Origin of the sequence: Streptomyces sp. NPDC050161 (assembly GCF_044460025.1) — a bacterium.
In the GTDB taxonomy this organism is placed as follows: domain Bacteria; phylum Actinomycetota; class Actinomycetes; order Streptomycetales; family Streptomycetaceae; genus Streptomyces.
On the sequence record NZ_JBITJM010000016.1, the window covers coordinates 1 to 57,671 of the forward strand.

Consider the following 57,671-nt stretch of genomic DNA (forward strand, 5'->3'; position numbering starts at 1 on the left):
TCTCTGGCCTGGGGGAGGTAGTCGACGAGTGGGGCGAGCGGGGAGTTGCGGCCGTTGCCGACCAGGTCGTAGTCGTCGACCACGACGTACAGTTCCGGTCCCTCCCACCAGCTGCGGTCGCGCAGTTGGGCGGCGGTCACGTTGGGCGGGGGCAGCCGTTCGGCGAGCTTCTGGGCGACCTGTTCGGCGTAGGCGGTGGCGGCGTTGCTGTCGCCCGCGTACGCGCCCAGGTGCTCGTCGGGGACCGCGCCGAGCAGGGCCCGCCGGTAGTCCACGACGATGAAGCGGGCCTCCCACGCCGAGTACCGCGCGGCCATCCCGGACAGCCAGGTGCGCAGGAACACCGACTTGCCGGAACCGGAGTCGCCGTACACCAGGAAGTGCGGCTCCGCGTCGCCCAGTTCGAGGTGGACGGGGCGCAGGTCGTGCTCCGCGATGCCGATCGGCACGCCCGGGAGGGCGGTCTGCTCCGCCGGGTCGGTGCCGGGCGGCGCGGGGAGCGCCGCCATCTCGGCGAGGGTGAGGTGCTCGGGGAGCATCCGGATCGGCGGGGCCACCACGGAAGGCCAGGAATCGGTGATCTTCACCAGCGCGTCCTCCTGGGCCTCGCCCAGGCCCTCCAGCGTGTCCATGCCGTCCAGCCGCGGCAGCGCCACCTGGAACTGAATGCCGCCCGGCGCCAGGCCGCGGCCCGGCGCGGTGGCGGACGCGAAGCGGCGCGCCGCGCGGCGGTCGACCTCGGACTCGGCCGGGTCGTTCAGCCGCAGCTCAAGGCGTGCCGCGATGCTGTCCCGCAGCGCCATCCGCAGATCGGCCCAGCGGTTGGCGGTCAGCACCAGATGGACACCCACGCCCAGACCACGCGCCGCGACGTCCAGCACCACGGCGTCGATGTCCACCTGGTTCTGCAACTCGCCCCGCAGACCCGCCCAGTTGTCCAGGACCAGGAAGACGTCCGCGGTGCGCACACCGGCCGGCAGGTCGCCCGCCGTGCGGCGGCGCCTGAACTCCTCCGCCGAGTCGATCCCCAGGTCACGGAAGAGCTTCTCGCGCTCCGATACCAGCTGGGACACCTCGGCCAGCGCCCGCCGTGCCCGGTCCGTGTCGTGCCGTCCGACGACACCGCTGACGTGCGGTGCCCGCTCGTACGGCAGCAGCGAGCCGCCGCCGAAGTCGAGGCAGAGGAACTGCACTTCATCCGGCGAGTGCGTGATCATCGCGGACAGCATCAGCGAGCGCAGGAACATGCTCTTGCCCGACTGCGGCGCGCCGACCAGGGCCAGATGCCCGTACTCGTGCGCGAAGTCCGGCACCACCGGGTGCTGTTGCTGCATCACCGGGACGTCCGCCACACCGATCGGGAACCGCAGCTCGCCGTGGTGCGGCCACCACTGCGCGCGCAGCCCCTCGCCCGGGTTGCCTGCCAGCGGTCCCGTGAGGGCGTCCAGCGGCAGCGCCCTGGGCAGCGGCGGCAGCCACACCTGGTGCACGGCCTGCCCGGCCCGCAGCAGCCGCTCCACCAGGACCTGCATCTCGGTCGGCCCGGTGAGCAGCGGCCGGGGCCGCGTCTCGGGCGCCGGCTCGGGCGCCGCGTCCGGGTCGGGCGCGCGCCGCAGCCCGAACGGAACCGGGCTGGTGGGCACCGGACCCTCGACGGCGAGCCGTTCCTCCGCGGTCTGGTGCGGGCCCGACACATGCGCCACCCGGAACCGCTCGTAGACCGAGTCGGCGACCTTGAGGTAGGCCGAGCCGGGAATGGGCGGCAGCTGGTAGGCGTCCGGCGTGCCGATGACCGAACGGGACTCGGCGGCCGAGAAGGTCCGCAGGCAGATCCGGTAGGAGAGGTTGGACTCCAGGCCCCGCAGCTTGCCTTCCTCCAGGCGCTGGGTGGCCAGCAGCAGATGGATGCCGAGGGAGCGGCCGACCCGGCCGATCTGGACGAACAGGTCGATGAAGTCCGGTCGGCTGGAGAGCAGTTCGCCGAACTCGTCGACGATGACCAGGAGGTAGGGCAGCGGCTCCAGGGGCTTGCCGTCGGGCCCGGTCTGGCCCGCGGCGCGGCGCAGCTGGTACTCGCGTACGTTGTCGAGGTTGCCGGCGTCGCGCAGCAGCTTCTGCCGCCGCTGCTGCTCACCCTGGAGCGCGTCACGCACCCGGTCGACCAGCGCCAGATCGTCGACCAGGTTGGTGATCAGGCCCGCCACGTGCGGCAGTTCGGTGACACCGGCGAAGGTGGCGCCGCCCTTGAAGTCCACCAGGACGAAGCTGAGCAGGTCGGGGGAGTGGATCGCGGTCAGGCCGCCGACCAGGGTGCGCAGCAGCTCACTCTTGCCGGAGCCGGTGGCGCCGACCACCAGACCGTGCGGGCCCATGCCGCCCTGCGCCGCCTCCTTGAGGTCGAGGGGCAGCGGATGGCCCTCCGCGTCGAAGCCGACGGGGAAGCGCAGCACGTCTTCGGAGTCCGGCTCGATCCACAGGTCTTCCGGCTCGAAGGAGTCGAGGTCGGGGACGCCCAGCAGGTTCGGCAGCGACATGGTCTGGGCGAGGATCTCCTCGCCCTCGGCGGACAGCCGCAGCGGCGCCAGGGCGCGGGCGGTGGCCGCGCACAGCGCGGGGCTCGGCTCGTCGGCGATCGCGCCCTCCACGGGGGAGGCGACGGTGCGGTTGTCGGAGCGGCGGCTCTCGACGGTCAGGTCGCCGCCGTCGGTCACCCGGACCCGGACGTCGGCACGGTTCGGCTCGTCCGCCTCACGGTTCACCACGCAGATCACCGTGACACCGGTGCCGGTACCGGCCTCCGCCAGCAGCTGCGTGGCGACCGCCGAGCGGGCCCAGGCGCTGCGCGGGTCGTAGCCGTCGAGCAGGACGATCAGCCGGCGTCGGCTGTCGCCGTTGTCCCGGGGGGTGGCGAAGGTGCGCCGGGCGGCGGCGGCCTGTTCCTTGGCGGCGGTCAGCCAGGCGTCGAGGCGGTCGGCGACACCGTCGAAGTCCTCGGCGACCAGCGGCACCACACCCGCCTCACCGGACGCGTCGTTCTCGTGGGTGTGCGGCAGCCACTTGGCCCACTCCCAGTCGGCGTCCTCCGCGCCGCCGGTGACCACCGTGAGGCAGACATCGTCCGGCGCGTGCAACACGGCGACCTGGGTGAGCAGCGCGCGGGCCACCCCACGGGCACGGTCGGCCGGGCCCAGCACGCTGACCACACCCGACCTGTCGAGGTCCACGGTGGCCGGCTGGTGGCCGACGGTCGCGGTGCCCTCGATCAGCCGGTCGGCGGCGGAGCGGGCTCGCGCGTCGTACTCGACCGTCGGGTCGTTACGGGCGGCCAGCCGGATCGGCGTGGACAGCGGCGCGCGGCCGGTGCCGAGCCGTACCCGCAGGAAGTCGAGGTCGGCGGGGCGGCGCTCCCACACCCGGCGGCGCCGGCGGGCGATGGCCCACAGGCGGTGCGGGGAAGGGTGCTGCCAGGCCGCGACGGTGCGCTGGTCGGACGCGACCTGACGGGCCGTCCGCCGTACCTCGACGAGGTGCTCCAGATACCGGTCGCGGGCGCTCAGCTTCTGCTTGCGCTGGTTGCCGCGCATCTGCATGCGCACACCGAAGGTGAGACCGATGGAGAGCAGGACGAAGGAGATGCCGAGCAGGATCAGCATCTTCTTGCCGGCGACGATCATGTAGGCGGCCATGCTGATGCTGGAAAGCAACGGCATCAGCAGCATCAGCCAGTTGGCGCTGGAGTCCTTGCCGACCGGCTGTGGCGGCGCGGCCACCACCACCGGATCGGTCGGCAACTGCGGCGGGGTGACCCGGGCTGGGCGGTGGAAGACGATCCGCGACATCAGGGCTCTCTGTGCAGGGAGGTGGGGCGGCAGAAGACGGTGCGGGGGTGCCCGCTGACCGGCCGGTCAGCGCGGCGCTGAGCCGTCCTGGGACGGGGCCGAGGCGTCCGGGGCGGCCGTGGACGGTGCCGGGCTGCCGGGAGCCGGGCCCGCGGGCCGGTTCCGGCGGCTCTGCTCGGTGTGCTCGCGCAGCCCCACCGCCAGGTTCGTCAGCCCCTCCGTGAACTGGCCGACCCGCTCGGAGTGCCGCTCCTGAATGGACAGTTGCGCGGCATCGACGGCCTGGATGACCAGACCGGCCAGGGTCTCCGGATCGTCCGGGTCGATCACCGAAGGGTCGATCCGCAGCGAGGTCAGCCGGCCTTCACCGGTCACCGTCGCGGTGACCAGACCACCGCCGCCGTGGCCGGTCGCCTGATCCGCGCTCAGGCTCTCGCCCAGGCCGGAGAGATGGCCTTGGATGTGACGCATCCGGTCGGTGAGGGCCGCGAGGTCGATCGGGTCAGGCATGGGTGGTGCTCCTCGTGCGGGGCGGGGGACGACGCGGACGTACCGGCACACGACGGGCGCGGGCGGCCACGCGGGCACGCCTGCCTTCGAGCGCGCCGGCACCACAGGGGTGGCCGAACGCAGGGGGAACGGCATCGGTCCACGCCCATCCTCCCGCCCGGCCGCGGACCTGCCCAGATCCCTGTTCGGGGACCTCCGAGCCGGGACCTGCACACAACCGTCCGGCGACGTGGGGGTGTCCGGCCGGTGAACCCGCCGGACACCCCCACCACGACCCGCTATCCGGGCAGCCGGCCCGACTCGCAGTTGTCCACCACCAGATCCTCCGCCTCGGGCCTGGCACGCAGCACCGTGACGAGTTCCGTGGTGCCGCTGTGCCACAGCTGCCCGTCGCCCAGCCGCTCGAAGCCGAGCACGCCGAGCAACTCGGGGGTCACCACGGCCCCGTTGGTCTCCACGATCACCTGGCCGGCGTCGTCGCCCGCGGCCAGCCGGGCGGCCCGCCGCAGCAACGCCTCGACGATCCGCGCCACCTGCTCGGGCGGCTCGTCCCCTGACATCGCCCCGCTCAGGTGCAGGACACGCGGCGGCAGCCCACCGTTCGCGCCACCGATGGCCAGCTCCGTGACCGGGTTCTCCACCGTGACGCTCCCGGTGTCGAGCCCACCCATCCGGTACCGGAACTGCCCGACCGCCGCGCCGTCCCGGTAGCCCTCAGCGGACGTGCCCGACGTACCGGTGGGCACCCAGACGATCGCCTGGAGACGGCCCTGGACCAGGCTCCGGTCGGAAACCAGCGGGACCTGGGGGGCGGGGGTGGACGCGGGGGCGGCGGTCTCCTTGGCGGGAGTGGCGGTTGCCTCCGTCGCCACCGTTTCCGTAGCCGCGGTCTCCGTCGCCGCCTTGGCCGTCACGGGCTTCGGCGCGGCGTCCAGGTTGGCGAGCGGGAACTGCGGCTGCTTGGGCGGCTCCGGCTGCCGGACCGGGGCCGTGTCCTGGACGCGTGCCCGGGGCTTGCCCTGGGCCTTGGCCGTCCGCGACGGGCCCGCGGCGTACGGGTCGTGGACCTGGACATCCTTGACCTGCTCGTCCCGGAAGGTCAGGGTGGCGCCACCACCGCGCACCCCGGCCGTCTCGGGCAACAGCCCGTACCGGTCGAGCAGTTGGTCGGCCAGGTCGCGCGCCTGCTGCTCGTCGCCGCCGAACTCGGTGCGACGCGCGGCCACGCGCCGTATCACCTCGTTCACCAGCCGCTGACGCGGCGGGTCGGCGATGAGCATGGGGCCGCGCACCAGACCTGCCGCCCATTCCCGGTCCGCTTCGGACGGGCCCGAAATGCCGGACGCGGTGTCCGCGTCGGACTGCGGCGTGTCGAGCACCAGGCTGTCGCTCTCGGCGGTCAGCCACATGACGTCCTGCCACTGCGCCAGCTGTGCGGGGTCGGCCTGCACCCGGCGGGAGCGGAACAGGGCGTACAAGGTGGTGCTCTTGTGCCCGGGGAGCGTTCCGTTGTCCTTGAGGTGCTTGCCGATCTGCTCCTTCACGAACCACGGGCCGGTCAGGTATCCGGCGTTCTCGTTGAGGTGACCGATGTAGTTGTCCAGTTTCTCCTTCGAACGGAGCTCGGCCAGCAGCCGCTTCATGAAGGCGGTCCCGGCGGGGGTCACGATGAACTGGTTGCCGAGCGTGCCAGCGGAGTACTTGAACCCCGCGGCCCGCACGAGCGGGGGCTGCGTGCGGTCGCTCTGCGCCTCGTCGGCCTCCCGCCGTGTCTCGGCGAAGCTGTCCCAGTCCTGCAGCTCGGGCCCGAGGAACGGCACCCCGTCCGATGACATCTCCAGGCCGTCGGCGGGCAGGACGATGGCACCGGGGGCGACGTCGACGTCCGTGTGCACGCCGCCTTCCCGCAGCAGGATCACGTACCGCGCGGCGTCCGCGGCCATCGGGAACGCCTTCTGCCCGAGCGCGAACTCGTACAGCTCACCGGCCTTGACCAGCGCCTCGTCGTCGGCGGTGCCCTGCGGGGTGAAGACGTCCTTCATCGGCTCGACGCGGGCCGCACCGGCGGCCGTCAGCTGCCCGAAGAAGTCGGCGTTGGTCTGCCGGGCGTCGTCGTCGGCCCGGAAGACCAGCTCCCACCCGGCCTCCTTCGCCTTCGCCCGCCACGCCTCGATGTTCTCCTTCGCGGAGTCACTCAGCGGCTTGCTGCCGAGCCACTGCATGTGGATCTTGCGGGCCACCGGCACGACGTCACCACGGGTGTCGCCGATGTACGCGGAGTGGGGCGTGCGCTGGACCGAGACGTCGGCACGGCGCTGCTCTTCCGCCGAGCCGTGACCGGAGTTGGACTCCTTGGCCGAGCGCTCGACGATCAGGAAGTGGTCGGCCGTCAGGCGCAGCCCGGACTCCTGCGGCTCCGCCTTGAGCTTCGCCGCGATGCTCTTCTTGAGCGCGGTGGCGGTGGCAGCGGCCCGCTTGTCTCCGGTGACCGCGGCGCGCTCGGCGGCGGAGGGGGCGAACGACAGCTTCGAACCGTTGCCCCGGCCGGTGATGTCCACCTCCGGAAGGGCGTTACCGGCACGCCAGTTGGCAAGTCCCAGGCCCACCAGCCTCTGGGCCAGCCGGTCGATCTCGTCCTCCTGCTGAGGGGTGGAGATCTCCTTCGAGCCCTGCGTGAAGGACACGCTGTGCGTTTCCCACCCGCTGCCGGAACCGCCGGCCGCGAAGGGGTCTTCCTGGGTGGTGGACTTCGGGGTGCCGAGTTTCTGGCCGCTGCCGCGCAGTCCCTGCGAGATGGGGATGTTGCGCTGTTCCAGCAGTTCGACGGCGTACGCGCTTGCGGCTCGGGTATCGCTGCCGAAGCGGGCGCGCTGCCGTGCGACGTCTTCGATCGCCTCGTGTATCGCCGCCTTCATCACCGGGTCGTCGATGACGACCTTGGCCGGCACGAGCGGGGCGGCCCAGAGCATGTCCTCATCGGTCACGGGCGTGCGGTCGATGTCCATCGCGGGACCGAAGTCCAGCTGCCCGTCGTACTCCCACTGCGCGTTCGGCTCGTCCTCGGCGGCCTGCTCGAAGCTGAAGTCCATCAGTGCGGACAGATCGGTGCCCGGAAGTTCGGACGACGCCGGTTCGGTGCTGGTCTGCGCGGCGGTGTTCGCGTCATCGGACGCCGCCTGAGGCGGTGTGGTGTGGGAAGTGGTCGGCTGCGTAGGCAGTGTGGTGAGGAAGGTGGCGAAGGGCTGGGCGACCTTCTGCATGTAGCCCGTCCACCTCTGCGGACCCTCGCCGACCGGCGCGTGGCCGCCGCTCTCCCGGGTGGTGGGGAGCGTAATGGTGCGCCTCAAGTGCCCGACGAACCGCGCCATTTCCTCGTTGGGGTTGCCCTCCAAGGGCCCGATCTCGGACAGGGCCTTGTCCCACCAGGCCCACAGGCCCTTGGCATACTGCTCACGGCCGTTCACGGTGAACTTCCGGCCGGTGCCGGCGATCCGGTCCTTGTGCAGGAAGGCGCTCACCGCCATGACCAGCGGGTGCTCCGCACCGTGAACCTCTGCCATCTTCGCCGTCAGTTCGTGGACCGTGGCGGCCCTGTCGACGGCGGGCCTGATGGGCGCCTGATGGATGGGCACGTACTGGCTGAGGTCCGGGCCCGCGGGCAACGTCGGGTGCACGACGGGTGCTTCTTCGGCGTCCGGCGCGGGGGCCGTGGCCGGGGCGAGGGCGGTCGCCCGCTCGGCGTCCTCCAGCCCCTCCAAGACGGTCAGCAGCTGGGTCCGGACTTCCGGCCGGGCGGCGCCGGCCGGTGTGGCCTCGTCGAGGTCGGCCAGGTATCCCCGGCCCTCCTCGACCTGCGCGGCCGACGGCGGCATCGTGGCGTTCCCGATCCGCTCCAGGTACTCGTCGACCACCCCAGCGGTCTGAACGGTCGCCCACAGCGCGTCGAAATCCTCCGACGACATGGGCGCCGCCGTCTCCGACTCCAGGGCGGCTCCCGAAGGGCTCTGGCTCCTGGAACGGGAAACGAGCCGGCCCCACCAGGTGTCGGATGCCCCGCTGTGCAGCTCCTGCTCCACCGGGGTGTTCCGCTGCTCCGGCAGCGCGAACGGTTCGGTGTCCGGGAGTTCGGACGATGCCGGTTCGGTGGTGGTCTGCGGGGCGGCGGCCATGGTGCTCAGCGCCTGCCTCCACGGGGTGAGCGCCGCGTCCAATGCGCGCGCCAGCTCTTCCCTCTCCGGCAGGAAGTTGGCGGCCTGCTGCCGCCTCAGTCCGGCCAGCAGGGCGATGCCCTCATCGACGGAGCCGTGCCAGCCGGCCAGGTCCTCCGTGGTGAGCATGTCGGGCGGCATCGTCGTCAGGAGCATCAGCATGGCCTCCGCCTGCGCGGTGGTGTACGCGTCATCGGACTCCGCCCGGGGCGCGTCCATGTCCACGTCCACGTCCGCAGCCACCGGTGACGCCGGGACGTTCACCTGCTCGCTGCCCGTTCGCCGCAGCTCGGGGTGGTGCTGAAGGTGCCACACGAAGGAGTTGGCCTTGTAGGACACCTCGAGAAGGGTGCGGTGACGCACCGGCCGGTTGGCGGCCGACTGGGCCGCCTGCAGAGCGCGGAGGAAATCCCCGTTCGCCGAGGGGAATTCCGTCTCGTCCAGCGGGTGCCGCCCCTGCGGTCGCAGGTATGCCTCCCACCGGAGGAAGGCCCGTGCGTGATACGTCTCCTGCTTGCTGCCCTCGGGGAACTGGCGGAGCCAGTCCTGCACGACATCGACGAGGGGGTCGTCGTTGGCGTACTCCTCCCGCAGCGTCTGCATGAGGAGGTCGACTGTCGGACGGGAGCGGGGGGCCTGCGCAGGAGGGGAGAGGAAGAGGGCGAGGGCAACAGTGGCCGGCGGCGTCGCGTCGTCCCACCTCTGCGAAGCCTGGTCGGACGAGCCGGGGATGTTGCTGCCCCGGATGTCTTCGCGTGCCGCACGCGTCAAGTGCGCGACGAACCGCGCCATCTCCTCGTCGGGGGTGCCCACCAGGTGCCCGGCCTCGGCCAGCGTGTTCTCCCACCAGGACCACAGGTCCTTGGCGTACCTCTCACGGGTTGCCTCGGCCAATGGCCGACCGGTCTCTGAGCTGACCCGGTCCTCGTCGAGGAAGTTGCTCACGGCGCTGACCAGCGGGTGCTCGGCGCCGTGGAAGGCGGACATCCTCTGTATCAGGGAACGGCCCGTGCCTGCCTGGGCCGCAGTGGTCTGTCCCTCTGCGGTTTGGCTGTTCGTTGCCCGGTCGGCCGCCGTCCGTGACGGTCCTGCGGCGTACGGGTCGTCCTCCTGGGTGGCGAAGGTGGTGGTCCTGGTGCCGGCCCGCAGGCCGGTGGTCGCGGGCAACAGGCCGTAGCGGTCCAGCAGTTGGTCGCCGAGATCGCGCGCTCGTTGCTCGTCGCTGCCCAGCTCGGTGCGCTGGGCAGCGACCCGCTGCACCACGTCACGTACCAGCCGCTGTCGCGGCGGGTCGGCGATGAGCATCGGGCCGTTCACCAGACCTGCCGCCCAGGCGAGGTCTTCTTCGGACAGGTTCTCCGGGGTGGCGTGCGTCGCGGACTGTGGGGTGTCGGTCACCAGGCTGTCGCTCTCGGCGGTCAGCCACATGACGTGCTGCCACTGCGTGAGCTGTGCGGGGTCGGCCTGCACCCTGCGGGAGGAGAACAGGCCGGCCTTGGAGACGTCCTCTTCCTGCGTGAGCCGGCCGTTGTCCCGGAGGTGCAGGGTGATCTGCTTCTTCAGATACCAGGGGCCGGTCAGCGCCCCGGCGTCGTGCTTGAGGTTTACGGCCTGGTTGGCCAGGTCCTTCGGCGAGGTGAGGTTGTCCAGGACCCGCTCCAGGAACGCCGACCCGGCGGGCGCGACGATGAACTGGTTACCCAGGTTGCCCAGGGCGTACTGGAACTGTGCACCCCGCCGCAGGGGTTGCTGCGAACGGTCGTGCGCGGCATGCGCGTCGGCCTTGGCCCGGATGTCGGCGAAGTGGTCCCAGTCCTGGAGTTCGGGCCCGAGGAACGGCACTGCGTCCTGGGACATGCGCAGGCCGTCGGGAGGCAGGACGGTGTCCCCGGGTGCCACGTCGACGTCCGTGTGGACTCCGCCCTCCTGCACCAGGATCGCGTACCGGGCGGCGTCCGCAGCCATCGGGAACGCCGCGTGCCCGAGCGCGAACTTGTACAGCTCATCGGCCTTGGCCAGCCTCTTGTGCAGCGGATCCGCGGACGCCGGGTCCTGGAGGGCGAAGACGTCCTCCATCGGTTCGACGCGGGCCGCACCGGCGGCCGTCAGCTGTCCGAAGAAGTCGGCGTTGGTCTGCCGGGCGTCGTCGTCGGCCCGGAAGACCAGCTCCCACCCGGCCTCCTTGGCCTTCGCCCGCCACGCCTCGATGTTCTCCTTGGCGGAGTCACTCAGCGGCTTGGTGCCGAGCCACTGCATGTGGATCTTGCGTGTCACCGGCACGTCGGCATCGCGGGTGTCGCCGATGTGCACGGAGTGCGGTGTGCGCTGTACCGACACGATGGCACGGCGCTGCTCCTGAGCCGAGCCGCGGCGGGCGCCGGGCTCGGACGACAACTCCTGCACGAGCGGGAAGAGGTCGGCCGTCAGGCGCGGCCCGTCGCCCTGCGGTTCCGCCTTGAGCTTCGCCGCGATGCTCTTCTTCAGCTCGTCGATGGTGGCACGGGCCCGCTTGTTCCCGGTGGCCACCGCCTGGTCGGTGCCGCTGAGCGGCATCTTGGAGCCGTTGCCCAGACCGGTGACCTCCGTCGCCGGAAGCGCCCCGCCCGCCCGCCAGTTGCGCAGGCCCTGCGTCACCAGCAGATCGGCGATGCGGTCGATCTCGTCCTGCTGCTGCGGGGTGGAGATCTCCTGCGAGCCCTGCGGGAAGGACACGCTGTGCGTTTCCCGGCCGCTGCCGGAGCCACTGGCTGTGGAGGGGCCGGCCTGGGTGGTGGTCGTGGGGGTGCCGAGCTTCTGGCCGCCGCCGGGCAGTCCCTGCGACAGGGGGATGTCGCGCTGTTCCAGCAGCTCTACGGCGTACTGGGTCGCGGCCCGGGTGTCGTCGCCGAAGTGGGCTCGCCGCCGGGCGACGTCCTCGATCACCTTGTGTATCGCGGCCTGCAGCACCGGGTTGCCGATGACGGCCTTGGCCGGCACGAGTGGGGCGGCCCAGAGCATGTCCTCATCGGTCACGGGCGTGAGGTCGACGTCCATCGCGGGGCCGAAGTCCCACTCCCACAGCGCGTTCAGCTCTTCCTCGATGGCCGGCGCGTCGCTGAAGTCCAGCAGTGCGAACGGCTCGGTGCCCAGGAGTTCGGACGATGACGGTCCGGCGGTGGCCTGCGGGGCGGAGTCCGTGGCGCTCAGTGCCTGGATCCACGGGCCGAGTGCCGCTGCCAGACTCTCTGCGAGCGCCTGCCGTTCCTCCTCCTGCGGGAAGCCGGAGGCCGGCGGCTGCGTCAGTTCGGCCAGGAGTGCCACGCCCTGATCGACGGATGCGCGCCAGTGCTCGCGCCCTTCCGGGGAGAGCCTGTCGGGTTCCATCGTCTCCAGGGGCATCAGCGTGGCATACACGTCCGAGAGCCACGCCGCCTGCGCGGCGGTGGGCGCAACACCGGACGCCACCGGGGACGTGTCCATGTCCACGTTCATGTCCGCGTCTGCGGCCGTCGGCAACGCCGGGACGCTGACCTGCTCGCCGCCCGCTCGTCGCAGCGCCGGGTGTACGTCCCTGACATACCACACAAAGGAATTGGCCCTGGAGAGCAGCTTCCGGACGGTAGCGGGCCGCAAGTTCTGGCCGGTGCGATTCGTCAACTCCTCCAGTGCGAGGCGGAAGCCTCCGCCCACGGAGGGAGGCCGCGTCTCGGCCAGCGGGTGCCTGCCCTGTGGCCGCAGATACGCCTCCCACCGGGAGAAGGCCAGCGCCGTGTACCCCTTGCTGTCCCAGCTATACGTGTGGAGCCACTCGTGCACGACGTAGAGCAGGGGGTCGTTGCCGTACTGCGCCCCCAGCCTCTGCAGGAGTTCGATGACCGCCGGATGGGGGCTGCTGTCGTAGATCTCCCAGTTTCTCGGCGCCTGCCGAACGGGGATCCCGCTGATGTCGAGCTCCACGGCGAGGAACGTGGAGAAGGCACGAGTAGCCACGGGCATCCGGCTCGTCCACTTCTGCGGACCCTCGCCGGTCGGCCTGGAGACGGCGTTGTCCTGGGTGACGGGGAGCGCCACGATGTTCGTCAAGTGCGCGACGAACCGCGTCATTTCCTCATCGGGAGTGCCTTCCAGGGGCCCGATCTCGGACAGTGCCCTGTCCCACCAGGCCCACAGCCCCTTGGCGAACCCTTCACGGGTGTGCGGGGTGAGCCGATGGCCGGTCTTGCCGATCCGGTCCTCGTCCAGGAAGGCTCTCACCGCTGTGACCAGCGGATGCTCCGCACCGTGTACCTCCGCCATCTTCGCGGCCAGGTCGGGAACCGGGCGCGCGACCGGCACCGGAACGCGGCGGGGCCGGGACCGGCGGGGGGCGCTCTGCTGCTCGGTGCCCTGACCGGGGGCTGTGGCGCCCAGTGCCTGGGTCCACGGGCCGAGTGCCGCTGCCATTCTCTCTACGAGCGCCTGCCGTTCCTCCTCCAGGAAGCCGACGGCCGGCTGCCGCGTCAGTTCGGCCAGGAACGCCGTCCCCTGATCGACGGATACGCGCCACTCCTCGTGGCTTTCTGCGGGGAGCGCGTCGGGTGCCATCGTCTCCAGGAGCGTCAGCGTGGTCTTCACCTCCGAGAGCCACCGTGTGAGCGCGGTGCGCCGCACGAAGCCATCGACATTTCCCCGCATGTTTTGGAGGGTGCGGGCACTCCGCTCCCGGCCGGCGTCCTCCTGAAGAGCGTGGAGGAAACCGTCGTCCTTGGAGGGAAGAGCCGTCTCGTCCAGCGGGTTCCTGTTCTGTGGCCGCAGATACGCCTCCCACCGGGTGAAGGCCCGTGCATGGTCCGCCTGCAGTTGGCTGCCCTCGTCGTACTGACGGAGCCAGTCCTTCACGGCATCGACGAGGGGAGCGTCGCCGTAATTTTCCCGCAGCGTCACTATGAGCTGGGTGACCGATGGACGGGCGGTGGCGAGGAGGCGGGAGAGGGCACGCGTGGCTGCCGGCATCAGAGAGGTCCACCTCTGTGAAGCCGCATCGGACGGGTCGGAGACGCTGCTGACCCGGGTGCCGGCGTGTGCCGTGCTCGTCAAGTGCTCGACGAACCGCGCCATTTCCTCATCAGGGGTGCCCTCCAGGTGCCCGATCTCGTGCCGCGCGTTCTCCCACCAGACCCACAGCCCCTTGGCGTGCGCCTCACGGGTTGCCGGAGCGAACGGCGGTCGGCCGGCTGAGGTGAGCCGGTCCCTGTCCAGGAAGTTGCCGACCGCCCTGACCAGCGGATGCTCCGTGCCGTGGAAGTCGGCCATCTCCTCCAGCAGGGAACGGTCCGTGTCGGCCCGTTCCGCAGTGGTCTGCCTCTGTGCCGCGGTTCGCCTACGCGTTGCCCGGTCGGCTGCCGCCGTGCCGGCCGGCACGGCGGCGCCACGGAGTCGCGCGAGCGCCTGGTCGAGACCACGGCTCGTCTCACTGCGGGTGCCCCGCAGGACGTGCGCGGAGGTCCGGTCCTGCCACAACTCCCGTCGCAACTGCTCGGCCGCCGCGATCCGCCGTTCCCGCGAAGCCCTTCGTACTGAACGCCCCGAGGACGGCAGCGCAGCGTGGAACGGGTCGTTGATGAAGGCGTCCAGGTTCCTGAACCACTGGGCCCACTCCTCCCGTTGGGCCGGGACATCGCTTTCGGTGTCTTCTGCGGGAAGCGTTGACGGTACCCACTGCCCGGAGGCCGTTGCCTGCTCCAGCCGTTCCAGAGCGCTCAACAGCCGTGCCTGCGTGTCCCGCAGACGCTCGCGCAGGCCGGGATCGGTCGACTCGGCATGCACCGCGTCGTCCACGTCGGCGAGCTGACGCCAGCCCTCCGCGCGCTGTTCCGGAGACGCGTCCGTGTGCTCGCCGCCGGCCCACTCCAGATATTCATCGACGGAGTCGGCGAGCTGCGTGACGCTCCTTGCCGTCCCGCTGCCGGCCGCCGTCCGTGACGGTCCTGCGGCGTACGGGGCGTCCTCCTGGGTGGCGGTGGACGGCATGCCGATGTTCCGGCGACTGCCGCCGCGCAGTCCCTGCGACAGGGGGATGTCGCGCTGTTCCAGCAGCTCGACGGCGTACTGGGTCGCGGCCCGGGTGTCGTCGCCGAAGTGGGCTCGCCGCCGTGCGACGTCCTCGATCACCTCGTGTATCGCGGTCTGGAGCGTGGGGTTGCCGATGACGGCCCTGGCGGGCACCAGCGGCGCCGCCCAGAGCATGTCCTCATCGGTCACGGGCGTGGGGTCGACGTCCATGGCGGGACCGAAGTCCAGCAGTGCGTCGAAGTCCCAGTCCCACTGCGCGTTCAGCTCGTCATCGACGGCCTGCTCTTCGCTGAAGTCCATCAGCGCGAACGGCTCGGTGCCCTGGAGTCCGGACGATGCCGGCTCGGTGACGGCCTGCGGGGCGGGGGCCGTGGTGCTCAGCGCCTGTGTCCACGGGGCGAGCGCCGCGTCCAGACGCTGTACCAGCGCCAGCCGTTCCGCTTCCGGCAGGAAGCCGACGGCCTGCGGCTGCGTCAGTTCGGCCAGGAATGCCGCACCCTGGTCGACGGTGGCGCGCCAGTGCGTCAGCTCCTCCGCGGTGAGCGCGTCGGGTGTCATCGTCTCCAGGACCAGCAGTGTGGTTTCCGCCTGCGTGAGCCATTCCGTCTGTGCGGGCGCGTACGCGTGGTCGGACGCCGCCGGGGACATGCCCAGGCCCGTGTCCGTTTCCGCGGCCACGGGTGATGCCGCGACGCTGACCTGCGTACCGGCTGCTCCCCGCAGTTCGGGGTGCGTCTCAAGGAACCGGACGAAGGCATTGATTTCGCTGCGTATGGTGCGGAGAGTGCCGTATTTCAGCTCCCGGCCGGCGGCCGAAGCGGCCTCCTGCAGCGCGTGGCGGAAGCCCTCGTCCTCGGATGCGAGAACTGTCTCGTCCAGCGGGTGCCTGTTCTGCGACCGCAGGTACGCCTCCCACCGGGAGAAGGCCCGTGCACGTTTGCCCTGCCTCGGGTTGCCCTCTTCGTACTCACGCAGCCAGTCCCGCACGGCGTCGATGAGGGGGTCGTCCTCGCCGTACACCGTGTGCAACGTCGCCATGAGCAGAGTGACCGTGGGCCGCTGGCGCGTGCCGGTCGACTCGTCTCCCCTTGCCTGTACAGGGGTTGACTGCTGCTCGGTGCTCTCCGCCGGGGCGAGGAATCGCGAGAAGGTACGGGTGGTGCTCGGCATCCGGCCGGCCCATGCCCCGGGAGCCTCGTTGGCCGAGCCGGGGACGATGCTGACCCGGGTGCCGGCCTGTGCCGTGCTCGTCAAGTGCTCGACGAACCGCGCCATTTCCTCTTCGGGGGTGCCCTCCAGGTGCCCGATCTCGTGCCGCGCGTTCTGCCACCAGGCCCACAGTCCCTTGGCGTGCCCTTCACGGGTTGTCAGGCCGGGCGGTCGGCCCGTAGCGGAGACCCGGTCTCTGTCCAGGAAGGCGCTGACCGCCGTGACCAATGGGTGTTCCGCGCCGTGGAAGGCCGCCATCGCTTCCGTCAGCGAATGGACCGTGGTGGCCCGGTCGACCTGCGGCAGACGGGGCGCCGGGCGGATGGGCAGGTACTGGCTGGGGCCCACCTCCATGGACAGCGTCGGGTGGATGGCAGAGGCGGCCTGCTGCCCGGTGACCGGAGCGGAGGCCGTAGCCGCCGTCCGGACGGGTGCCTGGGGCGGGGCGAGGGCGATCACCCGCGCCCGCACCGTGTTCAGCCGTCGGGTCATCTCCGTCCTGACCTCCGGCGGCAGGTGGCGCCCGGCCTCCTCTTCCCACAGGTCACGCCGCAGGCGGCGCAGGTTCCACGGCAGGCGTCCCTGGGACTGGGCCACGCTGCCGGCGTCGGTTGCCGCTTCCACCTGGGAGACGAAGGTGTTCCACCGCTGGACCCAGCTGTTCCACGCGTCTGTTCCGGCGTCCCGCGACGGGATCGTGGACCGGATGTGTGGCGCCGCGGTGTCGGCGTCCTCCAGCCCCTCCAGGGTGGTCAGCAGCCGGGACAGGAGTTCCGGCCGGGCGGCGCCGACCTGGACGGCCTTGTCAAGGTCGGCCAGGTGCCCCCAGCCCGCTTCGATCTGTGTGTCCGACGGCGAAGTTGCAGCGTTCCCGAACCGCCCCAGATATTCCTCGACCGCGGTGATGGTCTGGTCGGCCGCCAGCAGCGCGTCGAACTCCAAGGCCGACATGGGCTCCGACGTTTCCTGGACGTCTTCCTGGGCGTACTCCTGGATCGCGCTGCTCAACTCCGCATTGCCGACGCCCGTGCGGCGCGGGGCGGACGAGAACGTCTGTGCAGCTGCGGACCGTTGCTGAACAGCGAGCTGTTCTTCCAGGTCAGGGATGCGCTGGTCGATCAGCCCGACCAGGTTGGACAACTCCTCCTTCATGGCCGCCGGGGTCTTGCCCAGGGCCTTGAGGTCCTGGGGCAGCGCGTCGAGCCGCGCGGACAGTGCCACGGTCCGTTCGCGTGCCCATGCCGCCAGGTCCCGGGTGCGCCGCAACTGCACCGGGCCCGGCTTCTGGGAGGCCGCGGTCTCCTCGTCCGTCAGGGCGAAGGCCGGCTCGTCCAGGTCCGGCACCAGATTCCTGTCCAGCGCGTCCCACCGTTGGACGAACTTGTGCCATGCCAGCGAGTTGCGGATCTCTTCGGCCGACCCGGACAGCAGGTCCGACAAGCCCCTGAAGTCGCTCCGATACTTCTGGTACTCCGGGTGTTCGGCCTTCAGGCTCCAGATGTCCTGCTCCGCCGCACCCTGCGGTGCGGTGACCTGCTCCACGGCACCGGTCGGGGGCATGGTCCGCACGGTGACCACGGGCGGAAGCTGCTCCGTGGCTTGTGAACTGCTGCTCTCGGCGACCGGGGTGAACAGCTTCCACTCGCCGGGTTTGCCGGTCTTCGGGTCGATGCGAAGGCCGAAGGCGAAGTTCTGGCCGTGCGCGAGGGGCTGATCGGGCATCCGGACCACCGTGGTGGCTGCCCACACGTCCACGCCGGTCTCGTTCGCGACCTGCTGTGCGACCACCCGGCCGTGGGCGTCCGCGGTACCCGCATCGCACGCGAGCAGGATGATCTGGGCGTGTCCTCCGGCGCTCTCCTTCAGCGCCACGAGGCTCGGACGGCGAGCCAGCGTCTTGCCCAGCACGCTGCCCGTCGCCTTGTGATTGGACTCGGCTCCGTTCTCCCGCAGCCACAGCTCGACGTTGCCGGGCAGCCCGTGTGCCATGGCTACATACGTGGGACGCTCCAGGTCCCAGGGCACCTCCTCCAGCTTCTCGAATCCGGAGCGGTCCCCGGCGACGTAGTGCGCGAAGTACGGCATTTTCAGGCGAAGGCCCGTGTACACGCCCTCCACGGCCTTGGCGTCCTTGCTGCTCAGGAAGGCCCGCCCGACGCGGCGACGTTGGTTGTCGTCGGCGGAGACGAGGGGGAGGTGCGCCAGGTCGCCCAAGCGGGCGGTCCGGGCCTGCTGCCTCTGCGTCGCAAGCGTCGGCAGCGGCAGTTCCTCATCGAAGAAGGGGTCGGCGGAGGTCGGCGCACGGCGGATGGTGATGTCCACCCGACGTCCGTCCTCGGGGGTGCTGGTGCGGCGGTCGGACTGCCGCGACGGTACCTGGGAGATGTCGAAATCCCCGGGCGTCAGACGGGAGACAGGGATTTTTTCCTTGTACTCCTGCGCGTAGTACGCGTCGAGCTTCTGCTCCAACCGCTGCCGCAGCACATGCTGGGCCGAGAAGGCCCGCAGATCGCCGGTCTGCTTCGCTTGCGCCGCGGAGTCTACGAACGGCCGCTTGGATCCGTTGCCGAATCCGGTCAACTCGACCTCGGGGAGCGGCCGGTCGGCACGCCGGTCCTCCAGAGCCCACTCGACGAGCCGCTCGGCCACCTGGTCGATCACGTCCCGCTGTTCGGACGTCTCGATCTCCTTCGCACGCTCGGCGAAGTGCACGACGTGCGTTTCCTCGTGGGCGGACGTATCCGACTCCGGGGACAACTCCCGGGTCGGTGCCGTCTTCGGGCCGAAGGTCGCGGCGGACAGCTCCCAGTGGTCCGTCGTGTCCTTCGCTGATGTCTGGGAGCCCTCGGACGCGGTGTGCGGGTCCGAGGTGAGCTCCGTGGTGGCCGTGAGCGGCTCACCGGAGGCGGACGTCTCCTGCGTACGCTCGCCTTCGACCTCTGTGACGGTCGCCGGGGACGGCGCGGCGACGCTCTCGCTGTTCGGTGTCGCCGGGAACGTGCTTACAGCTGCGGGCTGTTGACGCGTGCCGTGCTGATCCTCCGGTTCGGTGACCTCCTGCTCCGTGGCTGTAGCCGGCGGCAGGGTCTGCACGGTGACCACGGGTGGGAGCGGCTCGGTGGCTTGCGAGCTGCTGCTCTCGGTGGCCGGGGTGAACAGCTTCCACTCACCGGGCTCGCCGGTTTCCGGGTCGTTGGCGAGGGCGAAGGTGTAGCTCGTGTGCTCTTCACGGGCAAGGGGCTGGTACATCGATACGACCGTCGTGGTGGCTGCCCACACGTCCATGCCGGTCTCGTTCGCGACCTCCTGGGCGATTACCCGGCCGTGTTCGTCCGTGGCGCCCGCTTCGCACACGACCAGGATGATCTGGGCGCGCCCCCCGGCGCTCGCCTTCAGGTCCTGGAGGCTCGGACGGTGCGCCAGCGTCTTGCCCAGCGTCTGACCCGTCACGTCGAGTTCGGACTCGACTCCGTTTTCCCGCACCCAAAGCGAGACCACACCGGCCTCTCCGTGCCCCATGGCCACGTAGGTGGGACGCTCCACGTCCCAGGGCACCTCCACCAGATCCTCATCGCGCACCTTGTCGACATCGAAGCCGATCTCGTCGTCGAAGTCGAAGCGCGCGAAGTACGGCTTCTTGAAGTGAATCTCTGTGTAGAGGCCCTCCAAGGCCGTGAAGTCTTCGCTGTCGAAGAAGACCCGCCCGACACGGCGGAGAAGGTTCTCGTCGCCGGAGACGATGGGGAGGTGCTGCACGTCGCCCAGCCGGACGGTCCGGGCCTGCTGCTTCTGCGTCGCGAGCGTCTGCAGTGGCAGGTCCTCGTCGAGGAAGGGGTCGGCGGACGTGGGTGCACGGTGGAGGGTGATCTCCACCCGGCGCCGGTCACCAGCGGTGCCGGTGTGGGTGTCGGCCTGCCGTGACGGCGACTGGTAGATGGTGAAGTCCCCGACCGTCAGCGGATGGGCATGGACCTCGTCGGCGTGCTGCGCGTAATAGTCGTCGAGCTCCTGCTTCAATCGCTGCCGCAGTACATGCTGGGCCGATGCGGCCCGCAGTTCGCCGGTCTGCTCGGCCTGGGCCGTGGCGTCCGTGAGCGGCTGCTCGGAGCCGTTGTCGAAGCCGGTCAACTCGACTTCGGGGAGCGGTCGGTCGGCGCGTCGGTCTTCCAGAGCCCATTCGACGAGTCGCTTGGCCACTTGGTCGATCACGTCCGTCTGTTCGGACGTCTCGACCTCCTTCGCACGCTCGGCGGAGTACACGACGTGCGTTTCCTCGTGGGCGGATGCCTCCTGCGTACGCGCGCCTTCGGCCTCGGCGTTCCGCGTCGGCTGCTCCGTTGCCGCGGCCTTCTGCTGTGCGGCCTCGACGGGCGGCAGGGTCCGCACGGTGACCATGGGCGGGAGCTGCTCGGTGGCTTGCGCGTCAAGGCTCTCGGCGGCCGGGGTGAACAGCTTCCACTCGCCGGGCTTGCCGGTTTCCAGGTCGGGCCGGATAGCGAAGGTGAAATCAAACTGGTCTTCGCGCAAGGGCTTCTGGGGGAGCGCGGCCACCATAGAGGTGGCCGCCCACACGTCCATGCCGGTCTCGTTCGCGACCTGCTGGGCGACGACTCGGCCGTACTGGTCGACGTCGCCCGCCTGGCACACCGGCAGGATGATCTGGGCGCGTTCTCCGGCACGTGCCTTCAGCTCTTGCAAACTCGGGCGCCGGGCCAGCGTCCTGCCCAGCTCCTGGCCCGTCACGATGTGCGACTGGGGCTCGGCGCCGTTATCCCGCACCCACAGCTCGACCTGGCCGGGCATCCCGTGGGTGATAGCCACGTAGGTGGGACGCTCCACGTCCCAAGGCACCTTCTTCAGGTACTCCTTGGGGAGATTCCACAGGTCGAGGTCGGGCAGGTCGTTGAGGCTGGAGAAATCTATGAAGTACGGCTTCTTCAGCTGAAGATCCGTGTACACGTTCTCCCAGCCAAGGATGTCTTCGCCGCCCATGAAGAAGCGCCCGACGCGGTGCCGGCCGTCCTCGTCGACGGAGACGATGGGGAGGTGCTGCACGTCGCCCAGCCGGACGGTCCGGGCCTGCTGCTTCTCCGTCGCCAGTGTCTGCAGCGGCAGGTCCTCGTCGAGGAAGGGGTCCGCGGCCGTCGGCGCACGGTGGAGGGTGATCTCCACCCGACTGCCGTCCTCAAGCGCGCCGGTGCGGGGGCCGGCCTGCCGCGACGGCGACTGGGAGATGACGAAGTCCCGGGGCGTCAGCTCACGGGGACGCGGCAGGTCCTCGTCGTCGTACGTGTAGTAATCGTTGAGTTCCTGCTCCAGCCGCCGCCGCAACATTTCCTGGACCGCGGAAGCCCGCAGTTCGCCGGTCTGCTCGGCCTGGGCCGCGGTGTCCGCGAGCGGCAGCTCGGAGCCGTTGTCGAAGCCGGTCAATTCGACCTTGGGGAGCGGTCGGTCGGCGCGTCGGTCTTCCAGAGCCCACTCGACGAGTCGCTTGGCCACCTGGTCGATCACGTCCGTCTGATCGGGCGTCTCGACCTCCTGCGCACGCTCGGCGAAGTGCACGACGTGCGTTTCCTCGTGGGCGGACGTAGCCGTCTCCGGGGACGTCTCCTGCGTACGCTCGCCTTCGACCTCCGTGACGGTCGTCGGGGACGGCGCGGCGACGTCCTTGCTGTTCGGTGTCGCCGACGAGAACGTCCTTACAGCCGTGGGCTGTTGATGCGCGCCGTGCTGCTCGTTGCCCGCCAGGGACGCCTCGTGCTCGTCCTCGTACTCGTACCCGGAGGAGACGGACTCGTCGGACCCGTGGGTGAAGGAGGACTCCGGGTCGTATCCGCCGCGCAGCCGCAGGACCTCCGGCTGCTTGGGCGGCGTCCACGGGATGGCGACCGTCAGCGGCGTCATGCCCTGGGCCTCGCCGAGCTTCTCCGTGCCGTGCCAGAAGGCGAACGTCACCCGCACCGAGCCGCTGCGGATCTCGTGCGGCTTGGGGATCTTGGCGTTGGCGAAGGCCCGGCCCGCCTCGGACTGGAGGGCGATTTCGCGCCTGCGGATACCGCCGCCCGCGTGCACGCCGCCGCGCAGCCCGGACACGCCGGGCGCGCCGCCCTCGACGCCGATCTGGGCCTGTCCTGTCCACTGCTGGGTGTTCAGCCGCACCTTGCCGAACCGGTGTCCGGCCTCCGAGCCGATCGCCTGCTCGGCCTTCTGGTCCAGCCGTTCCAGGGTCAGTTCGTCCAGCAGCTCGAACGTCGCCGTCACGCGGGTCTGCTTGCCGAACGTGTCCTTGAACAGGTCGACGCCGAGGGTGGAACGCGGGCCGAACGCCGAGGCGTCCGCCTGCGGCGCGGTCACCAGCAGGTGCCGCATCCACGGCTTGAGGATCTGCAGGCCGAAGGCGTTCTGCGCGGTCTCCCCCCAAGTCCTGGCGTTCTTCTGGGGCTTGGCGTCCCACTGCGAGCCGAGGTACTTGCGGCCGTAGACCCGGAGCATCGCGTGCACTCCGCCGATGGAGGGCAGGTCACGGATCACCCAGTCGGTTGCCGGCTCCTGCGGCGTGGCGTGCTGCTTCGGCTGCGACGCGTCGGGGGCCGGTGTCTGCTCCTGCTCCGGTGCCTTCTCCTGTGTCTTCTCCGGCTCCTGCTTCTGCTGCGGAGCGGCCTCCACCAGGACGGAGAAGGCGATCGACACGTCACGGGTGGCCGGCACGTCACGGTTGTCCGGCAGGTCACGGTTGACCGGCACCTCGCCGATGGCGCGGCCCGCCCCGAGCTGGATCAGCTTCGCCTGGCGGGACAGCCGCCGCTGACGGCGCTGCTCCTCCGCCACGAGCTGACGGCGGAGCTCATCCGCCGTCACGAGCTGACCACTGCGCTCGTCCCCCCGCCACTGCCGCAAGACATCGGCGAGCTTCCCGCGGAACGCCCCTGCCGATGTGGCGGTGTGCTGATCCGTGTCCGGGACGGACTGCTGCACCGGCTTCTGCTGCCCGATCTTCTGCTGGAGCCGCCGGGCCTGCTCCCGGTAGATGTACCGCCGTACGCGCCGGTGCAGGCCGTCGTCGGTGGACCGCATGTCGAAGTGGAGCCGGAGCTTGCCGGTGTAGAACGCACCGGGGGCCTTGCTCTTGGTGGTCAGTACGGTCTTGCTCGCCGTGCCGGTGACCGACACCTCGTCGTGTCCTGAGCCACGGCTGCCGCCGAGCCCGCCGATCACGCTGACACCCGGCGCGACCGGGGCCCCGCCGGAGATCTTCAGGGCGTGCGTGGTGGCCGAACCGGAGCCGAGCGCGGACACGCCGTCCGTGCTGCCCTCGCTGAGGCTGTGCTCCGCCCCGACGGTGAACTCGGTGGTTCCGGTGTCCGCGGTGTGGGACAGGTCGTAGACGCTCGCGGTGAGGGCGATGACGCCGCCGCGCACCGGGATGATCCACGGCTCGTCCGCCATCATGCCGCGCAGGTGCTGCCGGATCAGGTCGGACTGCAGCTCCTGCGCCAGATCAGCCTTGGCCTGCCGCCAGCGCTTGGCCGTACCGAAGGCCCGTATGCCGCGGGTGTCGAGAGCGTCGAGCAGTGTGTGCATCTCGGCGGTGGAATCGGACAGCTCCAGGCCCTGTACGAGGTCGGTGTCGCCGATGCGCCGCCCGTCCTCGATGCGCTTCGGCGCCGGGTGCTGCACCGACGGGGCGGGCGCTGCTCCCGTCTTCGGGTCGATGAGGTCACGCTTCGGGAAGGCGAGACGGGTGTCGAGGTCGGCGGTGACCTGTTCGTCCGCCGTGGACATGCCCGGCGTCAGCGTGACGTCGAACGTGAGCCTGACCTGCGCGTCGAACAGGCCGACGGGCTCGACGGTCTTGCCCTTGGCCTGCGAGCCGCCCCCGGTGTCCATGGCGTGTCCGGTGGTGCTGTCGGACAGGGTCGTGCCGGTGTACTGGACGGTGATCGCGTGCGGCGCCTTGGCCGTGATGTCGAGGATGCCCGTGGTGCGGCTGCGCTGGTCCTGAATCCGGCCGGTGGACTCGGACTCCTCCGCTCCGGTCTCGGACTCGAAGGTCTCGACCGTCTTGACGTAGCGCGGATCGTGCACCGTCACCGACGTCAGGGACACCTTGGCGGTCTTCCCGCCGGCCGTCACCTTGATGGTCTCGAACGCGTCCGGGTTCTGGCTGAACTGCGCGAGACGCGGACGCAGGGCGAACGGCTCGGTGTGGGTCTCCAGGGCGGCCTTGGCCTCCGGCCAGTCCGAACCGAAGTACGGCTCCAGCTTCTTCTGGAGCGCGGTGTGCGGCCAGGTGCCGCGGTGCACGCCCACCACGTGGTCGGTCAGCGCGAGGCGCTGCCGCTGCGTCACCCGGAGCGGCGCCCGCAGCTCATCCGGCTTCTCGGTCTCCGTCGGCTTCGCCAACTCCTCCTGGGCAACGGCCGCTTCCTGCTGCGCCGCCTGCTCCTGATCAGCCGCAGCGGCCTGCTGCTCCGTCGCGGACTGCCGCTTGAGCGTGATCAGCTTGCGGAGTCCGGCCTCCCGCGTGTAGACGGCGGGCCCGTCCTGCTCCACGGTGACCTGCTCGCACAGCGCACGGGGGATGGCCACGACGAAGGGCACCGTCGCCACTTCGTGCGCGGGATCGGCCACGATGACGTGCCCGTGCGAGTTGGTGACCTGGAACCGCACCGTGGCCTCGCCGGAGAACACCACCATCGGCTCGGGGTACTTGGCGTTGTTGACGCTCTTGGCCTGCCGGCCTGCGCGGGTGCCGGTGCGGGTACGCGTCGAGTGACCGCCGCCCGCCGTCGGCTGGATGTTGCTCGCCTGCGGCAGGGTGGCTTCGCCGCCGCCGAGCGCCTGCCAGCCGCCTTCCTGCCAGACCAGGGTGCGCTGCGCGCCGCCGGTCGTGGTCTCGCTGAGCACGTTCAGCTCGGACTTGTCGATCGTCCGCAGATACGCCAGCTTCTGCACCTCGGCCTCGGCCGACATCGCCCGGTGGCCGTGGCTGACCGAGCTGCTGAGCTGCTCGCTGGTGAGGCGTCCGCCCCGCGTCATCGCGCCGAGCCAGGACGCGAGACGCTCACCGCGGAAGCTGCTGTGGAAGAGCGGGGCGAGGCTGCGCCACTCCTTCTTCCCGAAGACGGGCTCGCCCAGCGCGTCGACGCGTTGACGGATGCCGATCCGCAGCGGCTGCTGCGTCCCGCGGGCCCGCTGCTCGTCCTCCTGCGGGACCAGATCGAAGTCGCCGCCGGTGAACAGGCCGTGGATGACGGAGGTGTCGGGCAGCCCACCGCCCATGACGGGGTCGTTCGACCAGGTGGTCAGCGGCGGCGCGAAGGTGGTGTCGCCCTTGGCGAAGAACTTCGGGTGCAGCCGCCGGACCTGCTGGCCCTCCTGGCCGTCGGACACGGATGCGCCGGTCAGCGCCTGCTGTGCCCACGGCGTTTCGAAGACCGTGCGCTCCTTGCGGATCTCGGTCAGCGACGCCTCGGACAGCGAGCGGAAGCCGAGCGTGGTGTGCGCCGTGGCGGATTCCTTCTGCTCCGTGCCGCCGTTGGCGCGGACGAAGTGGACGTGCAGCACGGCCACTCCGTCGAAGACCGAGCCGGGGACCTTGGTCTTGGTGGCCACTCCGGTCCGGGTGGCGAACCCGTCGATGACGATCGCATCGGCGCCCGCCTGCCCCGAGGCCCGGCCGCTGACCTTGCCGGGAACCTGGCCGAACGAGGTCACCTGCCCGGCGCCCGTGACCGTCTTGCTGGAGCCGGATGCCGACGGGTGGGTGACGGAACGCGTGACGTCGGTGCCGACGTTGAACTCCGTCTCCTTGGTGTCCCGCACATGCCGCATGGTGGCGACCTCGGCGGAGAACAGCACCGAGCCCAGTCCTCCGGCCAGGCTGATCTCCAGCGGCTCGCCGCTCATCATCGCGGTGAACTGCTCGTGCAGCAGACCGAAGTCCACCCGGCTCAGCACCTGGGTGCGGATCTCGGGCCAGTGGTCGCCGAACACCTCGCGCCCGACCTCGGCGGGCGACTTGCCACCGCCGACCTGCTGCGTCAGCACGTCCTCCATGCCGCCGTTGAGCGGCTGGCCGAGCAGGTCGGCGGGGTGGACGTCGATGACGATGTCCGTGCCCCCGATGGCGCGCAGATCGCGCACCAGGGACGACGGGAGCCGGTGTACGGAGGGCGCTTCGGTGTGCGCGGACGAATCGGCTTCGGGGACCAGCAGCAGCGTCGGGACGGACGCGGTGAGCCGCTGCGCACGCGGGCCGCTCTGCCCGGTCGTGGTGGGCGGGTTCCCGATCTGGAGGGTCTGTCCGCCGCTGCCGGTGCCGGTGGCCGTCACGTCGGAGAAGTCGAACGTGAACTCGGCGACGGCCCGGACGGCCAGCGCCTTCTCCGAGGTCTTGCCGCGCGCGAACATCCGGCCGGTCCGCTCGGTGGTGACACCGGTGGTGCCGTCCTCGCTGGTGTTCGCCAGGAAGTCGAGCCGTCCGCCCGCGAAGGCCACGCGGAGGTCGGCGCCGAGGGTGCGGCGCAGCCGCCGGTCCTTGCCGTGGCCCGAGCCGGACGCGGACTCCGCGCCGTTCTCGAACTCGACCTTGGGCAGCTCCTCGTCCGTCACCGCCTCGTGCAGCACCGCGCCGACCTCGATCTCCCCGGACCAGCCGGGCACCTTGAGCGGCACCCACCGCTTGCCGCCCCGGGTCAGCCCGGACAGCCACGGCTTCATCTCTTCGGTACCGAGGTAGGCCAGCAGCTGACCGCGCGCCATCGCGGCCTTCTCGGCACCCAGCGCCGCTTCGAGCGCGGGCATCAGCTGCTCGACGATCGCCTCCTCGGACTCGCCGAGGCCGTACACGATGTCCCCGGCGCTGAGTCGGCCGTCCTTCAACCTGGCCGGAACGGGCGGCAGTTGGGACGTGGACTGCTCCGGCTGCTGCTGCGGCGGCTTCGCTTCCTGGGAGGAGACGGCGCGGGTGTCCGTCGTCGTCGCCGGTGCGGTCACCGAAGCCGAGGTCGAAGCCGAGGTCGAAGCCTGGGCTTCGGCCTGAGGCTGGGGCTCGTGCTGTACCTGGGCCTGGGCCTGGGCCTGGTTCTGGACCGTCGCCGTGGCCTGGTAGTGCTCGACGTAACGCCCGTTCTCCCTGGGGAGTCGCACCCGCACCACGTGCACCGGGTCGTCGCCGTCGGCGAGCTGGTTCCAGGTGGCGTTGCCCAGGTGGAGGATGGCCGGAGTGATGCCGAACACGCGCGGGAACAGGGCCGGCACGAGGTCGCCGGCGAGGTGGTTGTAGCTGCCGGGGGTCCTGATGTCCCGGACGACCGAGTCGATGGCACCCGAGCCCCGCAGTACCTGGCGCCAGGTGTCGGTGTCGCCGTTCGCCACCGCGTCCTGCACGGCGGCGGGCTGCGCCGCGACGTACGTACGGATCCGCTGCCCGACGGAGTGCTCGGAGCCCTCGGAGTCCTCGGAGCCGCTGTGGAACTCGGCCTGCAAGGAGGGGAGCACCATGTCCCAGAGCTGCGGGTCATCCGCCTCAAGGCCCTCGGTGAGCCGGTCCGCGAGGGTGGTGCGCAGGGTCGCGATGTCCTGGGTGGGCAGCTCGTTCGCCCGCCCGGACGCGTGGAGCGTCTGGATCACGGCGCTGAAGAAGCAGTCCCCGTCCTCGGCGACCTGCTCGGGCCGCAGACCGGACGACCGCAGCCCGTCGGCCTGGGAGGAGTCCACCCCGAGCGACACCCATTCCTGGGGGACGGGGGCGGACGTGGTGGCCGTGGGCTCTTCGATGACCTCGGACGGCTGGGATTCCTCGGACGGCTGGGATTCCTGGGGCGTCTGAGACTCCTGGCCCTGGGCGTCGTCCCGCTGGTCGTCCCGCTGGTCGTCCCGCTGGTCGTTCTGCTCGGCCGGCTGCTCGTCCGTCGTGCCGTCGGCCGTGACCGGCGCGGTGGCGGTGACCGACACCAGGCCGTCACCGGACCGGCCCCAGGTGAGGACGTGGTTCTCGGTGGCCGGGTCGCGGGCCAGCTCCGGGCGGACGTAGGTGTCGGCGAACTCCTCGTGCGTCAGGGTCCTGCCGTGCGCGATGACGGTGTCGCCCTCGCCGGCCTTGGCCTGCCAGACGAGGGTGCCGTCATCGGACGGGAGCTGCTGGGCGAGCGCCAGGTCCCGCAGCACCGGGTCGTGCCAGCCGGCCGCCGTGTGCGGCGGTACGAACCAGCCGGAAGGCGTACGGATCGCCGCCTCCGGGAGGCCGCCGAGCCCGAGCAGGGCCGCTTCCGGCGAGAACCGTATCGCCAACAGGTCGGTGACCTTGAAGACGACGGTCGTCGAATTGCCGGCCCAGCCGAGCCGGTCGCGCTCGTTGGCGGTGTCGACCTGCACCACGGCATAGGAGTCCGCGAAGTCGTGGGTCCTCCAGAGGGTGTCCTGCGCCGAGCCGTCGACGTGGTTCATGGTCCAGCCGGAGCTGGAGACGGACTGGCCCGCGGTCCGGCTGAAGGCGACGCCGCCGTTGGCGGTGCCCTTCGGGTTCGCCTGGCTCAGACCCAGCGACGTGTCCTGGGTGAGGCTCTGACCCATCGTCAGGCCGTTGTTCTGGGAACCGTAGTCGCTGCGCTCGGCGGTCCCCGGCAGCCAGCCGAGCGACCTGGCCCGCTGGGCCGGGATGATGGCGACCTTGAGGGTGCCGACGGTGTCGGTCAACGGCCCGCCGACCGCCCGCAGGGCGGGGCCCACGTCGGTGGGCACGGTGTCCAGGCCGTGCAGCAGCACATGGCGTGCGAGGACGTTCGGGTCGAAGAAGCGGTACAGGCCGTCCAGCGAGAACTGGCCGCGCCGGACGAGGTCCTGGAGTTCCGCGTCGTGACTGCGCAGCGTGTCGACCACCTGGTCGAGCAGTCCGCGCGCCGCCGTCGGATTGAGCATCACGCTGACGCCCTTGCGGGCCAGGTGCTCGGACGCGATCCCGTACTTCCGGGCCTTCGCCACCTTGTTGAGGGAGCGCACGGACTGCAGCGGACGCACGACCGGATGCGCCACCGGCCGGGGCCGTTCGCCCTGCAGCTCACCGAGCGGGACGACGATCTCCTCGCGCATCGGGATCCGCACCGTGCGCTTGCCGCCCGTCACGGTCTGCACGACCTGGGCGGCCTGTCGCGCCAGGTCGATGCTGAGCGTCGAGGCGCTACGGGAGACCTGCACGGTCTGCTGGACGGTGATCTCCAGCTCCCCGTCCAGCAGGAAGCCGGCGAGCGAGTCGGTGACGGTGTGCCCGTCGTGACGGCGGGTCAGCTGCGCCTCGGTGAGGCTCTGCGCGGTGCTCGACGTACGGCCGTAGGAGGCCGATGCGCTGGAGAACAGGGCGGTGAACTTGTTGCCCTTCGCCCGGGTGCGGCTGGTGGCGAACTCCTGGCGGGTGTTGGACTGGGTGTAGCGGCTGACGCTGCCCGAGGTGACCAGCCCGGTGAACGTCGCGTTCTGGCCGCGGTGGAAGCGGATGACCATCTGGATCCGCTTGCGGTGACCGGGTCCTGGCACCACGGTGTGCAGCACCATGCCGGGGCCGCGCAGGGCCTCGTTCATCGCGTGCAGGGAACGGGTGGTCAAGACCGTGTCCAGGGTTCCCGGCAGGGTCGCGCCGGGGGTGCGTACCGTCCACAGCGCGTCGCGGGCCCCCTTTCCGCGCAGGCCGAGCAGTCGTCCGACCTCCGCCATGATCCGGTGGCTCAGCTCGGTCGGGTCCTCGTCCTGGAAGCGCACGGCGCGCTCCGTGCGCGCCACGGCCTCCGTCTCCTGCGGGGCGGGCAGGAAGCGCTCGCTGACCGAGGAGAGCGGAAGCTGCACGACCGGCAGCGTGGCGGGCACCTTGGCGACGAGGGTGGCGTCGGGCGTGGGCCACTGCGGCCGGAGGTAGGTGACGGTGACGCCCTGCGAGGCTTCGACCAGGACGGTGCGCTTGTCGGGAGACCAGGAGCCGAACTGGTTGATGTTCTCGGCGCGTGCGGTCATCCGCACCACGATCCGCCCCACCCGCTTGCGGTGCGGGACCTTGTCGCGGGCGATGTAGCGGCCCGTGTTGACGTTGGTGATCTCCGAGACGCTGCGGCCCTTGCTGGGGGAGTAGGAGCGTGTGTAGCCACCGCCGCCCGTCAGGTCCCCGGTGCCGCCGCTGAAGGTGCCGGAGTGGCTGTGGTTGCCGTGGTTGGTGGTGACGCTGTTGACGCCGGAGAAGCCCGCCGAGTACTCGGCGAGGTCGAACGAGCTGAGGTCGGCTTCTCCCGGCTCCTCCTCCACGTCGACGATCTCCGCCTGGACGGAAAGCCGGACCTTGCGGTCGGTGAGCAGGCCGTCCAGGACCACCTGCCCGGCGAGGGAGCCGGCGCCGATGTGCAGCGCGGCCACCAACTGGTCGTGCGTGACGGCGGTTTCCAGGTGGACCCTGGCCAGGTCCTCCGGGACACCCAGCCCGGTCAGCAGCGCGATGGCCTGCTCATGGACGGTGTCCGCGCCGGCCACGCCGAGCACCCGGTCGTGCTGGGTGAGCGCGACCGGCCCGCTGATCGCGTGGGCCGGCCCCGACACGGTGCCGGACACGGCCGGGGCCAGCCACCGCGCCTCGCCCTCGATGGGGAGGGCCGGGCTGAACTTGCGCGGGGCGAGCTGCTGCTGGTCCGCACCGCGGGTCAGGAAGCGACCGACCCGGTTCAGCGTCCGGTACGAGTCGGGGGCCGGGATCCGCTGCACCGTGACGGACGGACGGAAGACCGTCCGGTAGGTGAACTGGCGCACCGGACCTGCGTAGTTGAGGCCGGAGAGCACATAGGCGTAGGAGGTCAGGCCGTTCTTGGCGGTGTGGCTGCGCGAGAACAGCTTCACGTCGGTCTCCGGGGTGAAGACCTTCCCGAAGCCCGATGCCAGGCCGGCGGTCAGCGTCGCCGACGCGCCGTGCGACTCGGTGTTGGAGAAGTCCCGCATGGCGCTGGGCCACAGGTCGAACCCGCCCTCGAACAGGTACACCGAAGACAGCGGGGTGATGGGCGAGCCCGCCGCCCCGTCGGAGGCACGCTCCGCGTGCACCTGGAAGGTGACCAGCTCCGTCTCCCCGGAGGCCAGCAGCCGCGGGAAGGTCCGGGTGAGGCCCTCGGGGGAGAACAGCTGGGTGAACCGGGTCTCCATCGAGACGGAGTTGAAGTGGCTGTCCAGGAACGTGTCCAGGGAGGCCAGTTCGCCGCGGGTCCACTCCGGCGTGCGGGTGACCCGGCCGGCGTTCAGGAACTGCTCGCGCAGACTGTCGCGGACCTTCGACGCACCGGAGAGCCCGGCGGGCCCGAACAGCCCTGAACTGCCGGTCGGCTGCGCCAGTTCGGCCGGCGGAGCGGTCACCAGCTCGCCCGGCTGCTTCTGGTAGGCGATCGGCAGCGGCCCGACGGTACGGGGCAGCGCGCCCGTCTCCTCGGCGACGACCGTGGCCATCGTCTGCTCGAAGGCTTCGGTCAGTTCGGCGGGCACCCGCACGACGACCGAGATGTCCTCGACGTGCTCGCGGCCCGTGGTGTGCCCGAGAGGCCGCGAGCCCACCTCCAGACGGATCGTCAGCAGGTACGCCACGCTGTCGCCGTTGTAGCGCGCGGTGTGCCAGCGTCCGCCGCCGGTGTCGCCCGCACTGCTGAAGGCGGTCGACGTGCCCAGGTCGAGCGTGAGTGACCCGGAGGGCGCGACCGTGCTCGGCAGCAGGCCGGCGCCCGGTCCGAACGTCGCCCCGACGGTGAGGCCGAAGCCGCCGCCCGCGCTGGTGGAGGCGCCCTGCAGCTCCAGCCAGCGGCTGTTGAGCACGGTGGGAATGGCGGTGGCGTCGGAGATGCGCAGGGCGCCGCGCACCAGCCCCTTCATCGAAAGGGTCAGGAACTCCTTGTCGTTCATCGGCACCGGAGGCAGCGTCATGCCGCCCTCCAGAATCCTGCCGAGGTCCGCCATCATGCTCAGCTCGCCGATGCGGCTGTGCAGGTAGTCGTGCAGCGTGGTACCGGGCCTGGCGCCGAGATAGTCGTCCGTCAGGTGGTCCCGGATCTGGCGGAGCCCGCCGATCTGCTGGGGGATGGCGAAGAACCGCCGCGCTTCCCTGGTGAGCCGTTCGAGCGCGGCGCCGGTCGCCGATGCGGGCAGTGCGGCCTGGAAGGGCGCGGTGGTGCCGTTCGCGGCGAGTTCGGTCAGCTGGGCGGGGAAGGCCACCGTCAGGTCCCCGGTCGCCAAGCTGTGCACGGACTGCGAGCCGGGGCCTGACGTGGTGACGGTCAGCGTGGTCCCGGAGAAGGAGAACTGCCTCAGCTCACCGTCGAGCCCCAGCGAGGGGTTGCTGTACGCGTTGGTGCTCCGGCTCTGGCCGTAGCTCCGCGAGGACGACAGGCTGACGCCGACCTTGGGCGTGACGGCGACGGGCCCGGCCGCGACGGTGGCGACCTTCTCGCCCCCGCTCAGGCTGCGGCTGTTGCTGACGCTCTCGGACGTGCCCGTCGAGCGGTCGGAGCCCGGCTCCTGAAGGCCGATGCTCTTCGTCCCGTACGGCCGGTAGGGCGCGTCGACGAGGGTGGCACGGTCCCGGTTGATGCCGGTCAGGGTGAGCGTGACGGTGCGCTTGGCGGTGCCCCAGCGTCCCGGGACGGTCAACTGGATGCCTTCGTCCACCAGTTGCTGTGCGAAGTCACGGGGTGTCTTGCGGGCGATGGTGGCCCGCAGTTCGCTGCGGAAGGCCGCCAGGCCGCCTTCGGTGATGTCATCGGGCAGCAGCTCGGCGACCAGGTCCGTGAAGGTACGGGTCTGCGGGGCTCCGGGCAGACTCATCCCGTCGAAGCGGACACCGTCGAAGTCGAGCACGGTGCCGAACATCCCCAGCGGGAACTGCTTCGAGATACCGCCGAACCCGATCGGCGGCACGGCCTCGGGGAACAGCCACCGCGTGTCCTCCACGGGGTCCGAGCCGTCGCTGAGGACGACGGGGAAGTGCGGCAGCAGATGGGGGAAGAGATCCGCGCCCTCACCCAGCGCCAGCAACTCGTCCGAAGGCGCCAGCAGCCTGCCTTCGGCGTCCATGTCGATGGAGGTGACGTCGCGCCGCCCGGGACGCAGCAGCTTGGCGGGGGACCGGTACTGCTCTTCCGAGTGCGCGGGGTCGGCCCACACCACCCGGCCGTCGATGTTCTTGGCCTGCAGCTGGTCGGCGGCACGGCCGTCCGAGCGCGTGAAGACCACCAGGGAGGCGGCACCGGAGCCGGCCTGGCGGAGCCGCACCGTGATGAACTGCACCGCGGCGTCGACGTCGTTGCCGTGCCACTCGAAGGCGTGCGCGGCACGGAGCTGGTGCCACTCCGGCGAACCGTGGGCGGGCTTCTGGGACGCCTCGGCGGCCGTGAGGTCGTGGCCCAACTCCTGGACCTGGCTCAGCTCCTGGACCTCGTCCGGAAGCTGGAACTCTTCCTGAGCGTCCGACTGGACCTGTCCATCGGTCGTCTCCGGCTGGACCTCTACCTGGGACGTCTCCGACTGCGGCTGCGGCGTGCCGACCGTGACCGCGCCGGACCGGGCGACGGGCTGCGGCACGGTGATCCGGGGCGGGCCCGACAGGACGGGACCGGCCTGCTGCTCACCGCTGACGTGGACGCTCGTGGACGACGGGGTGAACTTCCGCCACTCACCCGTCGTGCCGTCGGCATCGCGGTAGAGGAGGAAGCTGATGCCGGAGAGCTCCGGGGTGGCGGCGATCTCGGTGGTGGGCGCCCACACGGTGAGCCCGGTCTCGTCCGCGATCTGCTGCGCGACGGACTGGCCGTGCTCGTCGACGGCGCCCGCCTCGCAGGCGGCCAGGATGATCTGAGCGGTGCTGCCCGCCTTCTCCCGCAGCTCGGCGATGCTGGGGCGCCGCCCGAGCGCCTTGCCGAAGGTGCTGCCGCTCACGTTGATGGGCTTGCCGTTCACCGGCACCGTCAGCCAGCCACGGGTGCCGTGCAGCAGCGCCAGGTACATCGGGTTCGTACGGTCCCACGGCACGGGCCGGCGCGCGTCCAGGTGCACCTTGCCCGGCGATCCGGCCTGGTCGTAGTGCGCGAAGTACTCCTGCGTCAGGTCCAGATCGGTATGCGTCCGCAGCCGGACCTTGACATCGTCCCGGGTGTGGAAGGACCGGCCGGCCGGAGCCTTGGTGCCGGGCGCCACGATCCGCAGGTGGTCGATGTCGCCGGCGCGCACGGTCTTGCCGTCCGACGTCTTCAGCACCATGTCCTCGTAGGCGGTGCTCTCCGGCGCGACGGTCACCGGCTCGGTTTTGGGGTACCGCGCATCGAACCACTCCGTCACCCGCGGGTCGAGCCGGGCCTTTGGCGGGTTGATCGTCCGGGGGTCGTAGTAGGCCGCGTACGCCTCCGCGAACCACTCCGACGGGGTGGAGAACTGGTAGTTGGACACCGCGTGTTTGCGGGCCTCGACCAGGTAACTCACCCACTGCCTATCGGTGTTGACGTGGTATGCGCGCCCGTTATGGGCCAGTTGGGACACTCCGCCGTCGTCGAGCGTCCACGGGTGGTCGAGCGCCAGCTTGATCTTGCGGACCACGCGCTGCAGGCGCGCGTGCCGGTCCTCGTCGCCACCGGCCAGCTCCGAGGGAAGCCGGTCGAGCGGACGGATGTCCTCCCGGAGGTCGCGCGGCTTGATGATCTCCGCCACCCGGTCGGTCAGCTCCGCGTCGTGGATGCCCTCGGACGCGAGGAACGCCTCGGCGACCGGCTGGATGTCGTGCGGCAGGTACGTCTTCCAGCCGCCGAACCAGGGCTCGTGGCTGTGGTCGATCCCCCAGCTGTCCCACCGCTCGACCGCGTGCCCCACCTCGTGGCGCAGCGTCCACTCGACGAGATTGCCGTGCGCCAGGACGTCGGAGACCCCCGCCATCACATGGCGCCGCGGGCCCGGGAGCCCGAGGATGTCGGAGATGCGCAGCCCCTCATAGTCCGCCATCGCCATCGTGTCCATCAGCCATCGCTGCGCCGCCTGGCCGCGGTTGAGCCGGGTGTACATCCAGGACGGCATGTGCAGCGGGTGCGAGATCTCGACCTTCAGGCTGGTGAAGTCGTAGGCGCTGGCCGGGCCCTCACCATGGATGATCCTGATACCGGTGAGCCAGGGGTTGCCTGCCAGGTCCCGCGACGGGAGACCGTCGAACACCTTGGTGATCTTGTTCAGCATGGAGTGGCTGAAGTGCGTCCCGCCGTCCGGCCCGGGACCGACCCGGAGCCCGTACCGGTTGCTCAGCAACTCCTCGCGCTGCGCCGCGCCGGTGTTGCGCAGCCACGCGCCGATCCGCTGGCGTGTGCCACCGGACGTGCCGGGCGCGCTCTGCGGCTGCGGCGGCACGACCAGGTCGGTCAGTACGTCGTCGACGGGCAGCGGCGCGCCGCCGGTCGCCTCCTCCTGCGCCTGCCGCATGATGCGGTCGATGTCCGACTCGTTCGAGCCGTGCCGGGCCGGGTGCGTGTCAGGCAACAGGGCGCGCAGGCCAAGCTCCAGGAACGGGTCGTCCAGCAGCCCGCTGACCTGCAGATGGTCATAGGTGCGCGACGCCCACTGCCGGGTCTCGTCGTCGTTCCTGTGCTGCCGGACCGCCAGCTCGTCGTGCACCTCGTTGAGTGTTTCCCTGGCGATCTGCTCCGCGGTGTGCTCGGTGAGGTCGTCGATGAGCTGACGCTGCGCGTCGTCCACCTCGCGCAGTGAGGTCAACTGCCTCATACCCGGGTTGGGGAACACCGAGGCGAACGCGTCGGTGACCAGCACGACCGTGTGGTTCTTGGGGAAGAGCCCGGTATTGAGCGGGGTCCAGCTGCCCGGATTCCTGTCTGCATGCGCCGTGAGCTGCGCGGACACCTCGGCCAGCGGGCCTACGTACTGCTCGGCCTCGGCCTTTTGGACCCCGACGGCGGCCAGCCACTCGGTGTCGGACACGGCCCCGAGCCCCAGAGCGGTGTCCAGCACCATGAACTGGACCGTGCCGTCCGCCGTCGTCGTGGGGACGCCCACGGCGATGTGGTAGTCCCACTCGACGAGGCCGGGCGCACTGCGGGTGGCGCCCGCCGCGTTGGGGGACAGCACGGACAGCTTCGGCTCGGTGCGGGAGACGATGATCTTCTTGACCGGCGCGCCCCACTGCTGGAGCTTCATCGCCGACAGGTGGGCCCGCAGATAGCAGCCGTCCTCGGGATGCCCGCTGGGCACGGGAAGTTCACCGAAGCGCGGGTGGTGGTACTGCAACTGCTCAAGCCGCGCATACCACTCGTGGACCTGCTCGACGGACGCCGTCGGCACGGTGGTGGGGTCGCCGAGGACGTGCCCGATCAACTCCGCCTGCTGCGGCCCGTGGGCGAGCCCCAGCAGCGAGTCCCTGAGGTCCATGGTGTACAGCTCCATGAACGTGTCCTGGACCGCCCACACCTTGCGCAGATCGCGGTCGAGCCGGTCCAGCAGCTGCACGGCGCCCGCGAAATCGCCGGTACCCAGGTGGAAGGAGAGCCGGGTGACGAACGCCTGCACCTGCGGCTGGGCCTGCGCCGGCACGTCCTTCGCGAGATCGCGCAGATCGAGGTCCCAGCCGCCCGGTACGGAGGCGTAGACGTGCTCCAGGACCTGCACGGCGTGCGTGCTGTCCAGCAGCATCAGCCCCACTGCCGTGTTGAGCGCCACAGGGAGTGTCATCGATGCATGGTCGAAGAACGCGCGGTCGAACTCGTCGATCACCTGCCGCCCCGTCGGCGGGACATGGCCGGCCAGCACGTACATCAGCTGCTCGACGTCCACCCCCCGTATGTCCAGCACGAGCCCGGCGAGCTGCTGCGCCGCCACCTCGTGGCTCAGGTAACCGCCCTGCTGCGTCTCGTGGAACATCTGCTGCCAGAACTGGTCGTCGACCTTCATCAGCTCGTCGACGTTCCAGTCCTGCGGCACCTGGCCGGACTGGACGGCCGGTTCGGAGACCGTGATCCACTCCTGCGACTCCGCCGTGACCTGCTCCGCCGCGGTCATGTCCTGCTGTGCCGCGACGAGTTGCTCGAAGGCGTCGCGCGCGGCCTGCTCGGTCAGGTTCTTCCGCGCTGCCGCCTCCGACAGGGCCTGGACGAGGGGGCCGTGCTGGTCCCCGCTTTCCAGGGCGGTGAATTGGGCCCGCTCGAACTCGTCGGTGGCCGTGAGCGCCTCCGCGAGGTGGTCGGCCGCGACTTCGTACAGGGCGGCGAGCGTGCCGGTGGAGCCGGATGCCGTGGTCCGTCCGGAGAGCTGCGCCGTCGCCCGTGCACGGGCCGCCAGCGCCGCCTGCCAGGCTCGCCGGACCGCTGCCTTCGTGTCGGCGGCCAGCTCATCGGCCGCGTCCAACTTCTGCTCTGCCGTAGCCAGTTGGGCGTCCGCCGCATGCGCGGCCTCCCCGGCGGTGTCCGCCGCCTTCGCTGCCTTCAGCTCGGCCTGCTGCGCCTCCTTGAGCGCGGCCTCGGCCTCGCTCAAGGACTTCCGGATGTCCTCCTGAGCGGCCTGCTCGTCCTGCGGCGCGTGGGTCGTCCCGGCGGAGACCACGGACGTCGGAAGGTGCTCGGGGACCAGCACGTTCCCCTGGGCGTCCAGGAACTGGACCAGCACCGGAGGGGACACCTTGGCCGGCTGGACGAGCGCCTGCACGGAGGGGAGGTCCACCTGCACGTCATCGGCCCCGGCCCACACCGTGGCGCGCTCGCCCAGGTGCTGGGCGAACCAGGACGGGGACTCCGCCTGGCCGTCGCCGCTCCAGGGGACGATCCGCGCCTGCGCGCCCGCCTCCAGGAGCTGGAGCGTGGCGTCGGCCTGCCGGACCGTGTCGGCCCCGGAGCCCAGATACAGGTATCCCGTCGGAACGGGGTGCGGCGGCGCGGACACCGTGTCCGGCCGCGCAGCCGCCGCGTGACGGTCCCGGATCTCCTGCCGGGCGCTCGCGTTGCGCTCCTTCCGGACCAGCGCGTCGTACTGTTCCTGGCGTTCCCTGACGGTCTGTTGGGCGTCCGCGAGCTGCTCGGCGGCGTCGAGCGCCGCCTTGAAACGGCTGTCGGCGACCTTGCCTGCCGCCTGCGTCGCGCCCAGCTCGTCCTGCTTGACCTGCCACGCCCGCTGGGCCGCTGCCACCGCTTCCTGCGCCCGCCGGACCGCATCGGCGGCGGCCCGCTGCGCCCGCCTGCTCGCCTCGGCCGCCTGCGCCGCGGCCAGCTCCGCCTTCGCCTGCTCGTGCGTCTCCTGGGCCGCGGTCAGCCGGGTCTCGATGCCCGGCACGTCGATGCCGTCGAGGTGTTGCACGGCCTGCGCGAGGTAGTGCTCGGCGCGGGCCGTGTCGGTGGCCGTGGTCGCTGCCTCGACCCGCTGCGTCCAGCGCTTGTGCTGCCGCACCGCGTACCGGTCGGACCTGGCCTGCCGTACGGCCCGCTCGGCGCGCGTCACCTCGTCCCTCGCGGCCTCGGTCCGGGGCTTCGGGCCGATGAGCTCGGAGGCCGCCGGCTCCTGGGGGGCGTGCGCGGACGTGTCGGAACCGGCCTGCTCGGTCGCGTGAGTGTCCTGAGAGGTGTCCTGAGGGGTGTGCGTTTCGGGTCGCGGGCTCTCCAGCTCGGTCACCGTCCCGTTCGCGCTGCTGGTCGAACCGTGGCCGTCGAGCGGCCCGTTCGTGTGCGTCGCGCCGTCCTGCTGGAGGTCCTGGAAGGTCTTGATGCGGGGTTCGCGGGTGGCCGCCGCGCGGGTCGTGCCGGGCTTGGTGTCGCGGGCCGGCGTGCCCTTGGCGCGGGTCTCGCGCTCCTCGCGCGCCTTGGCCAGCTTCTCGTTCTGCGCCCGGTAGTCGACGGTTTCCTGCGTACCAGCGTGGGTGTCCTGGGACGTGGTCTGCGCGTCGGGACGCCCCGACTCCTGGTCAGCGCCCGCTGACGTGCTCTCCAGCTCCGCGGCGGACGCCTTCTCGGCGCGGTCCGTCCGCTCCTTGTGCAGTTGCGCCAGATTCCGGTTCTGCGCGCGGTAGTCGGCGGCGGTGTCCGAAGCCGGTGCCTCGTCACGGGCGCGGGCCAGCTCGGTGTGCGCCTCGTCCAGCAGCCGGTCGGCCTGCGTCGCGTCCCGGCCGTGCGGCCCGGAGCGGACCTGCTCGAACTCCTGCACAGCGGCCACGACCCGGCCCTGCGCCGCGACATCGGGGGACTTCTTCAGGTCGCGGAGCGCGTCCTCAAGTGCCTGCTTCCCGGCGTCGTAGGCACCGGAGGCCAGGCCCTCCTGGAAGCCCTTGCGGAAGACGTCACCCGACGTCTTCTCCTTGGCCAGCCAGTCCTCGGTATCGACGTTCCGCTCGCTCCGGAACCGCTCGTGGAGCGTGGTCCAGTCGTGCCGGAAGGCCGCCGCGTCGCTCGCGAAGCCACCGAGATCCGCGTCGTCGATGTGGTCCGCGAGGCCCTGCACATCGCCGTAACGGCCGCGGAAGACCTCGCCGGCGTCGCGCACCGTCGACTCCAGACGGATATCCGACGCGATCCGCGCGTCGATCCCCTCCTGGATGAGGTCCGCTTCCGCGCGCCACTCCATCAGGCGCGCATCGGCGTTCCTGCCGGTCCGCGCCGGTTCACCGGCCTTGAGGAAGCCGATGTGCTGCTCGGCGGCGGTCGCCAGCTCCTGTGCCTTCGCCTCGATGACGCGCTGTTCGCCCTCGGTGCTGAGACCGTTGCCGTGCCCGTGCACCTTGTCGCGCACGGCGTCGACGGCGTCGTGCAGCTCCTGGTGGAAGTCGAGGCGTCCCCGGAGCGCGGACGGCGTCAGCAGGGTGCCCGTCTCCTCCGCGAGGGACTTGCCGTCCGCGGGCGACTGCTGCCCTGCCGTGACCGGCTGCTGTTCCGCGAGGGCCGGGTCCTCCTTGAGGGCGTGGCCGGGCAGCGACTGCGGCGGGTGCTCGGCGCCCCAGCGGTTCGCGACGTGGTGCAGATCCCGGCGGAGGCTCGCCTTGGCGTCCCTGACCACCTGGTCCGTGACGCCGGTGTGTTCCTCGGCGAGGGTGTCGATGGCGCGGTCGCCCTGCGGCGCGATCTCGTACTCGACCGTGAGGTCGCGGAGCAGATCCGCCTCTGCGGCGTTCAGCGCCTTCTCGGCGGTGGCGGAGTGCTGGGCGCCGTACCGGCGGAAGCCGTTCGGGCTGTGGTAGGCGTCCGCGAGCCGGTGGACCGCCTTCTCGTGCTGGAGGGAGCGCAGCACATCCGCGTGGGTGTGGGCGGCGTCCGGGCCGCCGTCGATCTTGCCCTGGTATCCGTCGAAGGCCGTCAGCACCCGCTCGGCACGGGTCAGGATCTGCCGGGCGTGGTCGAAACGGGCCTCCAGCGTGTCCTGGAGGTTCGAGCGCGCGGCGTCGGACGCCTTCTTGAACGCGGTGGGGTCGACCGATGACGCCAGGTCGCGGGAGGCGTCGCGTGCGCTCCGTGCCTCCTTGAGCGCGTCGGCGACGTACTCCTTCTTCACCAGCTCGATGAGCCGGGACCGCTGCGCCGCCTCCTTGGGAAGCTGCTCGTGCGCGTAGGCGTCCACGCGCTGCGCTGCCGACGTGGTCAGGTGCGCGTCGGCCAGCCGCTGGTGGTAGCGCTCGCCCAACTCGCCGATACGCAGCTCGAATTGCTGCTTCCAGGACTTCTCAAGTGCCGGACGCGCGTGGGCGGACGACCCCTTGGGCGCGCCGCCGACGATCTCGTCGAAGTCGCGGACGAGGTCGTGGTGCAGCGTGTCCAGGATCGTTGTGCGGTCCGCCTCCGTCAGATGCGGCTCCGGCCCGCGCTCGCTCTCCGGGGCCGCCGTACGGGCCGCGTCGGACTCCTCCACCCAGCGGCTGTACTCCGCGTCCGCCCGCTGCGCGAGGGTGTCCAGATCGGCGTTCCGCTGGACGGCGAGATCCATGCGGGTGTCGTAGTGGCCCAGCAGGTGGGACGTGGCCGAGGGGAGGGAGAACGAGGTGATGGGTGTGTCGTGGGACGCCGCGGCTGTCTCGTGGCCCGCGGTCTTGTCCGTGGACACACCGGTGCCCTCGTGCTGCGTGACGTGCTCCGACGCCTGGCCGGAGGTGTCGTGGGGCTGCTGGTGCTGCTGGGTCTGCTGCGTGTGGTCCGTCGTCGGGGTGTCGTGCGTGGTGACGGTGTCCTCGGCGGCGGACTGCGTCTGGGGGGTGTCGTGCGTCTGCCGGGTCTGGACCTGCGTCGGCTGCTCGTGGGTCAGGCCGGTGCCGTCGACGGGCTCTGCCGGGTGCGTGCTCTGTCCGGCCGGCGGCGCGCCCGCGTCCTTCGCGCTGCCTGCGTCTGCCGTCGCGTCGGCTGCCTTCGCCGCCGCCTGCGTCTTGAGTCCGGCCCGATGCCGCTGCTCGGCCTGCTGGCGAGTGCCCTTCTCGAAGGAGTCCGAGCCGCTCTTCTCTTCCTCAAGCCACTGCTTCAGGTCGGCGCTGTCCTTGCCGTGGAAGCGGTCGTGCAGCGCGACCCAGTCGTGACGGAAGGAGGACGCCACGTCCGCGTACCCGTCCTCGTGGGGGGAGGTGAACCCGTCGTATTCGACGAACCGCCTCTCGAAGGTGCGGCCGGCTTCGGCGACCGCGCCCTCGCGGTAGGAGTCCCGGTCCAGGTGGGTGCGGAGGTCGTCCAGGACCTTGTCGGACGTGGCCCGCCACTCCTGGAAGCGCGGGTCGAGTTCCTTGCCGAGCAGCGGTTCCCGGCCGGTACGCAGCCCGCCCAGCAGGGATTCGGCATCCGCCTTCAGCTGTGTGGTGAGGTCCTTGACGACCCGCTCGACGGCCGCCTCGTCGTGCGTCAGGTTGTTCTCGGTGGCGTCGCGCAGTTCCGTGACGCGCTGGTTGACCTCGGAGTGGTACTGCAGCCGGTCGCCGAGCGCCCGCCCGGTCAGCATCGAGTCGGTGCTGCGCTTGCTCCACGACACCGCCTCGCCGAGCCCGTTCCGGGTCGGGTGGGCGCCGCCGTTGAACGAGGTGAACGCATCGTTCACGGTGGCGCGGAGGTCCTTCTTGAGGCTCTCCAGCGCGTCGGCCTTGAGGTTGTCCAGCGCTTCGCCGGACGGCTTGCCGCCGGAGTCCCGCACGTGCACGGAGACCGCGTCGTCCAGCTTCTCCTTCAGCCCCGGCAGCAGGTCCTTCTCGACCCGCAGGTGCTCCTGGAGGCGGGTGAGAGTGCGGTCCAACGCGAAGTCGGCCGCGTCCTGGCGTCCCCAGCCCCCGGATTCCAACTGCTTCATGTCGCGGAACGAGTCCAGCAGTTGATCGCGGGCGGACAGCTCCCAGCCCTTCCTGCCGCCGTCGTTGAAGTGATCGTCATCGACGCGGGCGCTGCTGCCGCGCTTGCCCGATGCCGCGTCGTAGTGCTCCATGAAGCGGTCGACGCGCGCCTGCACGTCCTTGGCGAACGCGAACCGTTCCGCCTCGGTGCCGACCGTGTGGGTCTGCTCCGGTGCGAGGTCCTTCGCACTGTCGATGTCCGCCTGGTACTTCTCCCGGACCGACTTCACGAGTTCCGGGTCGAGCGGGTGTTCCTTGTCCGCCGGGGACAGGTGCTCGTCCCGCGGCCGGTCGTTGGCCGTCAGGTCCCGCTCGGCCGCCGAGTGGCGCACGTCGAAGCGCTCGGGCAGCGTGTTGACGAGCTGCTCGTGGAACTCGTCCCAGGTCTTGCGCAGCGCATGGTGCTCGCCTGTGGTGAGCGGCTGCCCCTCGCCGACCTCGGTCAACTTCTTGAACTCGGCGTGGAATTCGGCCGTGACCTCGTCCAGTACGGCCGCACGGTCCACCTTGGTGGGCCGGTCCATGGAGGTGCCCAGCAGATTGCGGCGCTCGGCCGTGGCCCGTGCGTCCTTCCGCTCCGCCGCGGTGAGGCCGGCCTTCTCCTCGTCGCTCATCTGACGGACCCGCTCGTCCAGCGGCATCCAGTCCTTGGCCGCCGCGTCCACCTTGCCGGACAGCTCCTGCAACTGCCGGTTGCGGGTTTCGGCCAGTTCGAGCACGTACGTGTAGTGGTCGGTGAGCTTTTCCTTGGCGGCGGTGTGCGCGGCGTCCACCGCGGGGTCCTTGCCCGGCGCGGGGGAGGGCTCGGCGTCCTTCCAGTGACCGCCGTCCAGCCGCCCGTCCGACCAGACCTTGTCGTAGCCGGACATCCAGTCCTTGTGGAAGTCCGATTCCAGCGAGTCCATCTTGGACGAGGGAAGGCCGTGCCCGTCGCCGACCAGCCCGTGCCATACCGACTTGGCCTCGGCGGCGGTGTGCGGCAACTGCTCCGCGGTCTTCGCCAGGCCGGGCGCCGAGTCCTTGAGGTCGGTGAGGTGGTGCTCCAGGTTGTGCAGCGCCTTGTTGACGTGCTGCGGCGAGTAGTCGGTGCCGTTCAGCTGCTTGCGGGCGTCGGCCACCGCGTCCACGGAGAGGTGGTCGAGCCGGGAGCGCACCCAACTGCCCTGCTTGCCGAGGTCCTCCCGGCCCGGCAGGGATTCGTGGGTGGCCTTCCACTGCCGGTGGGCCTCGGCCTCGAAGGTGAAGCGCCCGGAAATGCTCTTGTCGAGACGGGTCAGGGCGTGCTTCGTGGTGGTGTCCACGCCCACGGACCTGTCGTCCAGCGGGTCGCGCCTGATGTCGGCGAGCAGGTCGTGGGCGGACCGGTGCAGTGACGCCTGCACGCTGCCGGAGTGCTGCCGCAGATCGTGCGCATGCTGGTGCGGGTTCGCGTCGTCGCCGAAGCGGTCGGGCAGTCCGTCGAGGAAGTGGCGGATGTCCTCGGTCGCCTTCAGCTCGGCCGCGAGCTTCTTGCCGACGCCTGCCTCGACCTTCCCCCACTTCTCCGACGCGCGGGTCAGCGCCGCGTGCTGCGCCTTGGAACTCGGCCGCTTGGGGAGCGACTTCAGCTCGTCCTGGAGTATCTGCTCGAACTTGGCGCGGGACGCGGCGCCGTAGCGCTCCCGGATCTCCGCCATGTCACGGTCGGACCAGCCGCTACCGGACTCCTTCCAGTTGGTCAGGTGCCGCTCGACCATCTGGTCCGTGGCGCTGAGGTTTTCGTGGGTCCTGGAGTGCAGTGTGATCCGGTCGGGCAGCCCCTTCTTGAGGTTGTCGGCCATCCGGGAGAAGTGCTCGCCCGGCTCGTGGACCATCCAGTGCGGCTCCTCGTGCAGCTTGCCGTAGCTGCTGTCGAGGGCGTGCTCCAGGCTGTTCCGGTACCCCTGGGACGCGGCGTTGACGACCTCCGGGGGGTGGCCATCGGAGTTCCAGCGCTGCTCGGCCCGGTCCACCGCATTGTCGATGCGGGTGTCCAACTCCGGCCGCATGTTGTGCAGTTGGGCGCGGCCCCGGATGGTGCTGCCGAGGTTCTTCAGCTCCTGCGCCCACTGCTTCTCGGCCTTGGCGAGTTCGGACCCGCTGGGTGCGGGCTTCTCGCCGTCCGCGCGGAACAGTTTGTCGAACTTGCCCTCGGCGTCCTGGACGAGCTTGTCGAACACCGCCTGACGTCCATCGGCGTCCATCTTGCGCAGCGCCTTGGACGTCTTCGTCAGCTCGACGAACTTGTCCCGCAGCTTCTCGGCGCCCGTCTGGAGCTTCTCGTTCAGGGCCTTCTCATGGGTGAAGGACTGCCGCTCGGCCTCCACCTTGTCGGCGTAGGACTTCTTCACCCCCTGGTTCTCGTCCGACCAGGCCCGCTCCTTCTCGGCGTTCTTGGCGTGGCCTTCGGAGTCCGACGGGGCGTGCTCGGATTCCGAGCGGGCGCCGGGACCGTGCTCCCCCGGCCGTGCGGCCTGGGGGTGCTGACCTGCCGAACTGCCCGCCTCGTGGGAGGGGTTGGCGTGCTCGCTCGACGCGGAGGCGCTGTGCCCGCTCTCGTGTGCGCTGCCCGGGGCGGACGCGTGGTGATCGGCGGAGGACGCGGACGAGGTCTCCGAGGGGCGCGACTCCTGCTTGCCCGCGCCCTCCTTGGCCGACGTGGCGCCCGGCTTCTCCGTGGCGTTCGCGCCCGGCTTGTCGCCGGTGGCGCCCGGCTTGCCTTCCTGGCCGACCGTCACCTTGTCGTTCGCCTGGCCGCCCGGCCTGTCCGACTTCGCCCCGGCCCGCTCCCCAGGGTTGGCCCCCGGCTTCTCGCCTGCGGTGGCGCCGGGCCTCTCCGATGTGTGGGTGGTGGTCTTGTCGGACGTGGTGGTGCCGGACTTCTCCGATGTGTGGGTGGTGGTCTTGTCCGACGCGGTGGTGACCGGCTTGTCCGTGGTGGTGGGCTTGTCGGTGACACCCGGCTTGTCCGTCGCGGTGCTGCCCGGCTTCTCGCCCGCCGTGCTGCCCGGCTTCTCCGACGTGTGGGTCGCCGGCTTCTCGGACGTCTGCGCCGTCGGCTTGTCGGTGGTGTGGGCTCCCGGCTTGTCGGTGCTGTTCAGGCCGGACTTGTCGGTGCCGCCCGGCTTGTCCGCCGGGGTGGTCACCGGCTTGTCCGTGGCGGTGGTGCCGGGCTTGTCGGTGCCGGTGGTGCCGGACTTCTCCGACGGTCCGACGCCCGGCTTCTCGTTCGCCTGCGCCGGGTGCGTGGTGGCGGGCTGGTGCTGCTCGGCGTGCTCCGTGGAGCCGCCGGGCCGCTCCACGGGCTGGTTGCCCTTGCCGCCCTCGGTGGAATGCGGGGCCTGCGTCTGGTGGCCCGGCTCCGTCTGCGGGGTCTTCCCGGCCGAGCCGGTCTGGCCTTCCTGCGCGGCGTGCTTGCCGCCGTCACCGGACTTCGCGGCTCCGGTGGGCCGGGATTCGGAGCCCGGGGTCTGGTGGGTGGGGCTCGACGTGGTCGGCTCGGTGCCGTGCCCTGCGCCCTGCTTCCCGGTCGGTCCGTGGCCGGACGAGGTGGCGGGCGGCGTCTCATCCGCCCCGTTGCGGCGGCCCGGCGAAGGCGACACGTCGGTCGGGTTCGGGTGGACGGGCCCGTTGTTCTTGCCGGACGGCGTCGTGGTGTGGGGGGTGGGCGCCCCGTCCTCGGGGCGCGCGGTGTGCGGCTTCGGACCGGTCGTGCCGGTCGACGAGGTCTGCCCGACCGGGCCTTCCGTCGTCGGCTTGACCGTTGAACCAGGGCGCGGGTTCACCGGGTCCTTGCCCATGCCGGAGCCGGTCCCCGCCGACTTGTCCGGCGCCGTGGTGACCTGCTGCGGCCGGGACGTCGAGCCGTTGGTGGGGTGGACACTGGACGAGGTGCCGTCGACGGGCTTGGTGATCACCGTCTCGGCGCCCTTGCCCGGGTTCACCGCCTTGGCACCGCCGGTGCCCGACTTCACCGTCGACGCGACTCCGCCGGTGGGCGGTGAGAAGTTGCCCACCGGGACGGTGGTGCCCACGTCGCCCGTCGGCGTCACACCGTGCTCACCCGACGTATTGACCGTCGGCGGATCCATCGCGGGGCCGTGCGTCTTGTCGCCCGCCCAGCTCTTGGCCGACTCGATGCCCTTCAACGCAGGTCCGAACAGGCCGGCCCCGCCCGCCAGGCCCATGTTGAGCGCTTCGTTCTTCCACCAGTCGCTGTCGAACTTCAACTCGGTGTGGGTGGCGGCGGCGCCGATGGCAGTGGTCGCCGCGTCGATGCCGAGCTGCGCTCCGGCCTGGAACGCCACATCGACGGCGACGGCCGCGCCGAAGACCGCCGCCTTGGCGACGGCGTTCGCGGCGGAGGTGACGGCCTCCATGACGGCGGTGAAGCCTCTGAGGAGGGCACTGAAGACGGGCAGCCCGGCCGTCACCAAGCTGAGGACGAGCCCGACCGTCGCGGAGATGATCTCCTTGATGATGTCGTTCAGCGCGTCCTGCTGCTGCTGCTCCTGAAGGTTCTTGATGTAGTCGCCGTAGGCATTGATCTTGTTGCCCATGTCCCGCGCCGCGTCAACGGCCACCTGAAGGTGCTGGTCGTGGACCTGGTTCCAGGTGGTCTGGACGGTGTTGTTGGCGTCACCGGTCCACAACATGCCGTGCACGGACGTGTCCATCGACGACATCTGTTCCCACAGCATGTCGCTGAAGTGGATCCAGGCATTGCCCAGCTTGTAGATGTTTTCGGTCACCGTCGGATCGATGCTGTACATGGCGACATCACCTAGAGGCTGGAGCGGGAGGGGAGAGGGGGAGCGGACGGGCGCGTGGGTCGCGCGCCGGTCAGTAGGTCTCGCTGATCGCGGTGACCGAGGGGTCGCCGAACGCGGTGCCGTGGATGACGCCGTCGTCGGGCTGCGGGCTGCTGCTGCCGTTGCCGTTCATCTGGTTGGAGAAGTCCGTGAACTCCTTGATGATCACGTCTTCGGCGTGCAGGTAGTTCGCCCCGGAGGCGCTCAGCGCCTGCGCGGTCCGCGCGATGACACTGGTCTTCTCGCTTTCCGGGTTCTTCTCGTTGCCGAAGGCGGTGGTCATGCAGGCTTCCAGGCGTGTGAAGAAGTCCTCGGCCTCCGCCTGGGTCGCGCCCGCCCAGCCGAGTTCGAGTTCCTGCAACGTCGAGAAGATCGTGCTGACCTGGGTGGAGATGTCACCCACCAGACCGCCTTGGCCGTCCGTGCCGGCGACCTTGGCGCCCAACGCCCGCAGCACTTCGGCGTCGACGTTGATCGAGGTGTTGACCGGCGCGACCGGGTCGTGTTTGCCGTATGTGACCGAAGGGAGGTTCGGAGGGGTAGTGCTCACCTGTGCTCCTGCGAAAGTCGTACGGGGGTGCCGGCCGGCGCGACCGCGCGTGACAGGAGGCGGTTGCTGCCGCGGCCCCGGCCCGGCGCGGTCTCAGTTCTTCTTGTGGAAGTTTTCGGTGTTGGTCTCTTCGGCCTGCTTGTACTCCTCGTACGCCGCATTCATGCGGGTCACCATCTCGTGGAGGAGCTCGACGAGTTCGCTCATGTTGTTGCCGAACTCGACCTGGAGGGCGCCGAAGGACTCGCCTGCCGGGCTGCGCCAGCTGCTCTGGGCTTGCTGGAACGCCGCCTTCACCTGTGAGACGTCGCTCTCGATCGACGTCGTACAGCCGCGCACCGTGCCGATGGCGTCGCGCAGTTGCGCCAGGTCGACTTTGAACTCTGCGGGGGTGAGGGATCCTGTGGCCACCAGGCGAGCCTAGACGGCGGTGATCATCCGGAGGAATTCCCCTGTTCCTGCGGGACCGGTGTCCAAGAACGGGGACCTGGCTCACGGCCGGAGCATCGGGTGGGATGGGATCGAGCGCACCCTACCCGACCGCACCTCAGGAAGGCAGCTGTGGCCACCACTCCGGAGAATTCACGACACGGACCGCCTCGGAAGGACGAGGAGGACGGCCCCGAGGCCAAGGGTGACGGCTCCGCGCCGGACTCTCACTACGCGGATGTCCCCAACCTGACGATGATCTGGGGCGACGCCCCGCCCATCACGTCCTTCGCCCCGACCACGCAGAACGGCAACGGCCAGGACCTCAGCCAGAACCAGCAGGTCGGCACCCACCCGGCGATCAACGTCAGCATCGGCAGCATCGTCGACGCGATGCAGGGGATGCTGGCGTCGTCCAGGACAGCGGTCGACGGCTATCAGGAGCTCCAGCAGACGGTGAAGGAAGCCGTGTTGGGCGGCTCCGTCTTCGGCCAGCAGGCGACCTACGAGGACCTGGGCGCGGACGACGGCAGCACCTTCGTGGACGGCCAGGGCGACACCCACGAACTGATGAGCCACGCCTTCGACGACGACCCGCCGCCCAAACCGGATGAGAAGGTGCGGGAGGCAGCCAAGCTGTACGCCGAGGCGATGAACCCGGCGATGACCCGGGTGCTGAAGCAGTGCGCCGATGCCATCGCGCTGGGCGGCCAGTTCATCGTCCGGATGGACCGGGCCGGCAGCTTCTACGCCCAGGCGGACCAGCAGTCGATCTTCCCCGCACCGACCGGTGAGCGGTGGACGACCTGACGCGAGCAGGTACGCCGACGCCAACGGGCCGGGAATGACGTGCGGTTGACGCACGCACCCCGGCCCGTGGTGTCTCACCCCGCGTGCAGCGCGGGAATGTCCTCCGGCAGCAGCGTCACCAGATCGTCCGTGTCGGACCCGGCCTCGCCTTCGCCCGGCATCATCAGGGCCGCGTGATCGGCGAGCCGGGCCGCGTGACGCTCCGTCATCCGCTGGAAGAGCTGGCGCGCGGTGCGGCCGTTGCCGAAGCGGTCGTCGCGTTCGACGCCGGCGAAGTAATCGGCGAGCGCCGCCGAGGTCTCGTCGCCCAGCTCGTACTGGTGGTGCTCGGCCTGCTGCCGCACGATGCCGACGAGTTCGTCGGAGTCGTAGTCGTCGAAGAGCAGGGTCCGGGTGAACCGTGAGGCCAGGCCGGGGTTGGCGTCGATGAACCGGCCCATGTCGTCGGGGTAGCCGGCCACGATCACCACCACGTCCTCGCGGTGGTCCTCCATCAGCTTCACCAGCGTCGAGATGGCCTCAAGACCGAAGTCCGAGCCCTGGCCGTGCGGCACCAGCGCGTACGCCTCGTCGATGAAGAGCACGCCGCCGACGGCCTGCCGGAAGACCGCGGTGGTCTTCGGCGCGGTGTGCCCGACGTACTCGCCGACCAGCGAGCCGCGGTCCGCCTCGACGAGGTGCCCGCGGGTCAGCAGCCCCAGCGCGGCCAGCAGCCGGCCGTACAGCCGGGCCACCGTGGTCTTGCCGGTACCCGCGTTCCCGGCGAACACCAGGTGGCGGCTGAGCGGGGGCGGCGGCAGGCCGGCCTCGGTACGGCGGCGGACCAGCTGCATCAGCTTGACCAGCGTTTCCACGTCCTGCTTGACGCGGTCCAGGCCGATCAGGCCGCGGAGTTCGGCGAGCAGCTCCTCCAGCGTCTCGGCGGGCGGCGCGGTCTCGGTGGTGCCGACCGGTGTGCCGCCGGCGCGCGAGCCGCCCGACGGCATCGGGGTCGCCCCGGGCGCGGGCGCGACCGCGCGCCCGGACTCCGGCAGGGTGCTGTCCTTCACCGCGTCGACCCGGCACTCCTCGAAGACCGGCTCGGCGCCGTCCGCGAGTTTGAGGTCCTCGTCGGTGTCGCGGATCAGGCAGCGGCGCAGCACCGGCTTGGCGTCCTTGCCGACGTACACCGCGGGGAACCCGGTGGCGCCGATGTCGCAGTCCGCCAGGAGTCCTGACGCGCCGTCGGCGATGTAGACGCCGTTCTTGGCGGCGCGGGTGACCCGGGTCGAGCTGATCCGGGGCCTGGCGCCGGTCCACAGCACCAGGGCGCTGCCCTTGCTGTCGGTGATCTCGCAGCCGTCGAGCCACGCGGTGCTGCGCTCGCCGAGGAACACACCGGCCGACCGGCTGCCGCGCACCCGGGTGTCCGCGACCAGCGCGCCGGTGCCGGCCGTCACGTCGAGGCCGGTGCCGCAGTCCTCGATCTCGCAGCTGTCGAGGAGCGGGCGGTGCTCGGTGGACAGGCTGACGCCGGTGCCCGCGTCCACCACCCGGCAGCGACGTGCCGTCAGGTCGCCGCCGTCCACGGCGATGCCGGTGAGTTCGGCGGCTTCGACGCGGGTGCCGGTGAGGGTGAGCAGGGCCCGCTCGGTGACCCGTACGCCGTGCTGCGGGGTGCCGCGCAGTTCGCAGTCGCGGACCGTCGCGCGGGCCGAACCCGCGAGGTGCACGGCGGTGAACGCGCTGTCGGTGACCGCGCATTCGGTGAGGGTCAGACGGGCCTCGTCGGTGACGAAGACGCCGTTGGCGCGGGAGCGGGCCAGGCCGCCGCCGCGTACCTCGACGTCCGCGGTGCCGCCCGCGGCGAGTCCGCTGTCGGCCGAGTCGCCGACGGTGGTGGTGTCAAGGCGCAGTACGGCGCCCTCGGCGGCCAGCACGCCCACGCCGCCGGATTCGTCGACCCGGCAGTCCCGCAGGGTGACCAGCACAGGCCCTGCGGCCTGGACGCCGGTGCCGCCGCTGCGGGCGATCTCGCAGTCGTGCAGCAGCACTCCCGCGGTGCTCCCCGATGCCCCGGCGTCGCCTTCGGGGCCGCTGCCCGCGTCGGTGTCGGGCGGCAGCGCGGGGCCGCCGGTGCCCGACGCGGTGACCAGGACGCCCTGTGCCGCGCTGCCGGTCAGCCGGCAGGAGCGCAGCACGGGACGGGCGTCGTCGTCGACGCGGAACGCGGCCGACGCGGTGCCGGTCAGCTCGCAGTCGGTGAAGCTGCCGCGGGCCGGGCCGCGCATCAGGACGCCGTACCCGGCCACCGCGCTGACGGTGAGTCCGGTGACCGTGGCGTCCGCGCCGTGCTCGACGAGCAGGCCGGTGCCGTCGACGTCGGTGACCGTCACGCGCTCCAGGACGGCCCGGCTGTCGCCGCCGAGGCGCAGCGCCGGTGTGCCGGTGCCGTGCACGCGGCAGTCGCGCAGGGTGGGGGCCGCGGTGCCGGTGATGTCCACCCGGCCGCCGGTGATCTCACAGCCGTCGAGCACCACCGTGCCGCCCGTCATGGACACCGCGGGCTGGTCACCGTCCAGGCCCTGGACGGTGAGCCCGCGGACCTCGCCCGCGCCGCCGAGCACGGTCAGCGGCGTGCCGCGGGTGGCGACCAACTGGACGGTGCCGGGGCCCTGTTCGGCGACCAGGGTGACGTCCCGGTCCAGTGTCAGGTTCTCGGGGTAGGTGCCGGGCTGGACGGAGATGACCGTGCCGGGTCCAGCGGCGCGCAGTGCCGCGCCGATGGTGCGGTGCCCACCCCAGCCCCGGGCTCCTACGCGCAGTGCGGCTGCGCCGCTGGACCGCCCGATCATGCCGGGGAGCAGCTGAGCTGGACCGGCGCGGCAGCGTCGTGCGCGTGCTTGGTGGACGACGTGTAGTCGATGCCGGTGTTGAACATCTTGAGCGTCACCTTGCCGCCGCTGACCTTGAACGGCCCACGGGAGAGCCACTTTCCGGCGTTGTGCACCTGGTCGACCTGGAAGGTACCGGCGGCGGTGCCGCCGCTGTGGTCGGAGTTGTAGAGGGCGTACTCCGCCGGATTGCCGCCCACGTACTGGATGTTGGAGTTGCCGGGGACGTAGACGGACAGCTCGCAGGAGGCGGCGCCCTTGATCTTGGCGCTGTAGTCGAACTTCCACAGCACGTACTGCGTCGCGTCGTGCGAGGTCTTCGACCCGGACATGGGGACGGAGAGGTACTGGCCGTTGCAGCCGGAGCCGGTGTAGCCGCCGGTGGAGGACCTGAGCCAGCCGGATGAACCGTTGCTGAAACTGGGGTCCTTGGTCCAGATCTTGGCGGTGGCGCTCGACGGGCAGCCGTAACCGGCGAGGCCGGTGTAGGCCGGGGTCGCGGCGCGGGAGTACGTCTTGCCGTGGGCCTCGGCCTTCTGGGTCGCGGCGCTGGTGGGGGGAGTCTTCGACGAGCCGGTGGAGTCGGGGGATGGGTTCGTGGAGTCCGGCTGGGTCTGGATGTTGTTGCCCGAAGTCCCCTGCCCGGCCCCTTGTCCGCCCGAGCCGCCGCTGCTTCCTCCGGTCCCTCCGGCGGGGCCGTCGTTGTGGCCCGCGGGGCGCTTGCCGTGCTGGTCGGCGCTGGCGGTGGCCCCGGCGGGTGAAGCCTTCCCCGCCTCGTTCTTCTCGTCGCCCTTGCTGGTGAGCGCGCCGATCGCGAGGGCGCCGAGGCTCAGTGCGGCGACCACCGCGATGCCTATCGCCACCAGCCGCTTGCCCGGCTTGCCTTGCTCGCCATCGGGCCGGACGCCGCCCACGAACGCGGAGACGAAGCCGTGCCGGTCCTCCTCCGCCAGGCGGCCGGGCGCCTCGGCGGCGGGCTCCTTTGGCTTCTCCTGGTCAGCCACGTGCTCTCCAATATTCAGGACTGGTATGGGACTGCGGCACAGAATACCGCTGATGGGTTAACAGATAAGTCCCCAGAGGTAAATAAATTAACGTGCGGACTGTGCCTATCGACCCGTTAACGGAAGTATTACGTAATCGTAATCTCCCGCGCGGAACCGTACCGTCGGTTCCTTCGTCGCAGGTCAGAGTGGCAGTTGCGACTCACCCCGTCACCGATCGAACACTCATGTAGTGGTTCTGTTATACATAGCCATCGGTCCGTGCACTGCCGACCCGGTCCAGTACATTGAACGTACACCGAGTCGGTTTCCGGATGATGCGTCGATCCGGGGACCGGAAGTGCGACGCATTGATCTGAGGACGGGAACACGCATGTCTAATTGTGCGCGAATTGCCATTATTGAGCATCAGAACCTCGTCCGGCACGGACTCGAGCGAGTGCTCTCCCAGAGCCCCCGGCTGGATGTGATCGCCGCGGTGGAGTCCGTACAGGACTTCTCCCGTGTGCCGCTCGGTGCCGAGGGACTCGACGCCATCCTGTTCGGCCCGCCCGTCCGCGAGGACGAGATGGAGGGGGAGTCGTCGGTGCAGACGGTCGCTCACCTCGCCGCCTGCGCACCGGTCCTGGTCGTCTCCGAGTTCAGCCGGCCGAGCCGGGTGCTCGACACGGTCCGGGCCGGAGCGCTCGGCTGCGTCACGGGACAGGTCGACGACGACGAACTGCTGCGCGCCGTCGACACCGTCGTCGCGGGCGGCTTCCACCTCGCGCCGACGCTGGCCCCCCGCATGCACGCGGAGCTGCGCGAGCCCACCGGGGCGGAACCCAGAACGCTGGCCCGCCGCGAACTCGAAGCGCTGCGGCTGCTCGCCGAAGGACTGACGCACAGTCAAATAGGCCGCAGAATGGGCCTGACCGAGGCCACCGTCAGCACCTACGTCAAGCGGATCAGAACCAAGCTCAACGTCGGGAACAAGGCCGACCTCACCCGCACCGCCATCGAACTCGGCCTGCTGCGGGAAGCGGGCACCGCGCCGACGCGAGCGGCTGCGCCGGTCCGTGGCACCGGAAGGCCCCGCTCCCTGCTGCTCGGCAAGGAGTGACGGAGCGGGCAGGGGCGGTCGCGCCGCTCGATCCCCTTGTGCAGGCCGGGCCGGCAGCGCCGACCTCCCGCCCCGCTCCGCCGCGCCCGTCACAGATTCCGACCGATCCCCATCAGCTGGCCGAAGACGCCGAACGCGGCAACCGTCAGCGGGATGGCGAACGCGCCAAGCACCGCGCCGAGTCCGCCGAACCAGGTGGGGCGGCGCAGCGGCGGCAGCTCAGGACGCATCAGCCGCCGGAACCCGTACAGCACCAGCACGCCACCGATCACCAGCGAGGCCACAGGACCGGACCAACCGGGCAGGTCCAGCTGGCCGGGGCCGGCCAGCAGCAGCGTGAAGAGGCCGATCGCACCGGCGATGCCCACCGGCGCCACCTCGACCACGACCTTCGCCGACCCGGCGCGCAGCAGCAGGCCGAGACCGATGCACGCGGTGATCGCGGCGGCGAACGGGGACTCCCCGTCGGAACCGAGCAGCACCAGCGAAACGGCGGTCACCAGGGACAGCGCCCCGCCCCACAGGGCGAGCAGCAGCATCGCGGTGCGTACGGCGCTCTCCAACTCCGGGCCTTCCGGGGCGGTGTCACCACTCGGAGCGTGCCGCCGGTAGCCGAAGGCGGCCACCCGGCCGGCCGTCGCCGGAGCGATGAGGAGCAGACCGAACGCGACCACCGAGATCACCGCGGCGCACTGCGCGGTGTCCGCCTTGAGCAGCGCGAGCCCTGCGGTCAGCACCGTGGCGATCACGGAACCGAGCAGCACCGCCGCGGTCGTCACACCCATCGACGCGACGCAGGCCAGCACCGCGCCGACGAGTACCCCGCCGGCCAGGCACAGCGCGGTCACCCCGTCCGGGGTCAGCGCCGTCTGCGGCGCCGCGTCCCGTGCCACCAACTCCCAGGAGGCGACGGCCAGAGCGGGGATCGCACACAGCGCGAGCGCCAGCCGTACGGAACCCGGTACGGACCAGCGCCGTTCGGCGGCCAGCCAGCTGAGCGCCGGCAGCACCAGGCCGAGCGCCGCGGCTGCGGTTCCGATGACCGCGGAGTCGATCGGCTCCAGAAAGGCGACCAGCAACAGTGCGCCGATCCACCAGGCGAGGCCGCAGGCCATCACCGTGACGGTGCGCGAGCGGGCGTCCCAGCGCCGGTCAAGCAGCTGTTCGGAGACCTCCGTGACCTGCTCGGCCACGTCCTGGACCACGGGTTCGTCGAACTCCCCGGCCACCACGTCCCGGAGGTACAGCAGCTGACCGTCCGACACACCGATGTCGGCCAGGCTGTGTTCGGGTGCGAACGGCACTCCCGTCCCGGTCCCCAGGGACCAGGCGGCGGGCATCAGCTCGCTCTCCTCCAGCTCGCACATACGGGCCAGGTCATCGATGTACTCGGCGATGGGAGCACGGGCCGGGACCGCGAGGTCCACCTGCCTGCGTTCGCCTACGACCGTGATCCGGCAGCGCTCATCGGCCATCGGGTGTGCTCAGGTCCTCTCGTGCTGGGTGAGATGGGTGGTGCGGATCTCTAGTGGTTCTGCCAGGTCTTCGTGTTGGCCCACTCGGCCTCGGAGTAGTTCTCCCAGTTGACGTTCATGGCCATGGCGATCTGGCCGAGCACGCCGTTCGGCCCGAACAGGCCCTCGGCGGCGATGTTCCACTCCTGCTGAAGGCCCTCGTAGTACACCTGTGCCTCACCCTGCCAGGTCTCCGCGATCGGCTGGAGCAGGGTGATCAGTTGATGCAGCTCCTCCGCGATCTGCTCGGACAGGTTGTTGATGTGCGTGCCTGCGTTTTGCAGCTCATGGCGGACCAAGAGGTTCGCATCGTCGATTCCCACGGCAACTCCTCGGGCGTTCGGCCGGTCAGTCGGACGGTTCGGTGGTCAGCCCAGCCGGGCCGCGGGCAGCTCGCTCTGCAGGGTGTGGATCCGCTGGAGGTTGGCGTTCTCGGATTCCTTGTAGTTGACCTCGTTGCCGCGCAGGCCCGACGCGATGTCGGTCAGGGCGTTGTGCAGCATCTGCGCGTACGTGTCGTACTCGGCCATGTAGATCTGGAAGGTGTTGTGGGCGATGCCCTGCCAGGAGTCTTCCAGCTGGATGACGTACGACTTGAGGTTCTGGAGCTTCGCCTCGACGTCCGTCGCCGTGTTGTCACAGGAGACGGCGGCCTGGGCGATCATCGCCGGAGTGACCTTGAAGCCTGCCGATGTCATCTGCCCGCCCTCTCACGCCGGTTCCTGCCGGCAGTTGGCTGTTCCGCCGCAACTCTCGCAGCGGGCGGGCATGTCGGCCAGTCCCCTGTTCTGGTGTCCCCCCACGTCACGGAACGGTGCCCTGACCAGGGCTCAGGGCACCAGCGGACGCACCTGCCCGGCCACGAAACGGACGAAGCCCTCCGGGTCAGGTTCGTCGGCGGTGGGCTGGAGCACCACCGTGCCGGCCCCGGCGTCCGCCAGGTCCCGGACCGCTCGCGCGCACTCCTGTGCGTCCCCGGCGACGCCGATGCCGGGCGGCATGCCGTCATCGCCGGGCGCGAGAGCGGCGCGCAGCCGCGCCGCCGCGTCGGGTCCGGTGGCCGCGTGGAGGTGGACGGTCACGTGGTGCTGCCCGCTGCGGCCGGCCGCGGCGCGTCCCTCCGCGAGGAGTGCGCACGCCCGGCGTACGCCGTCGGGTGTGGTGCCGGCCTCCAGGATGGTGCCGTCCGCGGTCTCGCCGGTGAGCCGGATCGTCCGCGGTCCTTTCGCGCCGGCGAGCACGTCGGGCGCCGTCGGCGGGGGCCAGTCGAGGGCGACGTCGTCGAGCCGGACGTAACGCCCCTGTACGGTGACCCGCTCGCCGTGCAGCAACGCCCGCAGCGCCGTGAGGTGTTCGCGCAGCAGCGTCAGGGGTGAATCGACGCGGGCGCCGACCTGTGCCATCCAGTCCTGGACGCCGTGTCCGACGCCGAGGGCGACGCGTCCGGGGAACAGCCGGTGCAGCGTCGCGGCCTCCATCGCGGTCAGCGCCACGTTCCGCAGCGGCACCGGCAGCAGGCCGACCCCCACCCGCAGCCGTTGCGTCCAGGCCAGGGCGGCGGCTGCGGAGGCGATGCCGCTTTCGTAGAAGCAGTCCTCCCAGAGCCACAGCTCCTCCAGGCCGGCTTCCTCGGCGGTGCGGGCGACGTCGCGCAGCCGCTCGGGAGGCAGTTGGGGGCGGAATACGGCACCGAGAGCAGTCATGCGGTTCTTCCTACCCATGGGTGGCGCCCGGCGATGCGTGCGGTGTACGCGGGGTGGCCGGGGCGCGATGCGCCGCTCCGCACCCCTTGACCGTACGCGGTCAGCGAGTAAAGTCTAGACCAATTGGCGGGCGGGTCCGTGGGCCTCCGTACCCGGTGTCGGCGCCGGGCGGGGCGGTCGCGGGCGGCGCCGCCGTGGAACACCTTCGCGTCATCCACCCCACACTCAACGAGGCTTCCCGGGGCGGACGTACGGCGCTGCGGCAGCGTCGCGTCCCCATCTTCTCGCGTGGCGGCCTCCCTCGCGAAAGGTTTTGGCATGAACAAGAAAAGAAGGCTGGCTCTCGCCATCGGCGCCGGCGTGGCTCCGCTGCTCGCGGTGACCCTGCCGGCCAGCTCCGCCAGCGCGCACGGCTACATCTCCTCGCCGCCCAGCCGGCAGGCCCAGTGTGCCGAGGGCACCGTCGAGTGCGGAGCCATCAAGTGGGAACCGCAGAGCGTCGAAGGCCCCAAGGGGCTGACCAGTTGCAGCGGCGGCAACAGTGAGTTCGCCGACCTCGACGACGACTCCAAGGGCTGGAAGGTCACCCCGGTCGGCAGCTCGACCAGCTTCAACTGGCGGCTGACCGCCCGTCACGCCACCACCACCTGGCAGTACTTCGTCGGTGGCAACAAGATCGCGGAGTTCGACGACAAGGGCGCCACGCCGGGCGCCACCGTCACCCACCAGGTCGACTTCGGC

Annotated in this window: 14 protein-coding genes (1 of these 14 running past the window's edge); 3 read left to right on the forward strand and 11 right to left on the reverse strand. The window is 70.8% G+C overall.

The window, feature by feature from the left end; genetic code table 11:
- The 5 genes from eccCa to ACIBK8_RS24470 form a co-directional block, all read right to left on the reverse strand.
- Positions 1-3,839, reverse strand: a 3,839-nt coding sequence (gene eccCa / locus ACIBK8_RS24450) for a type VII secretion protein EccCa (protein WP_399043979.1), incomplete at its 3' end; no start/stop codon positions are given.
- Positions 3,840-3,905: 66 nt separating this feature from the next.
- On the reverse strand, positions 3,906-4,349 hold the full coding sequence (locus ACIBK8_RS24455) for a YbaB/EbfC family nucleoid-associated protein (protein WP_399043980.1): 444 nt from the start codon (positions 4,347-4,349) through the stop codon (positions 3,906-3,908).
- A gap of 278 nt (positions 4,350-4,627) precedes the next feature.
- Entirely contained in the window at positions 4,628-46,906 is a 42,279-nt protein-coding gene (locus ACIBK8_RS24460) for a protein-glutamine glutaminase family protein (protein WP_399043981.1), read from the reverse strand.
- A gap of 70 nt (positions 46,907-46,976) precedes the next feature.
- Complete coding sequence (locus tag ACIBK8_RS24465) at positions 46,977-47,495, reverse strand: WXG100 family type VII secretion target (protein ID WP_399043982.1); 519 nt, start codon at positions 47,493-47,495, stop codon at positions 46,977-46,979.
- Positions 47,496-47,588: 93 nt separating this feature from the next.
- The gene (locus ACIBK8_RS24470; RefSeq protein WP_399043983.1) at positions 47,589-47,906 is read right to left on the reverse strand and encodes a WXG100 family type VII secretion target; all 318 of its coding nucleotides are present in this window, start codon (positions 47,904-47,906) and stop codon (positions 47,589-47,591) included.
- 150 nt (positions 47,907-48,056) lie between these two features.
- Here ACIBK8_RS24470 and ACIBK8_RS24475 point away from each other — a divergent pair, with 150 nt between their 5' ends.
- Positions 48,057-48,734, forward strand: coding sequence for a hypothetical protein (locus ACIBK8_RS24475; RefSeq protein ID WP_399043984.1), 678 nt, complete (start codon positions 48,057-48,059; stop codon positions 48,732-48,734).
- Positions 48,735-48,808: 74 nt separating this feature from the next.
- Here ACIBK8_RS24475 and ACIBK8_RS24480 read toward each other — a convergent pair whose 3' ends face one another.
- Positions 48,809-51,568 carry a right-handed parallel beta-helix repeat-containing protein gene (locus ACIBK8_RS24480; RefSeq protein WP_399043985.1) on the reverse strand — a complete coding sequence of 920 codons (2,760 nt, stop codon included), beginning with the start codon at positions 51,566-51,568 and terminating at the stop codon, positions 48,809-48,811.
- Entirely contained in the window at positions 51,565-52,611 is a 1,047-nt protein-coding gene (locus ACIBK8_RS24485) for a hypothetical protein (RefSeq protein WP_399043986.1), read from the reverse strand. Before ACIBK8_RS24485 ends, ACIBK8_RS24480 begins: the two co-directional genes overlap by 4 nt.
- A gap of 439 nt (positions 52,612-53,050) precedes the next feature.
- Here ACIBK8_RS24485 and ACIBK8_RS24490 point away from each other — a divergent pair, with 439 nt between their 5' ends.
- A complete protein-coding gene (locus ACIBK8_RS24490; RefSeq protein ID WP_399043987.1) occupies positions 53,051-53,713 on the forward strand; it encodes a DNA-binding response regulator in 663 nt (220 codons plus the stop codon).
- A gap of 89 nt (positions 53,714-53,802) precedes the next feature.
- Here ACIBK8_RS24490 and eccD read toward each other — a convergent pair whose 3' ends face one another.
- The 4 genes from eccD to ACIBK8_RS24510 form a co-directional block, all read right to left on the reverse strand.
- Complete coding sequence (gene eccD / locus ACIBK8_RS24495) at positions 53,803-55,188, reverse strand: type VII secretion integral membrane protein EccD (protein ID WP_399043988.1); 1,386 nt, start codon at positions 55,186-55,188, stop codon at positions 53,803-53,805.
- A 50-nt stretch (positions 55,189-55,238) separates the two neighbouring features.
- Complete coding sequence (locus ACIBK8_RS24500; protein WP_399043989.1) at positions 55,239-55,550, reverse strand: WXG100 family type VII secretion target; 312 nt, start codon at positions 55,548-55,550, stop codon at positions 55,239-55,241.
- Between the two features lie 45 nt (positions 55,551-55,595).
- Positions 55,596-55,925 (reverse strand): WXG100 family type VII secretion target, encoded by a 330-nt coding sequence (locus ACIBK8_RS24505; protein WP_399043990.1) that lies wholly within the window; start codon positions 55,923-55,925, stop codon positions 55,596-55,598.
- Positions 55,926-56,057: 132 nt separating this feature from the next.
- The gene (locus tag ACIBK8_RS24510; protein WP_399043991.1) at positions 56,058-56,930 is read right to left on the reverse strand and encodes an LLM class flavin-dependent oxidoreductase; all 873 of its coding nucleotides are present in this window, start codon (positions 56,928-56,930) and stop codon (positions 56,058-56,060) included.
- Between the two features lie 318 nt (positions 56,931-57,248).
- On the opposite strand from ACIBK8_RS24510, the gene ACIBK8_RS24515 reads away from it, so the two are divergent.
- Positions 57,249-57,671: the 5' portion of a lytic polysaccharide monooxygenase auxiliary activity family 9 protein gene (locus ACIBK8_RS24515; protein ID WP_399043992.1), read on the forward strand. The gene runs 96 nt beyond the window's last position; the window shows 423 of its 519 coding nt (coding positions 1-423); its start codon is at positions 57,249-57,251; its stop codon lies beyond the right edge, outside the window.

Coding starts and splice junctions, on each gene's coding strand:
- ACIBK8_RS24455 (WP_399043980.1), bottom strand. CDS start 4,349: ATGCCTGACCCGATCGACCTCGCGGCCCTCACCGACCGGATGCGTCAC.
- ACIBK8_RS24505 (WP_399043990.1), bottom strand. CDS start 55,925: ATGACATCGGCAGGCTTCAAGGTCACTCCGGCGATGATCGCCCAGGCC.
- ACIBK8_RS24480 (WP_399043985.1), bottom strand. CDS start 51,568: ATGATCGGGCGGTCCAGCGGCGCAGCCGCACTGCGCGTAGGAGCCCGG.
- eccD (WP_399043988.1), bottom strand. CDS start 55,188: ATGGCCGATGAGCGCTGCCGGATCACGGTCGTAGGCGAACGCAGGCAG.
- ACIBK8_RS24460 (WP_399043981.1), bottom strand. CDS start 46,906: ATGTACAGCATCGATCCGACGGTGACCGAAAACATCTACAAGCTGGGC.
- ACIBK8_RS24510 (WP_399043991.1), bottom strand. CDS start 56,930: ATGACTGCTCTCGGTGCCGTATTCCGCCCCCAACTGCCTCCCGAGCGG.